The sequence below is a fragment of the Mycolicibacterium parafortuitum genome, assembly GCF_002086815.1.
Classification (GTDB): Bacteria; Actinomycetota; Actinomycetes; order Mycobacteriales; family Mycobacteriaceae; genus Mycobacterium; species Mycobacterium parafortuitum.
On the sequence record NZ_MVID01000029.1, the window covers coordinates 1 to 57,671 of the forward strand.

General features: G+C 69.3%; 52 protein-coding genes and 1 pseudogene (1 of these 53 running past the window's edge). 28 read left to right on the forward strand and 25 right to left on the reverse strand.

The features are described 5' to 3' along the window. Positions 1-51: 51 nt before the first annotated feature. Entirely contained in the window at positions 52-3,273 is a 3,222-nt protein-coding gene (locus BST38_RS24025; RefSeq protein ID WP_083146002.1) for a cadherin-like domain-containing protein, read from the reverse strand. A gap of 494 nt (positions 3,274-3,767) precedes the next feature. Between BST38_RS24025 and BST38_RS24030 the strand changes: the two genes are divergently transcribed. Both BST38_RS24030 and BST38_RS24035 read left to right on the forward strand, forming a co-directional pair. Further along, positions 3,768-6,551, forward strand: coding sequence for a helix-turn-helix transcriptional regulator (locus BST38_RS24030; protein ID WP_133057261.1), 2,784 nt, complete (start codon positions 3,768-3,770; stop codon positions 6,549-6,551). Between the two features lie 28 nt (positions 6,552-6,579). Beyond that, a complete protein-coding gene (locus tag BST38_RS24035; RefSeq protein ID WP_181792055.1) occupies positions 6,580-6,951 on the forward strand; it encodes a hypothetical protein in 372 nt (123 codons plus the stop codon). Here BST38_RS24035 and BST38_RS24040 read toward each other — a convergent pair. Next, positions 6,874-7,323 carry a DoxX family protein gene (locus tag BST38_RS24040; protein ID WP_083146004.1) on the reverse strand — a complete coding sequence of 150 codons (450 nt, stop codon included), beginning with the start codon at positions 7,321-7,323 and terminating at the stop codon, positions 6,874-6,876. The genes BST38_RS24035 and BST38_RS24040 overlap by 78 nt on opposite strands. A 60-nt stretch (positions 7,324-7,383) precedes the next feature. Then, positions 7,384-8,820 (reverse strand): type I glutamate--ammonia ligase, encoded by a 1,437-nt coding sequence (gene glnA, locus BST38_RS24045; protein WP_083146005.1) that lies wholly within the window; start codon positions 8,818-8,820, stop codon positions 7,384-7,386. A gap of 143 nt (positions 8,821-8,963) precedes the next feature. Here glnA and BST38_RS24050 point away from each other — a divergent pair, with 143 nt between their 5' ends. Further along, complete coding sequence (locus BST38_RS24050; protein ID WP_083146006.1) at positions 8,964-9,431, forward strand: RDD family protein; 468 nt, start codon at positions 8,964-8,966, stop codon at positions 9,429-9,431. Positions 9,432-9,459: 28 nt separating this feature from the next. Here BST38_RS24050 and BST38_RS24055 read toward each other — a convergent pair whose 3' ends face one another. Genes BST38_RS24055 through sucB form a run of 6 tightly spaced genes read right to left on the reverse strand, consistent with a single transcriptional unit; the run spans position 9,460 to position 16,370 of the window. After that, positions 9,460-11,259 carry an amidohydrolase gene (locus tag BST38_RS24055; protein WP_083146007.1) on the reverse strand — a complete coding sequence of 600 codons (1,800 nt, stop codon included), beginning with the start codon at positions 11,257-11,259 and terminating at the stop codon, positions 9,460-9,462. A gap of 7 nt (positions 11,260-11,266) precedes the next feature. Next, the gene (locus BST38_RS24060) at positions 11,267-12,019 is read right to left on the reverse strand and encodes a DUF4191 domain-containing protein (protein ID WP_083146008.1); all 753 of its coding nucleotides are present in this window, start codon (positions 12,017-12,019) and stop codon (positions 11,267-11,269) included. After that, positions 12,003-12,956: a lipoyl synthase gene (gene lipA, locus BST38_RS24065; RefSeq protein ID WP_083146009.1), complete on the reverse strand. Its 954-nt coding sequence runs from the start codon at positions 12,954-12,956 to the stop codon at positions 12,003-12,005. Before lipA ends, BST38_RS24060 begins: the two co-directional genes overlap by 17 nt. Further along, entirely contained in the window at positions 12,953-13,651 is a 699-nt protein-coding gene (gene lipB / locus BST38_RS24070; protein WP_083146010.1) for a lipoyl(octanoyl) transferase LipB, read from the reverse strand. Before lipB ends, lipA begins: the two co-directional genes overlap by 4 nt. A 10-nt stretch (positions 13,652-13,661) precedes the next feature. Next, positions 13,662-14,573 (reverse strand): TIGR01777 family oxidoreductase, encoded by a 912-nt coding sequence (locus tag BST38_RS24075; RefSeq protein ID WP_083146074.1) that lies wholly within the window; start codon positions 14,571-14,573, stop codon positions 13,662-13,664. Between the two features lie 12 nt (positions 14,574-14,585). Further along, on the reverse strand, positions 14,586-16,370 hold the full coding sequence (gene sucB / locus BST38_RS24080) for a 2-oxoglutarate dehydrogenase, E2 component, dihydrolipoamide succinyltransferase (protein ID WP_083146011.1): 1,785 nt from the start codon (positions 16,368-16,370) through the stop codon (positions 14,586-14,588). A 172-nt stretch (positions 16,371-16,542) separates the two neighbouring features. Between sucB and BST38_RS24085 the strand changes: the two genes are divergently transcribed. Both BST38_RS24085 and BST38_RS24090 read left to right on the forward strand, forming a co-directional pair. Then, a complete protein-coding gene (locus BST38_RS24085; protein WP_083146075.1) occupies positions 16,543-16,896 on the forward strand; it encodes an oxidoreductase in 354 nt (117 codons plus the stop codon). A gap of 21 nt (positions 16,897-16,917) precedes the next feature. Beyond that, positions 16,918-18,465 (forward strand): SDR family oxidoreductase, encoded by a 1,548-nt coding sequence (locus tag BST38_RS24090; protein WP_083146012.1) that lies wholly within the window; start codon positions 16,918-16,920, stop codon positions 18,463-18,465. Here the strand turns inward: BST38_RS24090 and BST38_RS24095 are convergent, their stop codons facing one another. Next, positions 18,466-19,986: a leucyl aminopeptidase gene (locus tag BST38_RS24095; protein WP_083146013.1), complete on the reverse strand. Its 1,521-nt coding sequence runs from the start codon at positions 19,984-19,986 to the stop codon at positions 18,466-18,468. It lies immediately after the preceding gene. A gap of 37 nt (positions 19,987-20,023) precedes the next feature. Between BST38_RS24095 and gcvT the strand changes: the two genes are divergently transcribed. Both gcvT and BST38_RS24105 read left to right on the forward strand, forming a co-directional pair. Next, on the forward strand, positions 20,024-21,121 hold the full coding sequence (gene gcvT / locus BST38_RS24100) for a glycine cleavage system aminomethyltransferase GcvT (protein WP_110781918.1): 1,098 nt from the start codon (positions 20,024-20,026) through the stop codon (positions 21,119-21,121). Between the two features lie 57 nt (positions 21,122-21,178). Then, a complete protein-coding gene (locus BST38_RS24105) occupies positions 21,179-22,282 on the forward strand; it encodes a branched-chain amino acid aminotransferase (protein WP_083146015.1) in 1,104 nt (367 codons plus the stop codon). Here BST38_RS24105 and BST38_RS24110 read toward each other — a convergent pair. From BST38_RS24110 to BST38_RS24120, 3 genes are read right to left on the reverse strand one after another with little or no spacing between them, the layout of a single operon-like run. Next, on the reverse strand, positions 22,279-23,010 hold the full coding sequence (locus tag BST38_RS24110; protein ID WP_083146016.1) for an adenosylcobinamide-GDP ribazoletransferase: 732 nt from the start codon (positions 23,008-23,010) through the stop codon (positions 22,279-22,281). The two genes, BST38_RS24105 and BST38_RS24110, sit on opposite strands and share 4 nt — an antisense overlap. A gap of 5 nt (positions 23,011-23,015) precedes the next feature. Then, positions 23,016-24,071, reverse strand: a complete 1,056-nt coding sequence (gene cobT / locus BST38_RS24115) for a nicotinate-nucleotide--dimethylbenzimidazole phosphoribosyltransferase (protein ID WP_237160901.1) — start codon at positions 24,069-24,071, stop codon at positions 23,016-23,018. Continuing rightward, positions 24,068-24,763: a DUF3043 domain-containing protein gene (locus BST38_RS24120; RefSeq protein WP_083146017.1), complete on the reverse strand. Its 696-nt coding sequence runs from the start codon at positions 24,761-24,763 to the stop codon at positions 24,068-24,070. Before BST38_RS24120 ends, cobT begins: the two co-directional genes overlap by 4 nt. 60 nt (positions 24,764-24,823) lie before the next feature. On the opposite strand from BST38_RS24120, the gene BST38_RS24125 reads away from it, so the two are divergent. Next, entirely contained in the window at positions 24,824-25,924 is a 1,101-nt protein-coding gene (locus BST38_RS24125) for a glycerate kinase family protein (RefSeq protein ID WP_083146018.1), read from the forward strand. Between the two features lie 91 nt (positions 25,925-26,015). Next, positions 26,016-26,393 (forward strand): HesB/IscA family protein, encoded by a 378-nt coding sequence (locus tag BST38_RS24130; RefSeq protein ID WP_083146019.1) that lies wholly within the window; start codon positions 26,016-26,018, stop codon positions 26,391-26,393. A 13-nt stretch (positions 26,394-26,406) separates the two neighbouring features. Here BST38_RS24130 and BST38_RS24135 read toward each other — a convergent pair whose 3' ends face one another. Continuing rightward, positions 26,407-27,042 (reverse strand): Rv0361 family membrane protein, encoded by a 636-nt coding sequence (locus BST38_RS24135; protein ID WP_083146020.1) that lies wholly within the window; start codon positions 27,040-27,042, stop codon positions 26,407-26,409. 175 nt (positions 27,043-27,217) lie between these two features. On the opposite strand from BST38_RS24135, the gene BST38_RS24140 reads away from it, so the two are divergent. Beyond that, positions 27,218-28,189: a carbohydrate kinase family protein gene (locus BST38_RS24140; protein WP_083146021.1), complete on the forward strand. Its 972-nt coding sequence runs from the start codon at positions 27,218-27,220 to the stop codon at positions 28,187-28,189. Here BST38_RS24140 and asnB read toward each other — a convergent pair. Further along, positions 28,186-30,117: an asparagine synthase (glutamine-hydrolyzing) gene (gene asnB / locus BST38_RS24145; RefSeq protein ID WP_083146022.1), complete on the reverse strand. Its 1,932-nt coding sequence runs from the start codon at positions 30,115-30,117 to the stop codon at positions 28,186-28,188. The two genes, BST38_RS24140 and asnB, sit on opposite strands and share 4 nt — an antisense overlap. A gap of 136 nt (positions 30,118-30,253) precedes the next feature. Here asnB and ctaC point away from each other — a divergent pair, with 136 nt between their 5' ends. From ctaC to BST38_RS24165, 4 genes are all read left to right on the forward strand, one after another. Continuing rightward, positions 30,254-31,303 carry an aa3-type cytochrome oxidase subunit II gene (ctaC, locus tag BST38_RS24150; RefSeq protein WP_083146023.1) on the forward strand — a complete coding sequence of 350 codons (1,050 nt, stop codon included), beginning with the start codon at positions 30,254-30,256 and terminating at the stop codon, positions 31,301-31,303. Positions 31,304-31,312: 9 nt separating this feature from the next. Continuing rightward, positions 31,313-31,732, forward strand: coding sequence for a cytochrome c oxidase subunit 4 (locus BST38_RS24155; RefSeq protein WP_083146024.1), 420 nt, complete (start codon positions 31,313-31,315; stop codon positions 31,730-31,732). Between the two features lie 154 nt (positions 31,733-31,886). Then, on the forward strand, positions 31,887-32,729 hold the full coding sequence (locus BST38_RS24160) for an MmpS family transport accessory protein (protein ID WP_083146025.1): 843 nt from the start codon (positions 31,887-31,889) through the stop codon (positions 32,727-32,729). Positions 32,730-32,744: 15 nt separating this feature from the next. After that, a complete protein-coding gene (locus BST38_RS24165) occupies positions 32,745-33,431 on the forward strand; it encodes a DUF2561 family protein (protein ID WP_083146026.1) in 687 nt (228 codons plus the stop codon). A gap of 395 nt (positions 33,432-33,826) precedes the next feature. Here BST38_RS24165 and qcrB read toward each other — a convergent pair whose 3' ends face one another. The 4 genes from qcrB to ctaE form a co-directional block, all read right to left on the reverse strand. Further along, positions 33,827-35,485, reverse strand: a complete 1,659-nt coding sequence (qcrB, locus tag BST38_RS24170) for a cytochrome bc1 complex cytochrome b subunit (protein ID WP_083146027.1) — start codon at positions 35,483-35,485, stop codon at positions 33,827-33,829. Further along, positions 35,482-36,687 carry a cytochrome bc1 complex Rieske iron-sulfur subunit gene (qcrA, locus tag BST38_RS24175; protein ID WP_083146028.1) on the reverse strand — a complete coding sequence of 402 codons (1,206 nt, stop codon included), beginning with the start codon at positions 36,685-36,687 and terminating at the stop codon, positions 35,482-35,484. The genes qcrB and qcrA overlap by 4 nt, the downstream gene beginning before the upstream one ends. Further along, entirely contained in the window at positions 36,684-37,490 is an 807-nt protein-coding gene (gene qcrC / locus BST38_RS24180; RefSeq protein WP_110781914.1) for a cytochrome bc1 complex diheme cytochrome c subunit, read from the reverse strand. Before qcrC ends, qcrA begins: the two co-directional genes overlap by 4 nt. 62 nt (positions 37,491-37,552) lie before the next feature. Continuing rightward, positions 37,553-38,164, reverse strand: coding sequence for an aa3-type cytochrome oxidase subunit III (gene ctaE, locus BST38_RS24185; protein WP_083146030.1), 612 nt, complete (start codon positions 38,162-38,164; stop codon positions 37,553-37,555). Positions 38,165-38,232: 68 nt separating this feature from the next. Between ctaE and trpD the strand changes: the two genes are divergently transcribed. After that, positions 38,233-39,327 carry an anthranilate phosphoribosyltransferase gene (trpD, locus tag BST38_RS24190; protein WP_237160903.1) on the forward strand — a complete coding sequence of 365 codons (1,095 nt, stop codon included), beginning with the start codon at positions 38,233-38,235 and terminating at the stop codon, positions 39,325-39,327. On the opposite strand, the pseudogene BST38_RS24195 reads toward trpD, so the two are convergent. Beyond that, a pseudogene (locus BST38_RS24195) lies at positions 39,265-41,043 on the reverse strand (DEDD exonuclease domain-containing protein); the annotation flags it as partial. The gene trpD and the pseudogene BST38_RS24195 overlap by 63 nt on opposite strands. Before the next feature lie 120 nt (positions 41,044-41,163). Here BST38_RS24195 and BST38_RS24200 point away from each other — a divergent pair. The 4 genes from BST38_RS24200 to BST38_RS24215 all read left to right on the forward strand — a co-directional run bounded on the left by BST38_RS24200 (position 41,164) and on the right by BST38_RS24215 (position 44,681). Then, positions 41,164-41,454, forward strand: coding sequence for a hypothetical protein (locus tag BST38_RS24200; RefSeq protein ID WP_083146033.1), 291 nt, complete (start codon positions 41,164-41,166; stop codon positions 41,452-41,454). Positions 41,455-41,606: 152 nt separating this feature from the next. Further along, positions 41,607-42,767, forward strand: a complete 1,161-nt coding sequence (gene ripC / locus BST38_RS24205; RefSeq protein WP_083146034.1) for a peptidoglycan hydrolase RipC — start codon at positions 41,607-41,609, stop codon at positions 42,765-42,767. After that, positions 42,736-43,548 (forward strand): peptidase, encoded by an 813-nt coding sequence (locus BST38_RS24210; RefSeq protein WP_083146035.1) that lies wholly within the window; start codon positions 42,736-42,738, stop codon positions 43,546-43,548. Before ripC ends, BST38_RS24210 begins: the two co-directional genes overlap by 32 nt. Next, positions 43,545-44,681, forward strand: a complete 1,137-nt coding sequence (locus tag BST38_RS24215) for a glycosyltransferase family 4 protein (RefSeq protein ID WP_083146036.1) — start codon at positions 43,545-43,547, stop codon at positions 44,679-44,681. Before BST38_RS24210 ends, BST38_RS24215 begins: the two co-directional genes overlap by 4 nt. On the opposite strand, the gene BST38_RS24220 is transcribed toward BST38_RS24215, so the two are convergent. After that, entirely contained in the window at positions 44,678-46,486 is a 1,809-nt protein-coding gene (locus BST38_RS24220) for an AMP-dependent synthetase/ligase (RefSeq protein ID WP_083146037.1), read from the reverse strand. The two genes, BST38_RS24215 and BST38_RS24220, sit on opposite strands and share 4 nt — an antisense overlap. A 62-nt stretch (positions 46,487-46,548) precedes the next feature. On the opposite strand from BST38_RS24220, the gene BST38_RS24225 reads away from it, so the two are divergent. The 5 genes from BST38_RS24225 (at position 46,549) to BST38_RS24245 (ending at position 49,888) form a co-directional block, all read left to right on the forward strand. Then, positions 46,549-46,938, forward strand: coding sequence for an SRPBCC family protein (locus BST38_RS24225; protein ID WP_083146038.1), 390 nt, complete (start codon positions 46,549-46,551; stop codon positions 46,936-46,938). A gap of 74 nt (positions 46,939-47,012) precedes the next feature. Beyond that, positions 47,013-47,450, forward strand: a complete 438-nt coding sequence (locus BST38_RS24230) for an SRPBCC family protein (RefSeq protein WP_083146039.1) — start codon at positions 47,013-47,015, stop codon at positions 47,448-47,450. Next, the gene (locus BST38_RS24235) at positions 47,443-48,699 is read left to right on the forward strand and encodes an ArsA family ATPase (protein ID WP_083146040.1); all 1,257 of its coding nucleotides are present in this window, start codon (positions 47,443-47,445) and stop codon (positions 48,697-48,699) included. The genes BST38_RS24230 and BST38_RS24235 overlap by 8 nt, the downstream gene beginning before the upstream one ends. Beyond that, positions 48,696-49,088, forward strand: coding sequence for a hypothetical protein (locus BST38_RS24240; RefSeq protein WP_083146077.1), 393 nt, complete (start codon positions 48,696-48,698; stop codon positions 49,086-49,088). Before BST38_RS24235 ends, BST38_RS24240 begins: the two co-directional genes overlap by 4 nt. Positions 49,089-49,165: 77 nt before the next feature. Beyond that, complete coding sequence (locus tag BST38_RS24245) at positions 49,166-49,888, forward strand: lysophospholipid acyltransferase family protein (RefSeq protein ID WP_083146041.1); 723 nt, start codon at positions 49,166-49,168, stop codon at positions 49,886-49,888. On the opposite strand, the gene BST38_RS24250 is transcribed toward BST38_RS24245, so the two are convergent. Further along, on the reverse strand, positions 49,885-51,168 hold the full coding sequence (locus tag BST38_RS24250) for a glycosyltransferase family 87 protein (protein WP_083146042.1): 1,284 nt from the start codon (positions 51,166-51,168) through the stop codon (positions 49,885-49,887). The two genes, BST38_RS24245 and BST38_RS24250, sit on opposite strands and share 4 nt — an antisense overlap. 84 nt (positions 51,169-51,252) lie before the next feature. Here BST38_RS24250 and BST38_RS24255 point away from each other — a divergent pair, with 84 nt between their 5' ends. From BST38_RS24255 to BST38_RS24265, 3 genes are read left to right on the forward strand one after another with little or no spacing between them, the layout of a single operon-like run. Then, positions 51,253-52,143 carry a hypothetical protein gene (locus tag BST38_RS24255; RefSeq protein ID WP_083146043.1) on the forward strand — a complete coding sequence of 297 codons (891 nt, stop codon included), beginning with the start codon at positions 51,253-51,255 and terminating at the stop codon, positions 52,141-52,143. 3 nt (positions 52,144-52,146) lie between these two features. Beyond that, positions 52,147-52,626 carry a polyadenylate-specific 3'-exoribonuclease AS gene (locus tag BST38_RS24260; RefSeq protein ID WP_083146044.1) on the forward strand — a complete coding sequence of 160 codons (480 nt, stop codon included), beginning with the start codon at positions 52,147-52,149 and terminating at the stop codon, positions 52,624-52,626. Positions 52,627-52,638: 12 nt separating this feature from the next. Beyond that, complete coding sequence (locus BST38_RS24265; RefSeq protein ID WP_083146045.1) at positions 52,639-54,051, forward strand: class II 3-deoxy-7-phosphoheptulonate synthase; 1,413 nt, start codon at positions 52,639-52,641, stop codon at positions 54,049-54,051. Positions 54,052-54,074: 23 nt separating this feature from the next. Here BST38_RS24265 and BST38_RS24270 read toward each other — a convergent pair whose 3' ends face one another. After that, positions 54,075-55,274 (reverse strand): protein kinase domain-containing protein, encoded by a 1,200-nt coding sequence (locus BST38_RS24270; protein ID WP_083146046.1) that lies wholly within the window; start codon positions 55,272-55,274, stop codon positions 54,075-54,077. A gap of 60 nt (positions 55,275-55,334) precedes the next feature. Here BST38_RS24270 and BST38_RS24275 point away from each other — a divergent pair, with 60 nt between their 5' ends. Next, positions 55,335-55,739: an Rv2175c family DNA-binding protein gene (locus BST38_RS24275; protein ID WP_083146047.1), complete on the forward strand. Its 405-nt coding sequence runs from the start codon at positions 55,335-55,337 to the stop codon at positions 55,737-55,739. Here the strand turns inward: BST38_RS24275 and BST38_RS24280 are convergent. Both BST38_RS24280 and idsA2 read right to left on the reverse strand, forming a co-directional pair. Further along, entirely contained in the window at positions 55,660-57,201 is a 1,542-nt protein-coding gene (locus BST38_RS24280) for an alpha-(1->6)-mannopyranosyltransferase A (RefSeq protein WP_083146048.1), read from the reverse strand. The genes BST38_RS24275 and BST38_RS24280 overlap by 80 nt on opposite strands. Before the next feature lie 4 nt (positions 57,202-57,205). Then, positions 57,206-57,671, reverse strand: partial view of a bifunctional (2E,6E)-farnesyl/geranyl diphosphate synthase gene (gene idsA2, locus BST38_RS24285; RefSeq protein WP_083146049.1) — the final stretch only. 614 nt of this gene lie beyond the right edge of the window; only the last 466 of its 1,080 coding nucleotides appear in the window; its start codon lies beyond the right edge, outside the window; its stop codon occupies positions 57,206-57,208.

Here is a 57,671-nt window from a genome sequence, read left to right on the forward strand (position 1 = left end):
GACATGCCCTAAGTCTCAGCCGCAACATCCGAAACATTTGTCAGACACGCCCTAGACGATCCGGCCCGCTATCTGGCCCGCCCACGGCAGGATCGACACCCGCACCGTGATGGTCAGCGTCTCCTGGTACTGGTCGAGCACCGTGACCACGAAGGCGTCCGCCTTGTCCTCATCGGTGGCGTCCGGCGCCGCGGCGCGCTGGCGTGCGGCGTCGGTCGGCGTATAGACGAACTGGCCGTCGCGCTCGACGACCACGGTTCCGCCCTTGGTGGTCGGCCCCGACCCGAGGAAGTAGATCTCGTCGCGTTCGGGGTCGGTCGCCGACGCGGTGCCGGTGACCTTCCCGTTGACCGGATTCGGTTCTGCGACGGTGTAATCGCCGTTGGTCGGGCCCTGATTGACGTGGCCGGTCGGGGCGATGTCGACGCGGACAGTGACCGAGGTGGTGCCGCCGTGGCCGTCATCGACGGTCACCCGGAACCGGTCGGTCTTGGTCCAGGACGGCGCGAACGGGTTGGCCGCGGCCCGGCGTGCCGCGTCGGTGGGCACGTAGACGAACGACCCGTCCTCGCCGACGGTGACGACGCCCTTGCCGGTGGACGATGTGACCCGGTAGGTGAAGGTGTCGCCGTCGGCGTCGACCGCGGTGATGGTTCCCCGGGTGAGCCCGGTGTTCGGGTTGGTGTAGACCCCGGCCGCCGACCCGCCCGTGGGCGCGGCGTTCGCGGGCCTGATCCGCACGGTGACCGCGACAGTGGTGACTCCGCCATGCCCGTCGTCGACGACGATGTCGAAGGTGTCTTTCTTGTCCGCGGCGGTGGCGCCCTTGGCCGCGGCGGCGTGCCGGGCGGCCTGGTCGGGCGTGTAGGTGAATCGTCCACGCGAATCGATCACGATGACACCGTTTTTCGCGGTCGACGATGCCGTGTAGGTCAGGCCGTCCTTGTCCCCGTCGCGGGCGATGACTCTGCCGGACACGGTGGGGCTGAACCACGACGCGTTGGTGATGACGCGCGCCTTCGGCGCGGCGTTGCCGGGCTTGACCTTCACCGTGACGGTGAGGGTGGTCAGTCCGCCGTGGCCGTCGCTGATCGTGACGTCGAAGGTGTCCTGCTTGTCGGCCGCGGTCGCGCCTGCCTTGGCCGCGGCATGCCGCGCGGCCGCGGTGGGCACGTAGGTGAACTTGCCGTCGGCGCCGATCGTCACCGACCCGCCCTTGGCCGTCGGTGACGCGACGTAGGTCAGCGTGTCCTTGTCGGCATCCTTGGCGGTGATGGTGCCGAACACCTTGGCGCTCAACCACGACACGCTCGACCGCACGGTCGCGGTCGGGGCGGCGTTGGCCGGGGCGATCTGAACGGTGATCGGCACCGACACCACGCCACGCCTGCCGTCGGTGAAGGTGATCGTGAAGGTGTCCTGCTTGAGTTCGGCGGAGGCACCGACTGCCGCCGCCGCGTGCCGGGCCGCCGGGGTGGCCTTGTAGGTGAACACGAACTGACCGCCGGTGCCGCGGGTGACCGTGACCGTGCCCCGGTCCGGCGTGCTGACCTCGTAGGTCAACGAGTTGCCCTCGGGGTCGGTCACGATCACCGAGCCCGTCACGTCACCAGAAGCGTTGGGCGCGTTGACGACCGGGGTCTGGGCCACCGGGGCGGCGTTGGGGGCGACCAGAGCGATGACGTGCAGCCGGTTGCCCCCGAACTCGGTCCAGTAGAGCTGGGTGCCGTCGGGGCTGACACTGATCAGCGGCGGGCCGTCGACCTCGTACGGGTTCGCGATGACCGATTTCACCTCGGTCTTGGTCGCGATGTCGAACACCGACAGCTTGCCGTCGTCGCTGCGGGCGACGAACAGCGTGGTGCCGTCCGGGCTCACCGCGATGTCGAACGGGTCGCCCGCGCTGACGGTGATGCTGTCGACCAGTCGGCGCGAGGTGGCGTCGAAGATCTTGACCGACCCGGCGAGGTCGGCGACGAACACCCGCGACCCGTCGGCGCTGAACGTGATGCCGGCCGAGCCGGTGGAGACGCTGTCGATGACCGTGGCCACCAGCGCCGTGGACGTGAACTGCGTGATCACACCGGTGGTGCTGCTGAGGGTGTAGACGGTGGAACCGTCGGGGCTGACGGCGATCTCGGAGACGCCCTCGGAGACGCCGTAGACCTTGCCGACCACGGAGTTGGTCAGGGTGCTGATCTTCGACACCGTGCCGTCGTCACTGTTGACGACGTAGACCCGGGTTCCGTTGGCGTTCACCGCGATCGCGGTCGGGGCCTTACCGACCCGGATGGTCCTGATCACGGTGTCGGTGGCGGTGTCGAGAACCGAGACGGTGCCCGCGGCGCTGTTGGAGATGTAGAGGCGGCCGCCGTCGGGGGCCACCGCGAGGGATGTCGGTGCGGTGCGCAACGAGATGGTCCGCACGACGGTGCCGGTGAGGGTGTCGATCACGGTGATCGACTTTCCGGCGTTGTGGGCGAGGTAGGCGCGGGTGTCGGTGGTGGCCAGCGCGGTCGGAGGCTCGCCGAGCAGGATCTCGCCGAGCCGGAGGATGGCGTCGGTTTGCGCGCCGGTGAGCTGGGCCGAGGTGGTGGCTTGCGTGGTGGCCGAGTAGGTGGTGACCGGGTCGACGTGTCGGCGGAGGGCGGCGGCCGCGACCAGCCACAGCGGTGACTCGGCGGGCGTGTTCGGGGTGCTGGGGGGTGCGAGGAGCGAGGACAGGATGCTGGAGAGGGTGACCGCCTTGGGTGCCGGCGCCGGGGCCTCGACCGGTTCGGGGGCCGGGAGGTCGACGACCGCGTCGGCCGGCGGCGCCGGGGTGTCCTCGGGAGCCTCGGTGGGCGCGGCCTGCGCCGGGGCGGGGGTGACGACGGAGTCGGTGGCGTCGGACGTGGCGGCGGTGTCTGTATCGACGTCGGTGTCCACGTCTGTTTCGACGTCGGCGTCAAGTGCGTCGTCGTCGTTCGCGCGGGTGTGCTTGCCGCGCTTGGGATCCTCGTCGGCGGCTGCGGCCCGGTCGTTCTTGTCGGCGGCCGCGTCGTCTGCGTCGTCACTGGCGTCGCGGTCCGGGGTGTCGGTCTTGGTGTCCGTATCGGCGGACTCGCGCGCGGGACGCTGCGGTTTGGCGGGTGAGCGCTCCGACGTCGCCGAACTCGATGCGGCTCCGGTGTCGTCCGCCGCGGCGATCGCGGGTGAGGCGCCGAGCCCGATCCCCACCCCCAGAGCGAACGCGAGCGCGCCGATACGACCGATGCATGCCGAATGCCTCACGGCATTCCTCCCCCCGAAGAAATACTTTCGCTGTCAATGAGTGACGCGATCGTACGGGGTCAGGGCGGTTTGCTGGGGGATGTTCAGGAATATTTGCGTTTGCGTCGGACGTACTCAGGCGCTGGCGAGGCCGCGGTTCCAGGGATGGTCACCGCTGGTCGCCAATCGAAGTTTGCCATCCTTGTGTTTTCAAGTAGATCACGCCGGCCGGAAAGGCTTCGCTCTGGCTCGCTGAAGGACGGATGCGAGATCGCTGTGAGGCCTGTGGTCGCCGGGTCGTAGTGTCGAAGGTCGGTCGACAGTCGTTGCAGCTAAATGACATTGGCTTCATCGGTACCGGCTTCGGGATGGTGCAGCCTTGAGCTGTGGAAGTGCCGGCGCTTGCGACTCCTCGCCGCGAGCTGAGGTCTCCGAGCCGAATCCAGCAGATTTGCCGAAAGCCGCGCTCTTGCGGGAAACTGGCAAGCATCATCGGTGCGATACCAGGGGGAGTCGTGAACCGACAGATGGCGGGTGCGGTCGCCCGTGGCCCGGAATCACGGGCGTTAGACGACTTTCTGCTGCGCGCGACGACCACCCCCGCCGGTCTGGTGGTCGGCGGCGAAGCCGGCATCGGCAAGACGACATTCGTGCTCGATGCCCGCGAGCGTGCCGCCGCGCAGGGCTTCCACGTGCTGATGACGCGCGGTAGCCCCAGCGAGGTCACGCTGTCGTTCGCCGGTCTGGCCGATCTGCTGTCGCAAGTCGCCGGCGAGATCATCGACCGGCTCGCGCCGGTTCAGCGCGACGCGCTCAACCGAATCCTGCTGCGCGGCGCCGATGTGCCGTCACCCGACGAACGCGCCGCCGCCGCCGGACTGCTGTCGGTCCTCGGTCACCTGTCCACCGAGGCGCCGGTGCTCATCGTCGTCGACGACGTCCAATGGCTGGACAGTGCCAGCGCGGCCGCGGTGCGGTTCGCCGTGCGGCGGGTCTGGGGCCCGCTCGGCGTCCTGGTCACCTTCCGCACCGGCGACCCGGGCGCCCGCGACGCTGCCCAATGGTTCGAAATGGCCACTCCCGACGCGGTCGCCCGCATCACGATGACGCCGCTGTCGCTCGGCGGCGTGCATGCCCTGATCGCGTCCCGGCTGGGGCAGGTGCTGCCCCGGCCGACGATGCACAGGATCTACGAGATCTCCGGCGGAAACCCGCTCTACGCGCTGGAGCTCGCCCGCGCCGCAGCCGACGGGCTCCCGCTCGACCGGCAACTGCCCGACAGCCTCGCCGCGTTGGTGCGGCACCACGTCAAGGACGTCTCCCCGGATGCGGCCGAACTGCTGCTGGCGGCGGCATGCACCCCGGCGCCCACGGTCGACATCGTCGCCCGCGCCGCCGGGCTGTCACCCCGTGAGGTCATCGACCTGTTGGAGAGCGGTGACGCCGCCCGCGCGGTGGTCGTCAGCGGCCAGCGAATCCGGTTCGCGCACCCGCTGATCGCCACCGGCTGCTACACCGAGGCCGACCCGGCCCGGCGCCGCGAGATGCACCGCCGGCTCGCCGAGGTCGTCGACGCCCCAGAATTGAAGGCGCGACACCTGGCCTGCGCGGCCACCAGCGGGGACGCCGCGACGCTCACCGAACTCGACACCGCGTCGGCGATCACCCGCAGCCAGGGAGCGCCCGCCGCTGCGGCCGAATTGCTGGAGCTCGCAATCGCTCTCGGCGGTGACACCCCGATCCGGCGTCTCATCGCGGCGCGCTACCACTTCGAGGCAGGGTCACTCGCCGCGGCCCGGCAGCACCTCAAGGAACTCGGCGAGGAGTTACCCGCCGGGATCATCCGCGGCTCGGCGAGGATGTTGCAGGGCGCGATCGACGGCTACGACGGAAGTTTCACCGTCGCCGTGGACGGGCTCCTCGCCGGCGTCGACGAGGTGGGGGAGGTGGCGGATCTGCGGCTGCAGGGGCTGCTGTTGCTGGCGCCCGGCCTGGGGATCACCGGGCGGGCCCGTGAGGCACTCGATTGCGCCCGCGCCGCCCTTGTGTGCGCCGAGAGCATCGACGACCACACCGCCAGAAGTCAGGCGATGTCGATGTGGGTGCTGCTGTCCTTCATGTACGGCCGCGGGTTGGATCGAAGCACGCTGGACGAGGCATTACGTCTGCAATCGCGCACCGACGTCATGCACGTCAACATGCGCGCCGACGCGGTGTGCGCGCTCGTCGACGTGTGGTCCGGCGACATCGCCAGCGGCCGAAGACGTTTGGCGGCGATCAAGGCCGAGTGTGTGGAACACGGCAGTGAACTCGACGCGATCTGGGTCGACCAGCACGCGACCATGGCGGCGATCTGGTCTGCCGACTTCGAGGCCGCGCAGCGCATCACGACGGAGATGGTGCACAGGGCAGACCAGATGGGCGGCCACCACGCGCGTCTTTTCGCGTTGACGTCGACGGCGTTCGTCGCCGCGTACACCGGCGACGTCGACACGGCTCGCGGGGCTGCTACGTCAGCGCTCGAGTTGGCCGAGCGAACCGGCGCGGTCGACCTGCAGGTGGGTCCTCGGACATGTCTGGCCTTCCTGGACGTATCGCGGGCGGACCATCAGCGCGCATTGCAGATTCTGCGTCCGTTGGTCGACACGTTCGATCCAGCGCTCGGCACCGAGATTCCACGGTGCGGGTGGATTCCTGAAGCGATCGAGGCGTTGACCGCCACCGGAAATGTCGACGGCGCCGAAGTCCTGGTCAAGGCGCTGCAGGACAACGGAATTCGCCATAATCGGGCCTGGATGCTGGCGATGGCAGCCCGTGGCAGCGCGCTGTGCCTGGCCGCGCGCGGCGACCTGGAAGGCGCCGAGGCCGCCGCTGAACTCGCTCTGACACACCACGATCACCTGACCATGCCGTTCGAGCGGGCGCGAACGCAACTGCTGCTCGGCCAACTGCAGCGGCGGCGGCGTCGACGCCAGCTGGCGTCGGCCACATTGTCAGACGCCGAGAGACGATTCCGGGAGCTGGGTGCCGCGCTGTGGGCCACGCGCGCCAAGTCCGAACGCGCCCGCCACCCGGGTCCCGAAGCCGACGATCTGGGGTTGACCCCTGTCGAGGCGAGGATCGCGAGGATGGCGGCGGCCGGATACTCGAACAAGGAGATCGCCGCGCAGGTCTTCCTGTCGATCAAGACGATCGAGATGAACCTCAGCAGCGTCTACCGCAAGCTCGGGATTCGTTCACGCACGCAACTGCATTCGCGCCTGGACATCGACAAGTCCAGGGAAATCCCTGATTCGTGACGCCGCCGCCGCGGCTAACGTCATACCGGTGGTCAGCACGGACCCGCTGCATCGTTGTTTCCTCGCCGAGTGGTACCAGCCGGATCTGTCGGCGTGTGGGCTCGACGGGATGACAGCGCTACTCGACGACGCTGCCACCCGCCTGACGAAGGACGGCCCCCCGGTACAGCTTCTGGCCGCGATCGCCTCGCTGCGCGACGAGATCCTGTACGGACTGTTCGTCGCCGAATCGGCGCAGGCCGTCAGTGACACCTGCCAGGGCGCCGGCCGACCGGCCGACCGGATCACAGGCGGGGTGCAGGCCCGGGTGGGGGACTGGACGTCAGGTACGCCCGACGACCCTCCCGCGCTGCCGCACGGCATCGACCGACCAGACGCCGGCGCCCATCGCGGTCAGTAGCAGGAACCCGAAGCAGAACAGCACGGCACCTTCGCCGCCGTTCTCGAGCGGGAAGAACGATTTGGGGAAGTGCTGCCAGAAGTACGCGACCGCCATGTGGCCGCAGGCGATGAACGCGGCGATGCGGGTGAACAGCCCGACGGTGATCAGGATCCCGAGAACGAGCTCGATGATTCCCGCCCACCAGTACGGCCAGGTGCCCACCGGCACCGCGGGGCCGTCGAAAACTCCGGGGGCGGTCTGCATTCCGGTCGGCCACGCCAAGATCTTCTGCGCTCCGTGGAGCGTGAACAGCAGGCCGAACACGATTCGGAAGATGCTCAGCACCGGGGACGAATAACTTGCCAGCCGCGCATCGAGGTTCGAAGTCATGGGCCCGAGGTTAACGAAAAAGCCGGACGCCCGAAGGCGCCCGGCTTTTCCGGAACTGGTTTAAACGTCGTAGTAGAGCGAGAACTCGTACGGGTGAGGACGGATCTGGATCGGCATGATCTCGTTCTCACGCTTGTACGAGATCCAGGTCTCGATCAGGTCGGTGGTGAACACCCCGCCCTCGGTGAGGTACTCGTGGTCCTCTTCGAGCTTGTCGATCACGGCGGCGAGCGAAGTCGGCGCCTGCGGGATGTTCGCGGCCTCCTCGGGCGGCAGCTCGTAGAGGTCCTTGTCGACCGGGGCCAGCGGCTCGATCTTCTTCTTGATGCCGTCGATGCCGGCCATCAGCATCGCCGCGAACGCCAGGTACGGGTTGCCCGAGCTGTCCGGGCAACGGAACTCGAGGCGCTTGGCCTTCGGGTTGTTGCCGGTGATCGGGATTCGCACACAGGCCGACCGGTTGCGCTGGCTGTACACCAGGTTGATCGGCGCCTCGTAACCCGGGACCAGACGCTTGTAGGAGTTCACCGTCGGGTTGGTGAACGCCAGCAGCGACGGGGCGTGGTGCAGGATGCCGCCGATGTAGTGGCGGGCCATGTCCGACAGGCCGGCGTAGCCCGACTCGTCGTGGAACAGCGGCTTGCCGTCCTTCCACAGCGACTGGTGGGCATGCATGCCCGAGCCGTTGTCGCCGAACAGCGGCTTCGGCATGAAGGTGACGGTCTTGCCGTTCTGCCACGCCGTGTTCTTGATGATGTACTTGAACAGCAGCACATCGTCGGCCGCGTGCAGCAGCGTGTTGAACTTGTAGTTGATCTCGGCCTGGCCGGCGGTACCCACCTCGTGGTGACCGCGCTCCAGCACGAACCCGGCGTTCTGCAGGTTGGTGGCCATCTCGTCGCGCAGGTCCACATAGTGGTCGTACGGCGCGACGGGGAAGTAGCCGCCCTTGGGGCGCACCTTGTAGCCGCGGTTGGCGCTGCCGTCTGCCTCGAACGGCTCACCGGTGTTCCACCAGCCCGACTCGGAGTCGACCTCGTAGAAGGTGCCGTTGATCTTCGAGTCGAAGGTCACCGAGTCGAAGATGTAGAACTCGGCCTCGGCGCCGAAGAAGCAGGTGTCGGCGATGCCGGTGCTGGCCAGGTAATTCTCCGCCTTGCGCGCGACGTTACGCGGATCACGGGAGTACGCCTCGCGCGTGAACGGGTCGTGCACGAAGAAGTTCATGTTCAGCGTCTTGGCGGCCCGGAACGGATCGATGCGCGCAGTCGCGGGATCCGGCAGCAGCATCATGTCGGACTCGTGGATGGACTGGAAGCCGCGCACCGACGAACCGTCGAATGCAAGTCCGTCCTCGAACACGCTCTCGTCGAACGCCGCTGCCGGGATCGAGAAGTGCTGGACGACGCCGGGCAGATCGCAGAACCGAATGTCGACGTACTCGACGTTCTCGTCCTTGATCAGCTTGATGATGTCGTCGGCGGTCTGTTCTGCCACTGATTGATCTCCTTTGACTTGGTAGCCCGCCGGTGACGGTATGGACACGATGTTGCACGGCAGTCAACCGCATGTTGCGTAGAAGTTACGCATCCCGTCGGTGGCTGTGAACGACACTATCGCCGAGCACCTATCCTTGCTCTATGGCCCGTTCCATTGGCTCCTGGCTGTCGGGACCATCACAATCCAACGATCCCGACCAACGGTCCGCATATCCCGGCGCTCGTCTCGGTCTGCCCGAGAACGGACCCGGCTCCATCGCCCGGTTCGGCCGCCGCGTCGCCGCGCTGTGCCTGGACTGGCTGATCTGTTACGGCCTGGCCGCTCTGGCGATGACGCTCGGGTTGTTCAGTCTCGGCGCCCTGTCGACCGCGGTGCTGATCACCTGGTTGGCCCTCGGCGTCGTGTCCGTGCGGCTGTACGGCTTCACGCCGGGCCAGTTCGCGCTGGGCCTGAAGGTGGTTTCGGTGGACAACCGCGCGCACGTCGGCCTCGGTCGCGCGCTGGCGCGCGGCCTGCTGATCACCCTGGTGATCCCGGCCTTGTTCACCGATTCCGACCAGCGCGGCCTACACGACCTGGCGACCAAGACCGCCGTCGTCAGGCGATGAGCGCTCGCGCGAAGAGCAGACGGTAGCGCTAAGCCCGGTGCCGGACCCGGCCGTTCATCATCGTCAGCGTGACCTTCGCGGCGTGGATGTCGTGCGGAGCGATCTCGAAGATATTGCGGTCCAGCACGATCAGATCGGCGAGCTTGCCGGCCTCCACTGAACCGACCTTGTCCTCGAGCCGGAGCTGATAGGCCGCGCCGAGGGTGTTGGCGTGCACGGCCTGTTCGACCGTCAACGCCTGATCCGCGGGTGCCAGCACCTCGGCAGCCGGATCGCCGACCAGTCGGCGGGTCACCCCGATCTGGATCGAGTCGAGCGGTCTGTACGTCGAGAAGTAGCCCGCCGCGGGCCAGTCGGTACCGAGTGAGATCCGCCCGCCGGACCGGATCACGTCCTGCACCCGGTACAGGTTGTCCTTGCGCGGCGCGCCGTAGCGCGCCGCGAGGTTCAGCACGGTGTCCGGATCGGCGGAGAACCAGTTCGCCGAAAACTCCGCGATGACGCCGAGCTCGCCGAAACGGGCGCTGTCGGGGTCCTCGACGTAGACAAGGTGCGCGACCGTGTGCCTGCGGTCGCGCGGGGGATTGGCCCCGATGGCCGCCTCGATCGCATCCAGCGCCGTCCTGGTCGTGCGTTCCCCGCACGCGTGCACGTGCACGTCGAAGCCGGCCGCGTCCACGGCGCCGATCAGCCCGCGCCACTGGTCCTCGGTGAACGGCGAACCGCCGGTGCTGTCCGGCTTGTCGGCGTACGGCTCCAGCAGCCACGCCGTGTAGCCCTCCTGGGTGCCGTCGCCGACGATCTTCACGCACCCGACGGTGACCAGATCGGAGGAGATCTGCTCGCGCAGCGCCGTCAGCTGCGCGACCGCGTCGTCGACCGGCGGCGATTTCACGCTGTAGGACGCGACCACCCGGAACGGCAGCGCGTCACGGCTCTCCACGTCGGTGTAGAGCGCCAGCAGCGCGCCCTGATCCCCGCCGACCGGCGGCACGCCCGCATCGAACACCGACGTGATCCCGGCCTCCGAGGCCAGCGGCAGCCACTGCTCGAACAGCGTGCCCATCGACTCCGTCGAAATCGGCTCGATCGCGTTCACCAGCGACAGCACCGCGTCGACCTCGAGGACGTAGCCGGTCGGATCGCCGTTCTCGTCGCGCACGTAGTAGCTGAACCCGGGGATCGGGTCCTGCGTCTCGCGGGTGACCCCGGCCAGTTCGAGCGCCTTGCTGTTGGCCCACATGCTGTGGCCGTCGATCGCGAAGAAGAAGCCCGGCCGGTCGGGCAGCACCTTGTCCAGATCGGCCCTCGTCGGTCCCTCGGGGCCGAACATGTCGACGCGCCAACCGAATCCGCGTACCGGCCCGTCCGGGTGTTCCTTCGCGTAGGCCGCGATCGCGGCCAGGGCGTCCTGACCGGTGGGCACCTGCAGATCCACGCCGGTGGACAGGAAGGCGCCGAGGAACGGGTGGATGTGGCCTTCGACGAAGCCGGGCATCAGCAGCCGGCCACCGAGGTCGACGACCTCGGTGTCGGGGCCGGCGAACGCCAGCGCGCCGCCGTCGTCGCCGACATAGGTGATGGTGGCGCCGGTGACGGCTACGGCCTGCGCCCACGGCGCGTCGTCACGAACCGTGTAGACCCGGCCGTTGTGGAAGACGAAGTCGGCGGGCGCGGCTTCAGCGGGCGCGCCGCCGGGATCGGTCGAGCATGCGGCCGCGGTGGTCGCGGCGATCGCCAGCACCGCGGCCGTGCGCAGCACCGTCCGGCGGCTGGTCTTCGTTCCGAACGCCGCGAAGTGCGGCGCCCACTCGCACGCCGTGCACACGCCGCGGTCAGCGACGCCGCACGGTGCGCTGCACGCCCCGCATCTTGGCCTGCGCGGGCAGCGGTCCCTTCGGCATCGCCGCCGGGCCCACCTTGGAGCCCAGCGCGACCAGCTTCGACTCGATCGCGTCCATCTGCTTGACGGTGATGTTGGCGGGCAGCTTGTTCAGGTGCCGCTCCAGTTTGGCCAGCGGGACCTCGCCCTCACCGTTGCCGATCACGATGTCGTAGATCGGGGTGTCTCCGATGAGCCGGGCGGTGCGCTTCTTCTCCTGCGCCAGGAGCGGCTTGACGCGGTTGGCCGAGCCCTCGGCGACGAAGATCACACCGGGGCGGCCGATCACGCGGTGCACCGCGTCGAAGTGTCCGGTGGCCGCGACGCCGGGGGTCACCCGCCACTTACCGCGCAGGTTGTCCAGCGCCCACGCCGCCGCACCGGTCTGCCCCTCGGCCTTCTTGTACACCGACTTCTGCGCGCGGCGGCCGAAGATGATGAACGCGACCAGCGCGCCCAGCAGCACACCGAGCGGGATGAACAGGTACCCGGTGAAACCGCCCGCGAGCACGCCACCGACCACCGACAGCGCCACGATCAGCACGAACGCGCCGATCATGTACGGCAGAAGGCGTTTGTCCTCTTTGCGCTGGATCTGGAACGCCTGCCACAGCTGACTGCGGCGCTGCTTGGAAGCCGCCTTGCGGGCCGCTTTGGCCGCGGCTTTGGCTTCCTTGTCTTGCGCCGGTTTACGCGATTTCGCCATTGGACAAGGATACGGCCGACCGCTTGGCCACCGTCTGGGCATACAGTTTGCCCGCCCGATACGACGAGCGGACCAGCGGACCTGCGAGAACACCCGAGAATCCGATCTCGGTGGCGTAGCGCTCGTGCTCGACGAACTCGTCGGGGTGCACCCAGCGTTCCACGGGGTGATGGCGCGCCGACGGGCGCAGGTACTGGGTGATCGTGACGATGTCGCAGCCCGCGTCGTGCAGGTCGTGCAGCGCGGTGCGCACCTCCTCCGGCGTCTCGCCCATGCCGAGGATCAGGTTGCTCTTGGTCACCAGACCGTACTCGCGGGCCTCGGCCAGCACCGACAGGCTGCGCTCGTAGCGGAACGCCGGACGGATCCGCTTGAAGATCCGGGGCACCGTTTCGACGTTGTGCGCCAACACTTCCGGTCGGGTCTCGAACACCGTCTCCAGCTGGGTGGGATCGGCGTTGAAATCCGGGATCAGCAGCTCGACGCCGGTGTTCGGGTTCAGCGCCTTGATCTGGCGGACCGTCTCGGCGTAGAGCCACGCGCCGCCGTCGGGCAGATCGTCGCGGGCCACGCCCGTCACCGTCGAATAGCGCAGCCCCATCGCCTGCACACTCTCGGCGACCCGGCGCGGCTCGTCGCGATCCAGGTCGGCGGGCTTACCGGTGTCGATCTGGCAGAAGTCGCAGCGGCGGGTGCACTGCTCACCGCCGATCAGGAACGTCGCCTCGCGGTCTTCCCAGCACTCGAAGATGTTCGGGCAGCCGGCTTCCTCGCAGACGGTGTGCAGACCTTCACGCCGCACCAGGCCCTTGAGCTCTTTGTATTCCGGCCCCATCTTCGCCCGCGTCTTGATCCACGGGGGCTTGCGCTCGATCGGCGTCTCGGCATTGCGGACTTCGAGACGCAGCAGCTTGCGGCCATCAGGGGCGATCGTCACTGTGCTGATCCTACGCTCGCCGACGATTCGACACCGACCACGATGCGGCCGTCCAGCGCATCCAGAACGGCTTCGGCGACCCGGTCGACGACGTCGGCCACCCCGACCGGGCGGCCGAGTTCGGCGGTCAGGGATGTCACCCCGGCGTCGCGGATTCCGCACGGCACGATCGATCCGAACGCCCCGAGGTCGCAGTCACAGTTGATCGCGAAACCGTGCAACGTCGTCGCGCGCGCCACCCGGATGCCGATCGCGGCGATCTTGCGCGCCGGGCGCAGGCCGTCGCCGGCGACCCACACCCCGGAGCGGCCCTCCACCCGACCGGTCTCGACACCGAACGACGCACACACCGTGATCAACGACTCTTCAAGGCGCCGAACGAAATTCACCACGTCGAGCGGTTCGGCGAGACCGATGATCGGATAGCCGACGAGCTGGCCGGGACCGTGCCAGGTGATCTTGCCGCCGCGGTCGGTGTCGATGACGGGGGTGCCGTCCACCGGCCGTTCCTCGGGCAGAGTCCGCCGGCCCGCGGTGTACACCGGCGGGTGCTCGAGCAGCAACAGGGTGTCCGGGCCACCGGCGACGCGGCGGTCGGCGGTCTCGCGCTGCAGATCCCACGCCGCCTGGTAATCCAGCACACCGAGGTGCCGCACCTGCACCGGCGTGGAATCCGACCGGATCGATGACGCCATGCCCTCGACGCTACTCACCGTGGGCCGCGGTGGCGAACGCCAGCGCCTCGCCGATCGTGTGGTGGTGGAACTGGAAACCGGCCCGCTCCAGTGCCGCCGGGATCGCCCGCTGTCCGCCCAGCACACCCTCGTCGGCGAACTCGCCCAGAATGGTGCGCAGCGCGAACCCGGGAACCACCAGCGGAGTCGGCCGGTTCAGCGAACGCCCCAGCGCCGCGGTGAATTCGGCGTTCGTGACCGGCGCCGGCCCGGTCACGTTGACCGGGCCCGACAGGTCGTCGTGCGAGATCGCGAACAGCAGCGCGCGCACCTGATCCTCCAGGCTGATCCACGACAGGTACTGGCGCCCGTTGCCGAGTCGGGCGCCCAGGCCCAGCGAGAACAGCGGCCGCAGCCGGCTCAACATCCCGCCCGACGGCGCCATCACCAGACCTGTACGCGCCAACACCACCCGCGCCCCGGCGTCGGAGGCCGCCGTCGTCGCGGCCTCCCAGTCGATGGCCAGTCTCGCCAGGAAGTTGTGTCCCGGCCGGGCGGTCTCGTCCACGGGAGCGGACCCGGTGTCACCGTAGAAGCCGACCGCGCTGGCGTTGATCAACACCGGGACACCGGCCTCGGCGACCGCGTTGGCCAGCACCTCCGTCGGGCCGATGCGGCTGTCGCGCAGGCTCTGTTTGAACGCGCCCGACCACCGCTTCTGCCCGACGTTGACGCCGCACAGGTTCACCACGGCGTCCACCCCGTCCAGGGCGGCCGCGTCGAACTCGCCGGTGTCCGGATTCCAGAACACCTCGTCGGAGTTCGACGGCGCCCGCCGCACGATCCGGATCACCCGGCGATCGGTAGCGCGCAGCGCGTACACCAGCGCGGTGCCGATCAGCCCGGATGATCCGGCGATCGCGACGACCGAATCCGACGGCATCGACACTGCGGTCTACAGCCCCAGGTCGGCCTCGAACGCCCCTTCTTCGAGACGCCGCTTGATCGTGGTGACGAACCGGCCCGCGTCGGCGCCGTCGATGAGGCGGTGGTCGTAGGTCAGCGGCAGGTAGGACACCGACCGCACACCGATCGACTCGTTGCCGAACTCGTCGACGATCACCCGCGGCCGCTTCACGATCGCACCGGTGCCCAGCATCGCCGCCTGCGGCGGCACCAGGATCGGGGTGTCGAACAGCGCGCCCTGGCTGCCGATGTTGGTGATCGTGAACGTGCCGCCGGAGAGCTCGTCGGGCTTGAGGTTGCCCGACCGGGCGCGTGCGGCGATGTCGGAGATCGCCCGGGCCAGCCCGCCCAGCGACAGGTCACCGGCGTTGTGGATCACCGGCGACAGCAGGCCCTGATCGGTGTCGACCGCGATGCCGAGGTGCTCGGCGTCGTAGTAGGTGATCTCCTTGGACTCTTCGTTGTAGCTGGCGTTGACGTTCGGGTGCAGCTTGAGCGCGTCGATGACCGCCCTGGCGATGAACGGCAGGTAGGTCAGGTTGACGCCTTCGCGCTCGGCGAACTGCGCCTTCGCCTTGGCGCGCAAAGCCACGATCTTGGTCATGTCGACCTCGTGCACCTGGGTCAGCTGCGCCGTGGTCTGCAGTGATTCGCGGGTCTTCTTCGCCGTGATCTGGCGAATCCGGTTGGCCTTCTGCGTCGTTCCGCGCAGATGGGCCAATGCACCCTCCGGGGCCGGCGCCGGGGCGGCCTTGGCCGGAGCCTCGGCGGCCGGTTGGGCCTTCGGGGCGTCCTTCGGCGCCTTGGCGGCTTCGGCGGCGGCCAGCACGTCCTGCTTGCGGATCCGTCCGCCGACACCGGTGCCCTTGACCGACGCCAGATCGACGTTGTTCTCCGCGGCCAGCTTGCGGACCAGGGGAGTGACGTACGGGCTATCGCCCGAGGACTCGGCCGCCTTGGGTTCCGGCTTCGGTTCCGGCTTGGCCTCGGACTCCTCCGACGGACGGGCCGCCGGCTTGGTCTGCTTCGGCTCGGGCTCGGGCTCCGGCTCCGGTTCGGGCTCGGGCTCGGGTTCCGGTTCGGGCTCGGGTTCCGGTTCGGGCTCGGAGGATTCTGCGGCGTCGGCGTCACCGATCTTGGCGAGCTCGCCACCGACCTCGACGGTGTCGTCCTCCTCGGCGGTGATGGACAGCAGCGTGCCCGCGACCGGGGACGGGATCTCCGTGTCGACCTTGTCGGTGGAGACCTCGACGAGCGGCTCGTCCACCTCGATGCTGTCGCCGACCTTCTTCAACCAACGGGTGACGGTGCCCTCGGTGACCGACTCGCCGAGCTCCGGCATCAGCACCGGCGTCGCCGAACCCGACGACCCCGATCCGCCGGAGGACTTCTTCGGCGCCGGTTCTGGCTCGGACTCGTCTTCGGGCTCTTCAGCCTCCGGCTCATCAGCCTCAGCCTCAGCCTCCGGCTCCGGCTCGTCTTCGGACTCTTCGGCCTCGGGCTCGTCGGCCTCGTCGTCACCGCCATCGCTGTCGTCGGCGTCGCCGATCACGGCGAGCTCTCCACCGACCTCGACGGTGTCGTCCTCCTGGGCGACGATCTTCTTCAGCACGCCTGAGGCGGGGGACGGGATCTCCGTGTCGACCTTGTCGGTCGACACTTCCAGCAGTGGCTCGTCCTCCTCGACGGTGTCTCCCTCTTGCTTCAGCCAGCGGGTGACTGTCCCCTCGGTCACGCTCTCGCCGAGTGCGGGCATCTGGACGGAGATTGCCATAGTCTCGTGGCTCCCTTGCACGGTCAGTCGAGGATCTGATGTGTCGTGTCCCATCCTGTCACGTCGGCTGAGACGTTTCGCCGCGGACGGCCGTACTGAGTCATCTCGCACGTCCTCTGGCACTATCGAAATGGCGGCACGGCAAGGGGGTCCCCGGAAGGAGCAAGCCCAGGTGGGACTGTTCGACAGGCTTCGCGGCCGGCGGTCCAGAGGCGCGACGACAGCCCGCGACCCCGAGGCCGATCTTCGTTATCTGGCCCAGTGGGTCGCCGACCATCACGGGGTGGAGGCGTTCGTCGAGCCCAAGACGACGGTCACGGACCTGACCGTCGTGCTCGTCGCCGCCGACGGCGAATGGACCCGACGCCGAGCCGGCGGCGACTCCGGTGCGCGCCGGTTGTCGGAACGGCTGCAGATCCCGGTCTACGACGTCCAGAAGGTCGGCTATCCGCAGCGGATGCGCGACTTCGACGCCCGCAGGCGTATCGAGCGTAAGCGCGCCGCCCGTGAGGAACTCGACCGCTAACCGCTTGGGTACTGTCCGCTCGTGAGCACGCAGCGGATCTTCGAAGAAGGCGACCCGGCAGGCCCGACCGTCGTCCTGGTGCAGGGACAGCCGGACACCTCCCGGGTGTGGGACGCGGTGGTGCCGCTGCTCGCCGACCGGTTCCACCTGGTGCGGTACGACAGCGAGCGCGGCAGCCGCTACGCCGACGACTTCGCCGCCGTCCTCGACACCGTCACCGACGGCGCGCCCGTCCACGTCCTCGCCCACGGCTGGGGGTCGGCCGGCGTCTGGCAGTACCTCACCCGACCCGGCGCGGGGGAGCGCATCGCGTCGCTGACCTCGGTCGCCGGGCCGAGCCCCGAACACGTCTCCGGTTACCTGCGCAGCGCGCTGACCCAGCCGCTGCACCCGCGCCGCTTCGCCGGCGGCCTCGGCCAGCTCGCCCGGCTGGCGGTCACCGCACCCCGCACGGTCACCGACAAGACCGCGCGGACCAACCTGCGCGGCGCCGGAACATCCCGGCCGGTCGACGTCCCCGTCCAGCTGATCGTCGCGACCGCGGACCCGTACGTGAGCGCTGGGGTCTACGACGACATGGCCGCGTCGGCGACACGGGTGTGGCGCCGTGACGTCAAGGCGGGCCGCGACCTCCCGACATCGCATCCGGCGGTGCTGGCGCGGGCGCTGACCCAGCTCGTCGACCACCTCGACGGCGCCCCGGCCGCGCGTGAACTGAGGCGCGCCGAGGTGGGCAGGTCCCGAAAGACGTTCGGCGACACGCTCGTCGCGATCACCGGCGCGGGCAGCGGAATCGGCCGGGCCACCGCGCTCGCGTTCGCCCGCGACGGCGCCGACGTCGTCCTGGCCGACGTCGACGCCGCCGGGCTGGAGGAAACCGCCCGGCTGGTGTCCGCGACGGGCTCGCAGGCATACCACTACACCGTGGACGTCGCCGACGCCGCGACCGTGGAAGCCTTCGCCGAGCAGGTCTGTGCCGAACACGGCGTGCCCGACATCGTCGTCAACAACGCGGGCGTGGGCCATGCGGGCTTCTTCCTCGACACCCCCGCCGAGGAATTCGACCGGGTGATCGACATCAACTTCGGCGGCGTCGTCAACGGGTGCCGGTCGTTCGGCAGGCGCCTCGCCGACCGCGGCACCGGCGGGCACATCGTCAACGTCGCGTCGATGGCGTCCTACACGCCGGTCAACGTGATGAACGCGTACTGCACATCCAAGGCCGCGGTGTTCATGTTCTCGGATTGCCTTCGCGCAGAACTAGATTCGCACGGCATCAACCTGACCACGATCTGCCCCGGGGTGATCGGCACCAACATCGTCGAAACCACCCGGTTCTCGCTGCCCGAATCACGCAGCGCGGACCTCGAGACCATCCGGCGTCGCGCGCGCCGCGGATTCGCGGTGCGGCGGGTCGGGCCGGAGGCGGTCGCCGACGCGATCGTCGCCGCGGTGAAGAGCAACAAGCCGGTGCGGCCGGTGACCGCCGAGGCCTACCTCGTGTACGGCATCTCGCATGCCTTCCCGCAGGCGATGCGCAGCGGCGCTCGCGGCGGCAACATCATGTGATCAGCCGTTGACCGATATATCCTCCAGCACCGCGAACATCGTCCGCGTCGGCACCCCGGTGCCGCCCTTGGGGGTGTAACCCCACGGCCCGCCCGAGTTGTACGCCGGCGCCGCGACGTCGATGTGCGCCCACTCGACCCCGTCGGCGACGAACTCCCGCAGGTAGGTGCCCGCGACCAGCATGCCCGCATAGCGGGACCCGCTGACGTTGGCCAGGTCGGCGACCGTGGACTTCAGGTCGTCCTTCAATTCCTCGGGCAGCGGCATCGCCCACGCGTTCTCGCCGACCGACTGCGAGATCCCGGCGACCCGGTCGCGGAACTCGTCGCTGCCCATCACCCCCGGGGTGCGCGCACCCAGCGCGACGGTCTGCGCGCCGGTCAACGTCGAGGTCTCGATCAGGTAGTCGGGATCGTCCTCGCACGCCCGCACGATCGCGTCGGCCAGGATCAGCCGGCCCTCGGCGTCGGTGTTGAGCACCTCGACCGTGGTGCCGCCGTACTGGGTCAGCACGTCGCCGGGGCGCTGCGCGGTCGCCGACGGCATGTTCTCGGCCATCGGCACGTAGGCCACGACGTCGATCGGCAGATTCCGGCGCGCGGCGAGCAGCACAGTCGCGATGACCGCGGCCGCCCCGCCCATGTCGGAGGTCATGTGGTGCATGTTCGCGGCCGGCTTGATCGAGATGCCGCCGGTGTCGAACGTGATGCCCTTGCCGACCAGCGCGACCTTCTTGGCCTTGCGCCCGCCGCCGCGGTGCTCCAACCGGACCAGCCGTGGTGGGCGCGACGAGCCCTTGCCGACGCCGACGATCCCGCCGAAGCCGGCCTTGGCCAGTGCCTTCTCGTCCAACACCTGCACCGACAGCCCAGCTGCTTCGCCCAAAGCCTTTGCGCGCTTGGCGAATTCGTCCGGGAACAGGTGGCTCGGCGGGGTGTTGACGAAATCCCGGGCGGTCGCGACGGCGACGGCGACCGCCTCGGCGTGCGCCGCCGAATCCTTGGTCGCCGCCTTCGTATCAGCCGTCAGCGCGGTGACCTTGCGGATTCCGGTGTCCTTGGGTGCGGTCTTGCCGCTGCGGAACTCGGTGAACCGGTAGGCGCCGAGCAGCAGGCCCTCGATCGTGGCCTCCAGATCGATCGCCGACAGCGTCGTGAAGACGTTCTCGACACCGTTGATCGACCGCGCGGCGACCCCGGCCGCACGGCGGATCGTCTCGGCCGGCCACTCGTCGCGGGCCTTGCCCAGCCCGACGGCCAGCACACTGCTCACCGGCAGTGCGGGCACCACGATGCGGGTCACCTGCTCACCGCCGCCCTTGGCGCCCAACGCTTCGAGGGCGACCTCGATCTCACCGACCGCCTCGGCGTCGAGGAACGGGTTGGCCACCACGGTGGCGCGTCCGTCGTCGTCTCCGGAACTCACCACCGGCACGATCAGGACCGACGAGGCGACCTTGCGCCTGGGCAGCGCGGTGGCGACCGTGACGACAGGGGATTGGTAACCGGCTGAAGTGCTCACGGACAATCACCCTACTGGGCTACTAGTGTGGTTCGCCGTGAGCGACAACCTGCTGGCCGGCCCCCTGGAGAACCGTCACCGCGAGCTCGGCGCGAGCTTCGCCGAGTTCGGGGGGTGGCTGATGCCGGTGTCCTACGCGGGCACGGTCGCCGAGCACACCGCAACCCGCACCACCGTCGGCCTCTTCGACGTCAGCCACCTCGGAAAAGCACTGGTGAAAGGCCCCGGTGCGGCCGAGTACGTCAACTCCGCGTTCACCAACGACCTGCGCCGCATCGGACCCGGCAAGGCGCAGTACACGCTGTGCTGCACCGAGTCGGGCGGAGTTATCGACGACCTGATCGCCTACTACGTCTCCGACGACGAGATCTTCCTGGTGCCCAACGCCGCCAACACCGCCGCCGTGGTCGCCGCGCTTCAGGAACGCGCCCCGGCGGGGCTGACCATCACCGACGAGCACCGTTCCCGCGCCGTCCTGGCAGTGCAGGGACCCAAGTCGACCGACGTGCTCGCCGCGCTCGGGCTGCCGACCGACATGGACTACATGGGCTACACCGATGCGCAGTTCAACGGCGTCGACGTCCGCGTGTGCCGCACCGGCTACACCGGTGAGCACGGCTACGAACTCCTGCCGACGTGGGACGAGGCGGCCATCGTGTTCGACGCGCTCGTCGACGCGGTGAAGGCCGCCGGCGGCGAACTGGCCGGGCTCGGTGCCCGCGACACGCTGCGCACCGAGATGGGCTATCCGTTGCACGGCCATGAACTCTCGCTGGACATCTCGCCACTGCAGGCCCGCTGCGGATGGGCGGTGGGATGGAAGAAGGACGCGTTCTGGGGCCGCGACGCGCTGCTCGCCGAGAAGGAGGCCGGGCCGCGGCGCACGCTGCGCGGCCTGCGCGCCGTCGGGCGCGGAGTGCTGCGCCCCGAGTTGACCGTGCTCTCCGGCGACACCGCGGTCGGTGTCACCACCTCCGGAACCTTCTCTCCCACTTTGAAAGTCGGCATCGCGCTGGCGCTGATCGACACCGAGGCCGGCGTCGCCGACGGCGACCGCGTCGCCGTCGACGTGCGTGGCAGGCAGGTCGAGTGCGAAGTGGTCAAACCGCCGTTCGTCGACACCCGCACGCGCTGACGACTGCGGGGGTGTGCGCGGGAAAACCGCTGGCGCTCCGGTTATACAATCGGCTGCATGACTGAAGGCCTCGAGTTCACCGTTGATCGCGCTGCGAATCCGGCGAGCGACGAGGTACGGGACGGCATCCTCGCCAACCCCGGCTTCGGCAAGTTCCACACCGATCACATGGTGTCGATCGACTACACCACCGACAAGGGCTGGCACGACGCGAAGGTCCTTCCGTACGGGCCGATCGAGCTGGACCCGTCGGCGATCGTGCTGCACTACGCGCAGGAGATCTTCGAGGGCCTGAAGGCCTACCGCTGGGCCGACGGTTCGATCGTGTCGTTCCGGCCCGAGGCCAACGCGGCCCGGCTGCGCGCGTCGGCGCGCCGGCTGGCGATGCCCGAGCTGCCCGACGAGGTGTTCCTCGAATCGCTGCGCCAGCTGATCGCCGTCGACGAGAAGTGGGTGCCGCCGGCAGGCGGCGAAGAGTCGCTGTACCTGCGGCCCTTCATGATCGCGACCGAACCCGGCCTCGGCGTGCGCCCGGCCGACCATTACCGCTACCTGGTGATCGGCTCGCCCGCGGGTGCGTACTTCCCGCGGGGCATCAAGCCGGTCAGCGTGTGGCTGTCCCACGAATACGTGCGGGCCTCGCCGGGTGGGACAGGCGCCGCGAAGTTCGGCGGCAACTACGCCGCGTCGCTGCTGGCGCAGGCCGAGGCGGCCTCACACGGCTGCGATCAGGTGGTCTGGCTGGACGCGATCGAACGCCGCTACATCGAGGAAATGGGTGGGATGAACCTGTTCTTCGTGCTCGGCAGCGGCGGCACCGCGCGGCTGGTGACACCGGAACTGTCCGGTTCACTGCTGCCGGGCATCACCCGGAGTTCGTTGCTGCAGTTGGCAACTGACGCCGGTTTCGCCGTCGAGGAGCGCAAGATCGACGTCGACGAGTGGCAGAAGAAGGCCGCCGCGGGGGAGATCACCGAGGTGTTCGCGTGCGGTACCGCCGCCGTCATCACCCCGGTGTCGCACGTGAAGTACGGGGACGGCGAGTTCACCATCGCCGACGGCGAACCCGGCGAGATCACCATGGCGCTGCGCGACACCCTGACCGGGATCCAGCGCGGCACCTTCGCCGACACCCATGGCTGGATGACGCGGCTGTCCTAACGGACCGCCAGCCCCAACGCGGCCACCGTCGTCGCGACCTCCAGCGCTGCGCCGAACACATCGCCGGTGACCCCGCCGAATCGGCGCACGCAGTGCGCGACCAGTCCGGCGCCGACCGCGACGGCGACGATCACCGCCAGCGGTCCCTGCCACGGACGATCACCCACCAGCGCCGCCAAGGTGGCGACTGCCACCAGCCACGCGCCCACCACCCACCGGGGCTGGGTGCCCGCGACCAGCGTGCCCAGGGTGCTGCCGGCCGCCGCGGGGACCCCGCGCCGGCAGGCGGCCACCACCGCGACCCGGCCGGTGAGCACCGCGACCGCCACCGCCGCGGCGCCCGCCTGGCTGAACGCGATGGACTGCACCAACACCGTGACCGCCACCGCGGCCACCCCGAACGGTCCGGCCCGGCCGTCGCGCATCACCGCCAGCGCACGCTCCGGCGGCCCGTAACAACCCAACGCGTCGGTGGTGTCGGCCAGGCCGTCGATGTGTAACCCGCGGGTGGCCAGCAGCAGCACCGCGACGGTCAGCGCCCCGGCGAGGAGGCTGTGCTCGCCGAACGCCCACCCGGCGAACCAGCACACGGCCGCGGCGAGGCCGCCGAGTGCCGCGCCGGCCACCGGCAGCGCGGTCAGTGCGCCGCGCCCGATCACCGCATTCGCGCGCGCAGGTACCGGAAGGACCGTCGCGAACGCGAAAGCGCCTGCCAGCGAACGGAACACGGGTGTTAGGCCTCGCCGATCCCGGCTTCCTCGAACGTCGCCATCGACGCGAGGGTGGCCACCGCGGCGCGCAGCACCGGCAGCGCGACCACCGCCCCGGATCCCTCACCGAGGCGCATGTCGAGCTCCACGATCGGGGACAGCTCCAGGCGCTGCAGCGCCAGGGTGTGCGCGGGCTCGGTGGAGCGGTGCCCGGCCCGCCACCACTGCCGGGCCCCCGGCGCCAACCGGTCGGCGGCCAGCGCGGCGGCGGTGACCACCATCCCGTCCAGCAGCACCGGCGTCTTGCGGACGGCGGCCTGCGCGCAGAAACCCGTCATCGCCGCGAGGTCGGCGCCGCCGCAGATCCTCAGCAGTGCAATGGGATCCGCCGACAGGCGGCGGGTGCGGTAGAGCGCGTCGCGAATCGCCGCGGTCTTGCGGGCCCACCCCGCGTCGTCGATACCGGTGCCGCGGCCGACCACGGCCACCGGCTCCGAATCGGTCAGTGCGGCGATCAACGTGGTGGCCGGCGTGGTGTTGCCGATACCCATATCGCCGGCGATCAGCAGGTCCGCGCCCGAGTCGACCTCCTCGTCGGCGATCGCGCGGCCCGCGTCGATCGCCTGCACCACCTCGCCGGGGGTCAGCGCGTCCTCGACGGCGATGTTGCCGCTGGAGCGGCGGATCTTGTGGGCGCCGATCGCGGGGGACAGCGGCTCGTCGGTGTCGACGGCCATGTCGGCGACGCGAACGGTGGCACCGGCCACCTCGGCGAGCACGTTCACCGCGGCCCCGCCTGCGGCGAAGTTGGCCACCATCGCGGCGGTCACCTCGGGCGGATACGCCGACACCCCGGCGCCGGCCACCCCGTGGTCCCCGGCGAACACGACGACCCGGGCACGCTCGAATTGCTGTGGCGGGCACACCCCTTGGCAGGCGGACACCCAGATCGACAGTTCCTCGAGCCGGCCGAGCGCACCGGCGGGCTTGGTCAGCCGCAGCTGGCGCTGCGCCGCCGCGGCGGCGGCATCGGCATCGGGTGCGGGAATCTCAGGAAAGTAGCCCACCTGCGGTGTCACGCAACGGTGGAGCCGCGCTCGACCCGCGGCCGCGGCGCACGCATGCGGCGCAGCTGCGAAGCCCGGCTGGCGGCGTAAAAGCCGAGCTTCCAACCGGTTTCGGTGTTGTTCGGGAACTTCTGGTCGGCCATCCGGTTGACCTTGCGGCCCAGGAAGAAGCCGTCGATCACCATGATCAGCACCAGGATCAGCATCGCCGGGGACACCGCCGCCTGCACCTGCACCGACGGCACCGCCAGCATGATGAAGATCATCGCCAGCGCCGCGGGCATGAACAGGCCCAGCAGATTTCGCCGAGAGTCCACGATGTCGCGCACGTAGGCGCGGACCGGGCCGCGGTCGCGGGGCAGCAGGTAGGCGTCCTCGCCGGCCATCATCCGCTCGCGGCGCTCGTTCATCTCGGCGCGGCGCTCGGCGCGCTGCACCTTGCGCTCCTGACGCGACAGCTTCGGACGCTGCGCGCGCATCTCCTTGCGGCGCTTCCTGGCCTCGGCGGTGGTCATCGGGGCCGGGGCCACCGGGCCGCGCCTGCGGGCCGCCTCATTGCGCTTCGGGGTCGGCCTGCCCTTGGGTGCGGTACCCGCGCGCGGCGCCCCTGCGCCAGTGGTCGCATCGTCGTTCGAGGCATCCTCGGCGGGAACGGAATCGCCCGGATCTCCAGCGTCGTCACTCTTGCGGCCCAGCAGTTTCACAGCCCCAGGTTACTTCTTTCGCACCCAGCGGACCCAATCCGCGCCGGTTAGTCTGCCGGGGTGACGGCCAGCGAGCCCCCCGCCAGAACTGTGCTCATCGCCCCCGACTGCTTCGGCGACAGCCTCACCGCGGTGCAGGCCGCCGACGCGATCGCGCGGGGCTGGTGCGCCTCGCGGCCCGGCGACGACGTGCGGCGCGCTCCGCAGTCCGACGGTGGACCCGGATTCGTCGACGTGCTCGCCGGGCGCCTCGGGGAGATCCGCACGTCGACCGTCAGCGGTCCACTCGACGCCGACGTCGAAGCGCGCTGGGTGCTCGACCCCGATCCGCCGGTCACCGCCTACCTGGAATGTGCGCAGGCCTGCGGGTTGGCGCTGCTCGACGGACCCCCGACGGTGCACACCGCGCTGGAGGCGCACAGCAGGGGAGTCGGGCAGCTCATCGCCGAGGCGTGCGCCGCCGGAGCCGGCCGCATCGTGGTCGGGCTCGGCGGCAGCGGCTGTACCGACGGCGGGCGGGCGCTGGTGGAGGCGCTCGGCGGGCTGAGCGCGGCCCGTGAGCTGCTCGACGGCGTCGAACTGATCGCCGCCAGCGACGTCGAACACCCGCTGCTCGGCCCGATGGGCGCGGCGGCGGTGTTCGGGCCGCAGAAGGGCGCCGACCCCGACACCGTCACGATCCTCGAACAGCGGCTGACCGCCTGGGCCGACCAACTCGACGCCGCCGCGGGCCGCCGGGTCAGCGACCAGCCGGGAGCCGGTGCGGCGGGCGGCATCGGTGCGGCGCTGCTCGCGCTCGGCGGGCGCCGCGAATCGGGGGCCTCGATCGTCGCCGAGCACACCGGGCTTTCAGGCGACGTCGCCGCCGCCGACCTGGTGATCACCGGGGAGGGCCGCTTCGACGACCAGTCCCTGCACGGCAAGGTCGTCAGCGCGCTCGCCGCCGCCGCACAGGCCCGCGGCATCCCGGTCCTGGTCCTCGCGGGCCAGGTCACACTCTCCGCGTCCGAGCTGGCCGGCGCCGGGATCGCGGCGGCGCATTCCGTCACCGACCATGCCGGATCGGTGCGCACGGCGATCGAGGATGCGGCCAACCAGCTGGAAGGACTGGCCGCCGAGGTCGCGGCCGGATGGGACAGCAGCGGCAGAAGTGAGGAATAGGGGCGGAACCAGGTACCGTTGATGCAGTGGGGCCCGCCCCGATCGCGGGGGCGACCTGGCTCCACTCACGTACATCCACACGGGAGATTCCATGACTGTTCAGGACGAGTCGGCTGTGCAGGCTGGCCAGACCACCGAGGCTGCGCACGGCGTGACCCTGACGGATGCTGCGGCCGCCAAGGCGAAGGCGCTCCTCGACCAGGAGGGTCGCGACGACCTCGCCCTGCGTATCGCCGTACAGCCGGGCGGTTGCGCCGGCCTGCGCTACAACCTGTTCTTCGACGACCGCACGCTCGACGGGGACCTGACCGTCGAGTTCGACGGTGTCGCGCTGACCGTCGACCGGATGAGCGCCCCGTACGTGCAGGGCGCGACGATCGACTTCGTCGACACCATCGAAAAGCAGGGCTTCACGATCGACAACCCGAACGCGACGGGCTCCTGCGCCTGCGGCGACTCGTTCAACTGACGAGCCGCGGCGCTCAGTACTGCCCGGCCGTGCGCGGCAGGTAGGAACAGACCAGAATCTCGTCGTCGATCGACAGCAGCTGTGCGACGGCCTGCTCGTCGGTTTCGGTGGGCGCATTGCGCGAGGAACCGCTGGCGGGCAGGACGCGCATGGTGAACAGCACCTGCGCCTGCGTCGGTGACGACCGCACCATCTTGTCGATCGACGCCACCTGGGCGCTTTCATACTGCTTGCGGAACGCGTCGCTGGACAGATTCGCCAGCGCCAGATCCGAGCGGCGCTCCTTGACCGAGTCGAACAGCCCGCACAGCGTGTGCCGCGCCACCCGCTCGTCGTCGCCGTTGGTCAGCGCGTCGAGGTAGTCCTGGATCGCCGCCTCCGCCGACGCCTCCGTCAACGCGCCGCCCGCCGTCTGCTCGCGGGTTCCGGTTGCCGCCACCGCGGCGATCGCCCCGATCACCACCGCGAGCGCGGCCACCGCGGCCGCGACGATGAGCCATGTCTTGCGCCCGCGCTTCGGGTACTGCACCGGCGGCGGCAGCGCACCCGGATAGGGCGGCTGGGGATAGGGCTGCTGCGGATACGGCTCCGGATACATCTGCGGTCCTGCTGGTCCAGCGCCGTATGGGGGCGGGTACGGACCAGTCATAGATTTGCTCCCGGGAAGTCGAACGGATCCTGCGGCATCTACAGTGACCAGGCAGGCACTTATAGGCAGGTTAGCGCAACCCCTCCGCGACAACAGGGTGCTGACCTGTCCGGCGCCCTCCGCGCAACGCTGCCGACACAAGCTGACATGCCATGAACAAGAAGGGTGGGACTGCGTGACCATCGCGGTGACCGGATCGATTGCCACTGACCATCTGATGCGCTTTCCGGGGAAATTCTCCGAGCAGCTGCTCGCCGACCACCTGCAGAAGGTGTCGCTGAGCTTCCTTGTCGACGATCTCGTCATGCACCGCGGCGGCGTCGCGGGCAACATGGCGTTCGCGATGGGCGTGCTGGGCGGTAACCCGACCCTGGTCGGCGCCGTCGGCGAGGACTTCGACGACTACCGCCAATGGCTGACCTCGCACGGGGTCAACTGCGACAGCGTGCTGGTATCGCAGTGCGCCTACACCGCGCGCTTCGTCTGCACCACCGATGAGGACATGGCCCAGATCGCGTCCTTCTACCCGGGCGCGATGTCGGAGGCCCGCAACATCAAGCTCGCCGACGTCGTCACGCAGACCGGTACCCCGGACCTGGTGATCATCGGTGCCAACGATCCCGAGGCGATGTTCCTCTACACCGAGGAATGCCGCGCGCTCGGCCTGGCGTTCGCCGCCGACCCGAGCCAGCAGCTGGCACGCCTGTCCGGCGAGGAGATCCGCAAGCTGATCGACGGCGCGACCTACCTGTTCACCAACGACTACGAGTGGGACCTGCTGCTGCAGAAGTCCGGCTGGTCCGAGGCCGAGGTGATGAGCCAGATCCAGCTGCGCGTCACCACGCTGGGCGAGAAGGGCGTCGACCTGGTCGGGCGCGACGGCACCTTCGTCCACGTCGACGTCGTGCCCGAGACGCACAAGGAAGACCCGACCGGCATCGGCGACGCGTTCCGGGCCGGCTTCCTGACCGGTCGCGACGCCGGACTGTCGCTGGAGCGGTCCGCGCAGCTGGCCTCGATGGTCGCGACGCTGGTGCTCGAGGCCCCCGGCCCGCAGGAATGGACCTGGAACAGGGACTTGGCCGTGCAGCGCCTGACCGACGCCTACGGGGCCGAGGCGGCCGCCGAGATTGCCGAGGCGCTCTAGAGCTGCACCGGGTAGGACGGCTCGCTGATCGCCGGGGTCACGGTCTTCTCGACGAAGATCGCGTGCCACAGCATGAAGATCAGCACCGTCCACAACCGGCGGCTGTGATCGCTGGTCCCGCTGCGGTGCTCGTCGAGCATCGCGCGCACGCCGTTCAGGTCGATCAGCTCGCCGGTTCCCGACGAGCTGATCGTCTCGTGCGCCCAGTCCAGGAGCGCACCCGAGCGCAGCCAGTGCCGGATCGGCACCGGGAAACCGAGCTTCGGACGGTTCAGCACATGCGCGGGCACGATCGGCTCCAACGCGCGCCGCAGCGCGTACTTCGTCGTCGACCGGGTGATCTTCTGGTCGTACGGCAGCCGTGACGCGACCGCGAACACCTCCGGGTCCAGGAACGGCACCCGCAGCTCCAGCGAGTTGGCCATCGTCATCTTGTCGGCCTTGACCAGGATGTCCCCGCGCAGCCAGGTGAACAGGTCGATGTGCTGCATCCGGGCGACCGGATCCCAGCCCTGCGACTGCGCGTACACCGGCGAGGTCACGTCGGTGTGCACCCAGTCGGGACGGAACCGCCGCAGCACGGCGCGCAGCTGCGCGTCGGAGAAGCTGCGGGCATTGCCGTAGTAGCGCTCCTCCAGCGTCAGCGAGCCGCGATGCAGCAGGCTCTTGCCGCGCATGCCCTCCGGCAACGGCTGGGCCATCCTTCCGACCGACCGGCGCAGTCCGCGCGGCAGATAGTCGAACGGCTTCAGCGACAGCGGCTCGCGGTAGATGGTGTAGCCGCCGAACAACTCGTCGGCGCCCTCACCGGAGAGCACCACCTTGACGTGCTTGCGGGCCTCCTTGGCGATGAAGTACAGCGGCACCAGCGCCGGGTCGGCCACCGGCTCATCGAGATACCAGACGATCTCGGGCAGCGCCGAGACGAACTCCTCCTGGTGGACGACCTTCGCGACGTGGCGCGCACCGATCGCCTCCGCGGAGGCGACCGCGACGTCGACCTCCGAGAAGCCCTCGCGTTCAAAGCCGGTGGTGAACGTGATCAGGCGCGGGTTGTGGCGCATCGCCAGCGCCGCGATCGCCGTCGAATCGATGCCGCCCGACAGGAACGCGCCCACTGTGACGTCGGCGCGCATGTGCTTGGCGACGGAGTCCTCGAGCGCGGCGGTGATCTCGTCGTAGCGGGCCTGCTCGGCACCGGCTGTGAACGGCACCGCCGCGAAGCGGGGCCGGAAATAGCGCGTCACCTCGGGCTGCGCGCCCGGCCGCACCCGCGCGAAGCTGCCCGACTCCAGCCGGCGGATCCCGCGCTGCAGCGTCTCCGGTTCGGGCACGTACTGCAGCACGGTGTAGTGCTGGACGGCGCGCTCGTCGATCGCCAGGTCGATACCCAGCGGCTCGGCGACGTCGAGCAGGCACTTCTTCTCGCTGCCGACGACCGTCCCGCTGGCGCTGGTCGCCATGTAGAGCGGTTTGATGCCGAACGGATCCCGCGCGCAGAACAGTTCCTGCTCGACGGTGTCCCACAGCGCGAACGCGAACATGCCCCGCAGCCGGTGCAGCGCATCGGGGCCCCAGTGGTGGTAGGCGGCCAGGATCGCCTCGCCGTCACCGTCGGTGTGGAACACCGCACCGAATTCGGCGGCGAGCTCTTCGCGAAGCTCCAGATAGTTGTAGATCTCACCGTTGAACACGAGCGTGTAGCGCTGCGGCGCATCCGCCGGGCCCCACTGCAGCGGTTGGTGGCTGTGCGCGATGTCGATGATCGACAACCGGTTGAACCCGACCACGACCCGGTCGTCGTGCCAGGTCCCCGGCTCGTCCGGACCCCGGTGGCGCATCTGCGCCGCCGCCCCTGACATCGCGTCGACCAGGACGGGGGAGACCTCACAGGAGGGGTCGGTTACCAGCGCAAGCAGTCCGCACACGGCGCCAGTATGCCTAATCCTGACGGTCGCTTCGCTCCCGTCGGGCGGCGTGGTCTACGCTGCGTAGTATTCATGCAGCCGTGTGACCGCACCGCGGTCTCAATCGACTACTCGATGTCTTCAAGGAGGCGCCAACGTGTCCGCTCGCGGCCTGAAGTTGGTGGCATTGTCCCTGCTCCTTGGCGGGATGACAGTGCTACTCAGCGGATGCAGTTGGTCGGAGGTTCTCGGCCTGGGATGGCCCAACGGCATCACGCCGGAGGCACATGCCAACCGTGAACTGTGGATCGGTTCCGTCATCGCGGCGTTCGTCGTCGGTGGGATCGTCTACGTCCTGCTGTTCTGGACCACGGTGTTCCACCGCAAGAAGGCCAGCGACACCGAACTGCCGCGGCAGTTCGGCTACAACATGCCGCTGGAACTGACGCTGACGGTGATCCCGTTCATCATCATCTCGGTGCTCTTCTACTTCACGGTGGTCGTGCAGGAGAAGATGCTGCACAAAGACGACAACCCCGAGGTTGTCATCGACGTGACCGCCTTCCAGTGGAACTGGAAGTTCGGCTACCAGAAGGTCGAGTTCGCCGACGGCACGATGTCCTACGACGGTGTCGACAACGAGCGCAAGGAAGCCATGACCTCGCGGGCCGAGGGCACGGACGACCACGGCATCGAGCAGGTCGGCGCCATCGCGGGTAAGAACCCCGAGGACCGCACCTACCTGAACTTCGACAAGATCGAGACGCTGGGTTCGTCCACCGAGATCCCGGTGCTGGTGGTTCCGTCGGGTAAGCGCATCGAGTTCCAGATCGCCTCGGCCGACGTCATCCACGGCTTCTGGGTTCCGGAGTTCCTGTTCAAGCGGGACGTGCTGCCGAACCCCAAGGAGAACAACTCCGACAACGTGTTCCAGATCAGCGAGATCAACCTGCCCGACGGGCAGACCAGCGGCGCGTTCGTCGGGCGGTGCACCGAGATGTGCGGTACCTACCACGCGATGATGAACTTCGAGCTGCGGGTGGTCTCGCCCAACGACTTCAAGGCCTATCTCGCCCAGCGTGAGTCGGGCAAGACCAACGCCGAGGCGCTGGAGGCGATCAACCAGTCGCCGGTGGCCATCACGACCAAACCTTTCGACACCCGTCGCGGTGAGGGTGCGCCCGAGCTGCCGCAGGCCAGCAGGTAAGGACAGCAGATGCATATCGAAGCCAGGTTGTTCGAATTCCTGACCGCGTTCTTCGCGCTGTGCACGGTCGTCTACGGCGTGCTGACGCATCTGTTCGCCAACGGCGGCATCGAGTGGGCAGGCACCACCGCGCTGGCGCTGACGACCGGTCTGTCCCTGATCACCGGCACCTTCTTCCGCTTCGTCGCCCGCCGGCTCGACACCCGGCCCGAGGACTACGAGGACGCCGAGATCGCTGACGGCGCGGGCGAGCTGGGCTTCTACAGCCCGCACAGCTGGTGGCCGGTCATGATCGCGCTGTCCGGCTCGATCACCGCGGTCGGTATGGCGATGTGGCTTCCGTGGCTGATCGTCGCCGGCGTCTGCTTCATCCTGGCGACGGTGGCCGGACTGGTCTTCGAATACCACACGGGGCCCGAGAAGCACTGAGCCCGGCCGCAAGGTCACAATCAGGCATGAGTTACCCCGTAACTCGCGTCGAGGGATCAGTTCGGGTGCTGCCGTTGGGTAGGGTTGCCGAGGCGTCATGAGCCGCCGCGGCGACCACCGACGCCGAAGAAGCAGTCAAGAAGGACAGACGTAGATGAGCGGGCCGAATCCTCCCGGGCGGGACTCTGGCAGCTCTGGTCTCCCAGGTGAGGAGCCGGAAAGCGCCGCCGACAATCCCGACACCGGCCAGACGGACTTCTACTCGCGCGCGTACTCGGCGCCGGAGTCCGAACAGTTCGTCAGCGCGTACGCATCCAACGATCTGGTGCCGTACGACTACGACGACTACGACGCCGCGGGTGACGTCGAATACGCACCGCCGCCACGCTGGCCGTGGGTGGTCGGCATCGTCGCGATCATCGCCGCCGTCGCGCTGGTGGTCTCGGTGTCGGTTCTGGTGACCCGCACCGACACCGACAACCTCGCCACGCCGACTACGACGACGCGACCGGCGCCGCCCGTGCAGGACGAGATCCTGACGACGACACCGCCGCCGCCGCCACCTCCACCGCCGCCGACCACGGAGGCCCCGCCGCCTCCGCCGCCGGAGACCGTCACGGTGACCCAGGAACCGCCGCCTCCGCCGCCGGCCGAGGAACCTCTGCCACCGCCGCCGCCGACCTCGGAGGCCCCGCCGCCTCCGCCGACGACCACGACGCCCGCGGGCCCGCGACAGGTGACCTACTCGGTCACCGGGACGAAGGCCCCCGGCGACATCATCACGGTGACCTATATCGACGCGTCCGGGCGCAGCCGCACCCAGCGCAACGTCTACATCCCGTGGTCGCTCACCGTCACCCCGATCTCTCAGTCCGAGGTCGGCTCGGTTCAGGCGTCCAGCCTGTTCCTGGTCAGCCGGCTGAACTGCTCGATCACCACCAGCGACGGACAGGTGTTGTCGTCCAACACCGGTAACGCCGCCCAGACCAGCTGTTAGGCCACTGCGACGCCGATGACGAACCTCACCGACACCGCGAACCGCCCGAGCGCCGGGTTCGATGTCTCCTCCCTCGACCGCACCGACCGGCTGCTGCTCGGCGGCTGCGTGGTGGCCTGGCTGGCCGCGCTCGGCGCCGGCGTCGCCGCGATCGTCGCGCTGATCGACCTCGGCCGCGGGCACACCGCCCCGGTGGGGGATTCCGGCACGCCGTGGGTGCTGTACACGATCATCGGAGTCTCGGCGGCGGTGATCGTCGCCGCGATCCCGCTGCTGTTGCGCGCCCGGCGCGATCCCGACGCCGAACTGACCCCCGTCGAGAAGCGGCTGGCCCGTCAGCAGGCGGAGCGCACGGAGGCGGCCCCGGCACGGCCGGTGGATGCCCCGACCGAGAAGCTGCGCATGCCCCCGCCGCCCGCCGACACCAACAGTGGGCGCCTGCCCCGGATCCTGCAGTCGCCCGTGTCGCCGACGGTGATCGACTCACCGGCCGTCGACCGCGTCTGGCTGCGTAACACCGCGTCGGTCACCGGTGCGATGGGTGTCGCCACGGTGCTGGTGTCGGCTGCGACCTACCTGATGGCGGTGGACAGCGTCACGGCGTCCTGGGTGCTCTACGGCGTCGCCGGCGCCGTCACGGCCGCGATGGTGGCCATCCCGGTGTACTTCCTGCGCGAGCTGCGGGCTGCGCTCGGGAGCTAGGGCGTATCTGACAAATGCGGTAGCCGGAGGGCGATGGCCCGGAAGACTGCGGCGCCGCGGTAGACGAGAGCGGGCTTGTCGTACCTGTCCGTGCCGGCAGCAGATCCTCGATCAACGATCACTGGGCATCGGTAAGCAACTGAAACCGCGACTTCACTCAAAGCCTCGGGCGCAACACCCGAAATCTTTGTCAGACAAGCCCCCGTCGCGGCGAGTCTCGACTGGCCCGTCGATTCGCTTCTGGCGGTGTGCTTCTCGCGGTTTCGCTGCCGCATGTCGACCGGTGTTGCGGTGCTGTGTCTGTGTCCTGCTGACCGGCGGGGTAGGGGAGTGGGTACACAAAAAGATCCGCCCCAGCCGGTGGCTGGGGCGGATCTTTCGCGTTCGTGCTCGGGTCAGTGGTGACCGTTGGTCGAGCCGTTGGACCCGTTGCCGGCATGCGTGCGCTCCTGGTGCTCGCGCAGCGCGGTGAGCGCCCGGCGCTCGGCCGCGTGAGCGGCCTCGGTGAGCGCTTCGTGCTCCGAGATCGGATCCGCCGACAGGAACCCACCGGTACCCGGCGCACCCGCCGAGCCCAGCTTGTTCATTCGCTTGGGCAGGGCAGCACCCTGGTACTCCAGCGGAATCGGGTGACCGTGCTCGTCGACCGGGCCGAGCGGCTGGTGCAGCTCGACGTAGGCGCCGTGCGGCAGACGCTTGATGATGCCCGTCTCGATGCCGTGCTCCAGCACCGCGCGGTCGCTGCGCTGCAGCGCCACCGCCCAGCGGTAGGCGACGAAGTACACGATCGCGGGAAGCACCACCATCGCGATGCGGCCGATCCACGTCGTCGCGTTCAGCGAGATGTGGAACTTCAGCGCGATGATGTCGTTCATGCAGGCGAACGTCAGCAGGATGTAGAACGAGATCGCCGCCGCACCGACCGCGGTACGCGTCGGCACGTCACGAGGACGCTGCAACAGGTTGTGGTGTGCATCGTCGCCGCTGAGCTTCTTCTCGATGAACGGGTAGGCGATCAGCAGCGTGAAGACCAGACCCATCGCCAGCGCGACCCAGACACCCTGCGGGATGGTGTGGCCGAACGGGTAGAACTCCCATGCCGGCCACAGTCGGATCAGGCCGTCCGTCCACATCATGTAGAAGTCGGGCTGGCTACCGGCCGAGACTTGAGATGGGTTGTAAGGACCGATCGTCCACACCGGGTTGATCTGCAACAGACCGCCCATCAGACCCAGGATGCCGACCGTCACGGCGAAGAACGCGCCGGACTTGACCGCGAACACCGGCATGACGCGCACGCCGACGACGTTCGTCTCGGTGCGGCCCGGGCCGGGGAACTGGGTGTGCTTCTGGAACCACACCAGCGCGAGGTGAACACCGATGAGCGCCAGGATGATTCCGGGGATCAGCAGGATGTGCAGCGCGTACAGGCGGGGGATCAGGATCTCGCCGGGGAAGTCGCCGCCGAACAACGCCCAGTGCATCCAGGTGCCGACCACCGGGATACCGATCGTGATGCCCGACAGCGCGGCGCGGATACCGGTACCCGACAGCAGGTCGTCCGGCAGCGAGTAGCCGAAGAAGCCCTCGAACATCGCCAGGATCAGCAGCAGCGAGCCGATCACCCAGTTCGCCTCACGCGGGCGGCGGAACGCGCCGGTGAAGAAGATACGGGCGAGGTGGACCATGATCGACGCCGCGAACAGCAGCGCCGCCCAGTGGTGCACCTGGCGGACGAACAGGCCGCCGCGCACCTCGAAGCTGATGTCCAGCGTCGTCTCGTACGCACGCGACATGCCCACGCCGCGCAGCGGCTGGTACACGCCGTCGTAGGTGACGTGCGCCATCGACGGGTCGAAGAACAGCGTCAGGTACACGCCCGTGATGAGCAGCACCAGGAAGCTGTACATCGCGATCTCGCCGAGCAGGAACGACCAGTGCGTCGGGAAGACCTTGTTGAGCTGCCGGCGCACCGCGGCCGACGGGTGATACCGCGAGTCGATCGCCTCACCCTGCTTGGCGGCGATCGTGGCGGCGTCTAGACGTGGGCTCATGACTTGCGCTCCCAGAATGCCGGTCCGACGGGTTCGATGAAGTCGCCGTTGGCGACCAAGTAGCCATCCTGGTCGATCGTGATCGGCAGCTGTGCGAGCGCACGAGCGGCAGGACCGAAGATCGGCTTGGCGAAGTGCAGCGCGTCGAACTGCGACTGGTGGCACGGGCACAGGATGCGGTAGGTCTGCTGCTCGTACAGTGACGACGGGCAGCCCAGGTGCGAGCACACCTTGGTGTAGGCGAACAGCTCGCCGAAGTTGAAGCTCTCCTGGCCGCGACGCTTGACCACGCGGGACATGTCGCCGGGCTTGATGCGGATCAGCATCACAGGGTTCCGCACACCCATCACGATGTCGTAGATGTGGTGCTGGGATTCGACAGTCGTTCCGTCACCGTCGGATTCACGCCACGGGTACACGGTCTCCATGCCGCCGGCGTCGAGGTCCTCCGGACGCATCTTGACGAACGGGGAGTCGCCGGGCTTGCCGGTCGCGCGGGCCAGGTAGATGGTCTCGCCCTCGAAGCGCGGGGTCCATCCCGAGGTCCACAGCACGGCCTTCATGCCTTCGGCGGTCGGCACGACGGGCTTCCACGGGTTCTTGATCAGACCGCCGATGAACGCGACCGCGGTGCCGAGCCCGAACGCGCCGAACCCGATACCCAGCGAGATGCCGATCATCTTGCGGCGCTTGATGGTCGAGCCGTCCAGCGCGTCGCCGAGGTTCGCGGCGATCGTCTTGCGGTGCAGCTCGGGGGAGCGCCCGTCATGGCGATCCTGGATCGAGATCTCTTCGGGGATGAACTTCTTCTGGTACATCACCGCGCCGATACCGATGGCCAGCACCGACAGCCCGAAGGTCAGGCCGTACAGCGGCGTGGTCAGCGAGTACATGAACTCGCCGCCGGACCCGTAGGGCTTGTACTCCCAGGGCCAGAACAAGAAGATCAGCAGCAGTGCCAGGCCCGAGAAGCCGGCCAGCAGGAACCAGTACGCGACCGTGCGCTCGGCGCGCTTCTCGGCCTTGGTGCCGGGGATCGGCCAGCGCGGCTCCTTGTAGACGATCTCGACACCGTCGAGCTTGCCGCCGAGTTCGAGGAGCTCTTCCTGCGTCATCTTAGCGAGTTCGGCGTCCGTGGGCTGTCCCGGCTCACCCTTGTGTCCGGGGACGTCCGTGCCCTTCTCGTCAGGCTTGTCGCTCATGCCCGTGCTCCGATCCACAGTGCGGCGGCGATGATGGCCACCATTCCGACGATCCACGCGACCATGCCTTCGGAGGTCGGCCCGAAGCCGCCCAGTCCGAGTCCGCCCGGGGTGGGCGTTTCCGCGGCTTCGCGCACGTAGGCGACGATGTCGCGCTTCTCCTCGGGGGAGAGCTGGCGGTCGGAGAACTTGGGCATGTTCTGCGGACCCGTCAGCATGGCGGTGTAGATCTGCGCTTCGTTGGCGCTACCGAGGTCCGGGGCGTACTTGCCCGACGACAGTGCGCCACCCTTGCCGGTGAAGTTGTGGCAGGACGCGCAGTTCAGCCGGAACAGGTCGCCGCCGCGGGCGACGTCGTTGCCGATCAGCGACTGCGAGGCGATGTGACCGTTCTCGTCGCGGGGCACGACGGGGCCGCCGCCGTTGGCCTGGATGTAGGCACCCAGCGCGTCGGTCTGTGCCTCGTCGAACTGACGGGGCTTCTGCGGCGCCTGCGCCTCGCCGCGCATCGCGGGCATACGGCCGGTGGACACCTGGAAGTACACGGCGGCTTCGCCGACACCGATCAGGCTCGGGCCGCGGTCGGCGACACCCTGCAGGTTGACGCCGTGGCAGGACACGCAGGACGTGTCATAGAGCTGCTGACCGGTACGCAACATCGCCGACGCCGACTCATCGGCGACAGCGACCTGCGGCTGCGGCGTAAGCGTGGCCGCCAGGCCACCGGCCATCACCAAACCGCTCAGCAGCAGCAGTGCTGCGGTGACACGGCGGCGTAGCCGTCGGCGCGACTTGCTGGTCATCGAACCCCTTCTCATCAGGCGAGGCATTCGCGAGCCGATTCTCGGACGCATCGGTGAGCCGATCATCGGACGAAGTAGATGACGGCGAACAGGGCGATCCACACGATGTCGACGAAGTGCCAGTAATAAGACACGACGATCGCGGCGGTCGCCTGGGCTGGTGTGAACTTGCTCATCCGGGTGCGCAGCAGCAGCAGCACGAAGGCGATGAGACCGCCGATGACGTGCAGGCCGTGGAAGCCGGTGGCCAGGTAGAAGACCGTGCCGTAGGCACTGCCGGCGATGGTGGTGCCGTGCTGGACCAGGTGCAGGTACTCGTACGCCTGGCCGAGCACGAAGAACGTGCCCATCGCGAGGGTGATCGTGTACCACCGGCGCAGCCCGAACACGTCGCCGCGCTCGGCGGCGAACACGCCCATCTGGCAGGTGAACGACGAGGCGATCAGCACCAGGGTCACCGGCACGGCCAGGGCCAGGTTCAGCTCGGTGGGCTCCGGCGGCCAGTCCCCGTGCGCTTGCGCGCGCGCGGTGAAATACATCGCGAACAGTCCAGCAAAGAACATCAGTTCACTGGAAAGCCAGACGATGGTGCCAACACTGACCATATTTGGCCGGTTCAGCGAATGCACACGCGATGTGATTGCGGATCCCGACGTCCCTACAGCGCTCGTCACAGGAGCAAGTATGACGCTTTGTAGTTGTTGAACTCCACCCGGGGTTGGCAATTCGTCATAATCACCGGGTGATATCTCCTTCTCCCACGTCCGGCACCGGTTCCTCCTTACGCGGGGGCGAGCCGACGTGGCCGGTGGTGCTGGGCCGGCTGACGACATCTCAGAGCCTGCTGCCGGGGCAGACGGCGTGGGCGATGGACCAGATCATGAGCGGCACCGCCACGCCGGCCCAGATCTCGGCGTTCGCGGTCGCGATGAAGATGAAGCGCCCCACCTCGGCGGAGGTCACCGAGATGGCCGACATCATGCTCAAGCACGCCCGCCGGGTGCCGACGGACAGGATCGGGACGTCGACGGTCGACATCGTCGGCACCGGTGGTGACGGCGCGAACACCGTGAACCTGTCGACGATGGCCTCGATCGTGGTGGCCGCCGCGGGCGTGCCCGTCGTCAAGCACGGAAACCGGGCGGCGTCGTCGCTGTCGGGCGGTGCGGACACCCTCGAGGCGCTCGGGGTGCGCATCGACCTGGGACCCGACGAGGTGGCGCGCAGCGTCGCCGAGGTCGGCATCGGCTTCGCGTTCGCTCCGCAATTCCATCCGTCGTACCGGCACGCCGGCGCGGTGCGCCGCGAGATCGGGGTGCCGACGGTGTTCAACCTGCTCGGGCCGTTGACCAACCCGGGTGGCCCGCGTGCCGGGCTGATCGGTTGCGCGTGGGGCGATCTCGCCGAGGTGATGGCCGGTGTCTTCGCCGCCCGCGGCGCCAGCGTGCTGGTGGTGCACGGTGACGACGGACTCGACGAGCTGACCACGACCACGACCAGCACGATCTGGCGCGTGCAGGCCGGCACCGTGGAGCGGTTGACGTTCGACCCGGCCGCGTTCGGTTTCGCCCGTGCCGAGATCTCCGAACTGGTCGGCGGGGACGCGGCCGCGAACGCCGCGTCGGCGCGCGCGGTGCTCGGCGGCGAGAAGGGGCCGGTGCGCGACGCGGTGCTGCTCAACGCCGCGGGCGCGATGGTCGCCCACGCCGGGCTATCCAGCGACGCTCAATGGGTTCCGGCCTGGGAGTCCGGTCTCGCGCGGGCCAAGGACGCGATCGACTCCGGAGCGGCCGAACAGCTGCTCGCGCGTTGGGTGCGGTTCACTCAGGGACTCTGAGCCGCGCAGCTGCTCGGCGGCCAGCCGCGCCGAGCGGGCGGCCGCGGCCCACGCCGCCCACCGGCCCGCCGCGCCGATCGGCGAGCAGTAGCCGGTGTCGGTGCGCACGATCCGGACCCCCGGTTGGCCCAGCCAGCGGGCGATCAGTGCGGTCTCCTCGACCAGCGCGCCCCCGAGGGGCCCGTCGGTGGGCAGCACGGACTGCGCGGCCGCGGTGATCGCGTCGACCACCGGCATCGGCGGAACTCCTCGCGGCGCGACACCCGCCGCGGCGAGCTGGCCGTGCCGGATCACCGCGAGATGCCATCCACGGCTGCCGTCCGGGCGGGCGGCGACCAGTTCGGGGATCGCCGACAACGCCCGCAGCCGCTGGCCGCGCCACAGCACGTCGATCGTCGCGGCGGTGTGATCGCGCAGCCGGGCGGCCGTCTCGTAGCGGTGACGCTCGGCCAGATCGGCGATCTGCGCCAGCGCGGCGGTCAGCGGCTTGTCGCAATGCCCGTCGATGAGCGCCCGCGCCGCGGCGGTGGCGGCGGCGTACCCGGCGGCGTCGGCCCCCCGCGCGGCGGGACACGGCGACACCTCGCGCTCCGGGCACGCCGGCCCGTGCACGGCGGTGCGGCCCAGCCGGTTGGTGCACGTGCGCACCCCGGTGAAGCGGGCCATCAGCGCCGCGGCGTCATACGCGTCGGCACGCGCACGGAACGGCCCCACCGCGCCGGCGGTACGCGGCGAGCGCACCGCCGAGAAGCGCGGGAACGGCTCGTCGGTCAGGGTGACCCACCACCACTTGTGCGGGAACTTGGACCGCCGGTTGTACGGCGGCGCGTGGGCGGCCAGCAGCCGCAGCTCGCGCACCCCGGCTTCCAGGTCGTGCGCGCACTCGACGTGGTCGACGGCGACGGCCAGTGAGGCCATCTCCTTCATCCGGGTGCGCGGGTCGGCGCCGTTGTAGTACTGCGAGACCCGGCGCCGCAGATCCACCGCGGTGCCGACGTAGAGCACCTCCTTCGACGGCCCGCGGAACAGGTAGACGCCCGGGGTGCGCGGCAGGGCGCGCGCGAGGTGTTTCTTGCTGCGCTGCGCCGGAGTGACGTCGGGAAGATAGGAGCGCAGCTCGGAGTAGGTGTGCACGCCCTGGTTGCCGACGCGTTCGATCAGCCCGTGCAGCACGTCGACGGTGGCGCGGGCGTCGTCGAGCGCGCGGTGCGTCGGGGTGGTCGACGCACCGAACAGCCGCGCCAGCGCCGACAACTTGACGCTCGGCGCCTCGTCACGGGTGAGCACGCGGCGCGCCAGCGTGACGGTGCACAGCACCGGGGGCTTGGGCCAGGGCAGGTGATGGCGTTCGGCGGCGGCGCGCAGGAAGCCGACGTCGAACCGGGCGTTGTGCGCGACGAGCACTGCGCCGCGGGCGAATTCGAGGAAAGCCGGCAGGACGCTGTCGATTCTCGGTGCGTCGTAGACCATCGCCGACGTGATCCCGGTCAGCGCGACGATCTGGGGCGGGATCGCGCGCCCGGGGTCGACGAGGGTGGCGAACTCGCCGAGCACCTCGCCCCCGCGGACCTTCACCGCGCCGATCTCGGTGATCGCGTCGTGGCGCTCCCCGGAGGGCCGGCCCCCGGTGGTCTCCAAATCGACTACCACGAACGTGGTTTCGCGCAGAGTCGGGTCGGCCAGCGGATCGACATCCGCGAACGTGAGCTGACCCATGTGCTGAACGTAGGCCGCCGCGGTGACAACTGCGGGGAGCAGCGCCGTGACGCACGCAGGCGGAGTTGTCGGTGGCCGTCGTTAGCGTGCGGCAAGACTGCGAACGAGAGGACGAATGCGATGACGCACGAGTGGTGGCGGCCCGGTGAGGGAGCCAGTTACGGAGCCAGTGACGGAACGGTGACGATCGACTGCGACGACTGCGCGGTGCGGGGCCCGGGCTGCCAGGACTGCGTCGTCAGCGTGCTGCTGGGGGTGCCCGAGACATTGCAACTCGACGAGCAGCGCGCGCTGGAGGTACTCGCCGAGGTGGGATTGGCGCCGCGGCTGCGGCTGGTGCCGATCCACCGCCGCGGCGACACCGGCCAGGACTCCGGCCCCAACACCGGCCACAACACCGGGGTAGCCTGACGACACGCGTTCTGCGCGCGGCGCTGCGTTCTCAGGAACGGCTGTTAAATTTGCGTCTTCCGTTGGACAAGGCCGTTGCCGTTTCGTAACCTATCCGAGACCAAACTGAGTTCGAGGCGGCTCGTCACGGCAGTTGAAGGACGCAATAGATCTTGAGGCTCGACCGCGTGTATCGGAGCATTCGCCGGATTCGGCAACCCCTCGTCAGCGTAATGACCGGGCTGGCCCTCTTCGGGGCGGTGCTGACCGGACAGGCGCTGGCCGACCCCGCCGAAGACGCACTCGCGAAGCTGAACCAGTTGTCTCGCCAGGCCGAGCAGACCACCGAGGCGATGCACTCCGCCCAGCTCGATCTCGACAGCAAGCTGGCTGTGCAGCAGGCCGCGGAGGCCAAGCACGCCAGCGACGTCGCGGCGACTGAGGCGGCCAGGGACCAGCTCGTCGACTACCAGGGCAAGGTCGACAAGCTCGCGGCGGCCCAGTACATGGGTGGCCGTCCGTCCGGTTTCGACGCGATGCTGACCGCCTCCTCGCCGCAGGGCCTGATCGATCGGCTCTCAATCCAGCGGGTGATGGCCACCGAGGTACAGGCCCAGATGAAGGGGTTCCGCGACGCGGGGCAGCAGGCCGAGGTCGCCGAACGCGCGTCCGCCGCATCCGCCGCCGAAGCCAAGACCGCCGCCGAGCAGGCTGCCGCCGTGCGCGCCGACCTGCAGTCCAAGCAGAGCCAGCTGCAGACCCAGATCGCGATCGTCAAGGCGCAGTACGAGGCGCTGACACCGCACCAGCGCGAAGCGCTCGCCGCCGCGCCGCCCCCGCCGCCGCTTCCCGCCGCGGCCCCCGTCCCGCCGCCGCCCGGCCAGGATCCGGCGATCATCGCCGCACCCGCGGCGCCGCCCGTCCCGGATGCTCCCGCGCCGGGCCTGCCCGGGGCGATCCCGCCCGGTGACGTGGCCCCGCCCGGATCCCCGGTCGCGACCACCGTCATCCAGGCCGCGCTGAGCCGCATCGGATCGCCGTACTCGTGGGGCGGTTCGGGCCCGGGCGCTTTCGACTGCTCCGGCCTGGTGATGTGGTCGTTCCAGCAGGCCGGGATCGCGCTGCCGCACTCCAGCCAGGCGCTGGCCCGCGGCGGCCAGCCGGTCTCGGCCGATCAGATGCAGCCCGGTGACCTGGTCACCTATTACTCCGACGCGTCGCATGTCGGCATCTACATCGGCGACGGAATGATGGTGCACGCCTCCACCTACGGCACACCGGTGCGCGTTGCCCCGGTGAACAATGCGCCGATCTACAACGTCCGTCGTTACTAGACCGGCGCTCGGCGCGGTGCTCGGCGCCGAGTTGATCTGCGCGGTGCTGTTGGTGGCAGGTCCCTCGGTGTCGTCGCCGGGTCCCGCCGTGGCCGCGCCGACCCCGCTCACCCAGACCGTCGCCGCAGCGCCCATGTCCCGCGGCGTGCCGCTGCCCGATGGCCGTACCGCCGTACTGGCCGATCTCGGCGCCCGTGACGGCGCCGCACTGCTCGACCGTATCGCCGCCGAACTGCCCGGCGCCGTCGCCGCGGTCACCGGTTTCTGGGGCGACCGGTGGCCCCGCGAGATCCCGATCGTCGTGGCCGCCACGGCCGGCCAGTTCGCGACGCTGGCGGGCGGGGGAGCCGACATCGCCGCGACCACCACCACCGAACGCATCACGTTCTCGCCCGCGGCGGCCGCGATGAACGACGCCGACCTGCGAACGGTGCTGCGGCACGAGCTGTTCCACTTCGCCGCCAGGGCCGACACGGCCGCCGACGCGCCGGTGTGGCTGACCGAGGGAGTCGCCGACTACGTCGGACGGCCACCGGCGCCCGTGCCGCCGGGTGCGCCCACCGCACTGCCGACGGACGCCGAGCTGGCCACGCCGGGGCCGGGGCGCTCAGCGGCCTACGACCGGGCCTGGGAGTTCGCCTCCTACATCGCGCATACCTACGGACCGGACAAGCTGCGTGCGCTCTACGTCGCGGCCTGCGGGCCCGGCCATCGCGACGTCGCGACCGCCGTGCGGACCGCACTCGGGGTGGACCCGTCGACCCTGACGGCGGCACCGTGAAACGACTCCTGCTCGTCACCAACGACTTCCCGCCGCGTCGCGGCGGCATCCAGTCCTATCTGGAAGCGCTGGTCGGTCACCTGGTCGCATCGCAGCAGTGCGAGCTGACCGTGTACGCACCGAAGTGGAAGGGCTCCGAGGACTACGACTCGGTCGCGGCCGCCACCGGCTATCACGTCGTGCGGCATCCCGGCACGCTGATGCTGCCCGAGCCGACGGTGGCGTTGCGGATGCGCAAGCTGATCGCCGAACGCGGTATCGAGACCGTGTGGTTCGGCGCGGCCGCACCGCTGGCGCTGATGGCGCCGCTGGCGCGCGCGGCCGGCGCGCAGCGGGTGATCGCCAGCACGCACGGCCACGAGGTCGGCTGGTCGATGCTGCCGCTGGCCCGAACGGCGTTGCGCCGCATCGGCGACGAGACCGACGTCGTCACTTACATCAGCGCCTACACCCGGCGCCGGTTCTCGTCGGCGTTCGGTCCCGACGCCGCGCTCGAGTACGTGCCGCCGGGTGTGGACACCGAACGGTTCGTGCCCGACGAGGTCGCCCGCGCGGAGATGCGGGCCCGCTACCGGCTCGGGCAGCGGCCGGTCGTCGTCTGCGTATCCCGGCTGGTGCCGCGCAAGGGGCAGGACATGCTGATCCGGGCGCTGCCGGCGATCCGGCAGCGGGTTCCCGGGGCGGCGCTGGTCATCGTCGGTGGCGGTCCGTACCGCAACTCGCTGCACCGGCTGGCCCACGACTTCGGTGTCGCCGAGGACGTGCTGTTCACCGACGGGGTGCCCGGCGACGAGCTGCCCGCCCACCACGCGATGGCCGATGTCTTCGCGATGCCTTGCCGCACAAGGGGATACGGTCTCGACGTGGAAGGCCTCGGCATCGTCTACCTGGAGGCGTCCTCCACCGGCGTGCCGGTGGTCGCCGGCCGCTCGGGCGGCGCACCCGAGACCGTGGTCGACGGAGAGACGGGGCTGGTCGTCGACGGCTGGGACGTCGGGGAGATCGCCGCGTCGGTCGCCGACCTGCTGTCGGACCCGGGCCGGGCCGCGGCGATGGGCGCCGCGGGCAGGCAGTGGGTGGTCGACAACTGGCGCTGGAGCCGACAGGCCGAGCGCCTCGCGGCGCTTCTCTAGTCCTTGCTGTAGAGCGCCTCGATGTCGGCGGCGAACTTCTCCGCCACGACCTTGCGCTTGACCTTCAGCGTCGGGGTGAGCTCGCCGGTGTCCTCGGTGAAGTCCACCGGCAGGATCCGGAACTTGCGGATCTGTTCGGCCTTCGACACCGCCGAGTTGGCCTCCTTGACCGCCAGCTCGATCTCGTTGCGCAGATCGGGGTCCTCGGCCAGCTCGGCGACCGATACTCCGGAACCCTTGCCGTTGCGGTCTTTCCAGACCGGGAACGCCTCGAGGTCGATGGTGATCAGCGCCGCGATGAACGGCTGCTGGTCGCCGACGGCCATCGCCTGGCTGATCAGCGGATGGGCGCGCAGCCGGTCCTCCAGCAGTGCGGGGGCGACGTTCTTGCCGCCCGCGGTCACGATGATCTCCTTCTTGCGGCCGACGATCGTCAGGAAGCCGTCGTCGTCGATCGCGCCGAGGTCACCGGTGTGGAACCAGCCGTCGGTGAACACGGCCCGGGTCTCCTCCTCGTTGCCCCAGTAGCCGTTGAACACCACGCCGCCCTTGACCAGCAGCTCACCGTCCTCGCCGAGCTTCATGCTGTTGCCCGGCACCAGCTTGCCGACCGAACCGACCTTCAGGCCGCCGATCCGGTTCACGGTGATCGCGGCGCTGGTCTCGGTCAGGCCGTAGCCCTCGTAGATGGACAGGCCGACGCCCCGGTAGAAGTGCCCGAGCCGCGCACCCAGCGGCGCGCCGCCGGAGATCGCGGCGTGGCAGTTCCCGCCGAGCGCCGCGCGCAGCTTGCCGTAGACCAGCTTGTCGAACAGCGCGTGCTTGAGGCGCAGCACCAGCCCGGGCCCGCCCTCGTCCTGGGACTTGCTCCACTCGATCGCGGTCTGGGCCGCCGCGGCGAAGATCTTGCCCTTGCCGCCGTTCTCGGCGTTCAGCTCGGCGGTGTTGTACACCTTCTCGAACACCCGGGGCACCGAGACCACCAGCGTCGGCTTGAACACCGAGAACATCGGCACCAGGTTCTTGATGTCGCTGGTGAAGCCCAGCGTGACGCCGTTGGTGAACGCGCCGATGGTCAGCGCGCGGGCCAGCACGTGCGCCAGCGGCAGGAACACCAGCAGCTTCTCGCCCTCGGCGAGGTGGTCCGGGAAGCACTCCTTCGCGCCGCGGATCTCGTAGAGCAGGTTGGAGTGGGTCAGCTGGCAGCCCTTCGGCCGGCCCGTGGTGCCCGAGGTGTAGATCAGCGTCGCGGCGTCCGAGGACGTGATCGCGGCGACCCGCTCGTCGACGGCGGCCGGGTCGACTCCGGCGCCCGCCTCGGCGAGTTCGTCGATCGCCGGCGTGCCCGAGCCCTCGATGACGTACACCTTGCGCAGGTTCGGCAGGCTGTCGCGCTGCTGCTCGATCCGGGCGGCGTGCGCGTCGGTCTCGGCGATCGCCGCGACGGCGCCGGAGTCCTGCAGCACGAACTGAACCTGCTCGGCGGAGCTGGTCTCGTAGATCGGCACCGTCACCGCGCCGACCGACAGGATCGCGAAATCCAGAACCGGCCACTCGTAGCGGGTCGCCGACAGCAGCGCCACGCGGTCACCGGGGGCGACACCCTGGGCGATCAGCCCGCGCGCGGCCGACCGGATCTGCTCGGCGGCCTGCCTGCTCGTCACGTCCACCCAGTTGCCGTCGACGAGCCGCTGGAAGATCACGAGATCGGGGTTGTCGCGCTCATGCGCGTACACGGCTGCGACGATATTGTCGCGCTCGCCGACGGTGAACGAGGCCGGGACGGTGAACTCACGCGAGGTCATGAACCGAAATCCTAGTCGTCCCGCGTTCGGCGCAGCCTGGGCGTGTGTGAAGCTTGTCTGCCATGAACAGCATCCAGATCGCTGACGAGACTTTCATCGCCGCCGATCCGGTCGAGGTGGGCGCCGTGGTAGCCGACCGCTCGCGCTGGTCACGGTGGTGGCCCGACCTGCGCCTGGAAGTGGTCGAGGACCGGGGCGAGGCCGGTCAGCGCTGGAAGGTGACCGGCGCACTGACCGGGACCATGGAGGTCTGGCTGGAGAAGGTTCTCGACGGCGTCGTACTGCACTACTTCCTGCACGCCGAGCCGTCCGGCGCCTCGGCCGCGGAGCTCGCGAAGATGAATCTGCCGAAGATGAACCATCGCAGGCGGGTGGCGGGCAAGGACATGGCCTTCGAGATCAAACAGGCTCTTGAGGCGGGCCGACCGGTCGGGGTGTCGCGGCTGGCCTGAAGTATCGCGGCCACACCGGCGACGGAAGAGTAGATTTCTGGCCAGCGACCAGACCACAGCGGGGGAAGGTTCCATTGGCAGACAAGACGGCGCAGACCATCTATATCGATGCCGAACCGGCGACGGTGATGGACGTCATCGCCGACATCGGTTCCTACCCGGATTGGGTCGCCGAATACAAAGAGACCGAGGTCCTCGAAACCGACGACGAGGGCTATCCGAAGAAGGCGCGGCTGGTGCTGGATGCCGCCGTGCTCAGGGACACCATGGTGCTGGTCTACCAGTGGCCCGCCGACCACGCCTCGGTGACGTGGTCGTTGGAATCGAGCACGCTGCTCAAGGCACTCGACGGCGCATATCGGTTGGTGCCGAAAGGATCTGGCACCGAGGTCACCTATGAGTTGTCCGTCGACCTGATGATCCCGATGATCGGGCTGCTCAAGCGCAAAGCCGAGCGCCGGTTGACCGACACCGCGCTGAAGGACCTCAAGAAACGAGTGGAGGCTGACTGAGGGCAGCCCCGCGGCCCGGATCAGTTTGTTCGTCGGCAAGGGCGGCGTAGGGAAGTCGACGTTGGCGACCGCGACCGCGGTGCGTGCCGCGCGCGCCGGGATGCGGGTGCTCATCGTGTCCACCGACCAGGCGCACTCCACCGGCGACGTGCTGGGTGTCGACCTCGTCCCGACCGGGCTGCGCGAACCCACCCGGGTACTGGCCGAACTCGACACCGACGCCGGCGGCGGATCCCTCGACGCGCTGGCGCTGGACACGCTCGCCCTGCTGGCCGCGCGCTGGCGTGAGATCGCCCGGCCTCTGGCGGCGCAGTTCCCCGAATCCGAGATCGGAGACATTGCGCCCGAAGAACTTTCGGCGCTGCCCGGGGTGCAGGAGGTGCTCGGTCTGCACGAGGTCGGCGAGCTCGCGGACTCCGGCGCGTGGGATCTCGTGGTGGTCGACTGCGCGTCCACCGCCGATGCGATGCGGATGCTGACGCTGCCCGCGACGTTCGCGCTGTACCTGGAAAAGGCCTGGCCCCGGCACCGCAGGCTCTCCAGCGGCGACGACGCGCGCACCGTGGTGCTGGTGGAGCTGATGGAACGCCTCGGCGCGGGCACCGAGGCGCTGAGCGCCATGCTCACCGACGGTTCACGGGTCAGCGCCCACCTGGTCATGACGCCGGAACGGGTGGTCGCGGCCGAGGCGGTGCGCACGCTGGGCACGCTGTCGTTGATGGGTGTGCAGGTCGAAGAATTGATCGTGAATCAGATTCTGGTCCAGGATGATTCGTTCGAATACCAGAACCTGCCCGCACATCCGGCGTTCGACTGGTACTCCGCCCGGATCTCCGAGCAGCAGGCCGTGCTCGACGATCTCGACCGGCAGATCGGCGACGTGCAGTTGGTTCTGGTGCCGCATCTGTCCGGCGAACCGATCGGGCCCAAGGCCCTCGGGGAGCTGCTCGACGCCGCGCGCAGGCGCGACGGGTCGCCACCGCCGGGCCCGCTGCGGCCGGTCGTCGACCGCGAATCCGGCACCGGCCTGGACGCGGTGTACCGGCTGCGCCTCGAGCTGCCTCAGGTGGACGCCGCCGCGCTGTCGTTGGGTAGGGTCGACGATGACTTGATCATCGGCGTCGGCGCGATGCGACGCCGGGTTCGCCTGGCGTCGGTGCTGCGGCGGTGCATCGTCATCGGTGCGCAGCTGCGCGGTAGCGAGTTGACGGTGCGATTTCGACCGAATCCGGAGGTGTGGCCGCGGTGAGTGGTTCGCACGCCGAGCTGGGACCGGAACTGCGGGCGCTCGCCCAGTCCATCCTGGACAAACTCGACCCCGCCATCAGGCTGGCCGCCGCGCGCGCCCAGGCCACCGGCGGCGGCCCCGGACCGTGCCAGCAGGTGTGGTGCCCGGTGTGCGCGCTGGCGGCGCTGATCTCGGGGGAGCAGCATCCGTTGCTCACCGTCGTCGCCGAACACAGCGTGGCGCTGCTGACCCTGCTCAAGGCGATGGTCGAGGACATGGAGGCCGCGCCGGCGGCCCCTGAACCGCCGCACCCGCCGGACCCGTCTCCGGACGATCCCGGGCCGCCCGATCCGGCGCCGCCGGATCCGCCCGGCCGCTATCAGCACATCCCTGTCAGCATCGACGAGTGACCCTCGCGGGTACATCTGTGGTCGCACGCACAGGCCGTGGGTAAAGTTGTCGCAGAGCATATTCTTTCGGAGGGTCCATGTGGTACTGGCTGTTCAAGTACGTCCTGCTGGGCCCTCTGCTGGCTCTCATCGCCAGGCCGAAAATCGAAGGGCTGGAACATATCCCGGCTGACGGTTCGGCCATCCTGGCCAGCAACCACCTCGCGGTGATGGACAGCTTCTACCTGCCGCTGATGGTGCGCAGGCGCATCACGTTCCTGGCCAAGGCCGAGTACTTCACCGGAACCGGCGTCAAGGGGCGTTTCCTGGCGTGGTTCTACACCGCGGTCGGGCAGGTGCCGATCGACCGCACCGATGCCGACAGCGCCCAGGCGGCGCTGACCACCGCCGAGCGCATCCTCGGCCAGGGCAACTTGCTGGGGATGTACCCCGAGGGCACCCGCTCACCCGACGGCAGGCTCTACAAGGGCAAGACCGGGCTGGCCCGGCTCGCGCTGCAGACCCAGGTCCCGGTGATCCCGGTCGCGATGATCGGAACCGACGACGTCAACCCGCCCGGCAAGGGGCTGCGCTTCGGCCGGGTGGTGATCCGCATCGGCCCGCCGATGGACTTCAGCCGGTTCGACGGACTGGCGGGCAACCGGTTCATCGAGCGGGCCGTGGTCGACGAAGTGATGTACGAGCTGATGCGGTTGTCCGGGCAGGAATACGTCGACTTGTACGCAGCTGATGTGAAGCTGGGAAAAGCTGATGCGGCGCCGAAGCCGCCCACCCGCCTGCCGGAGTCGGCTGCCGGTTAGGCCTTGACCGCGTCGTCGCTGGGTTCGGCCGACCCGATCTCGGAGGCGTCATCGCGGGGGCGCAGCGCGACCGTGCCGACCACGGCGATCACCGCCAGCGCCCACCACAGGTAGGACCCGCCGACCAGTTGACGCCACAACGCCGCGGTGGTCTCGCGGTGTTCGGGCAGCAGCTTGATCGGTGTCCACACCATCAGCGCCAGCCCGATGACCGACACCGCCCCGAGCCCGACGTGGCGTAACCGCACCCCGAGCACCGCGGTGGCGACCACCGTCGGCAGCATCCAGACCCAGTGGTGCGACCACGACACCGGTGAGACGACCAGCCCGAACATCGCGACGCTGATCAGTGCGAGCACCGGCTGCTCGGCGCGCAACGCGCGCCTGGCCGCCCACACCGTCAGCGCGAGCACCGCGAAGCACAGGCCGACCCACAGCAGGAACCGCTCGCTCTCGCCCAGACCGAGCCGGGCCAGCGCGCCGGCGATGTTCTGGTTGGTGTTCAGCGTCGCGGTGCCGATGCGGTCGGTGTTGCGGACCGTCTCGGTCCAGTACTCCCAGGAATCGCGCCAGCTGAACGCGAACCCGGCCAGGGTCGCGACGATCGCCGACGCCGCGGTCACCAGCAGCGCGCGGGTGTCGCGGCGAAGCAGGAAGTACAGCAAGAACACCGCGGGGGTGAGCTTCACCGCGATCGCCAGACCGAGCAGGATCCCGCGCGGCCACGGGGTGCGGCGCGGCACGCAGTCGGCGATCACCAGCGTCATCAGCACCACGTTGATCTGGCCGAAGTCGAAGTTCGCCCGGATCGGCTCCAGGTAGATCACCGCCGGCGCGACGATCGCGGCGGCCAGCCACAACCGGCGCGCCCACGCCGGCTCGCCGGTGACCTGCGTGTGCGGCCACACGTCGAGCCGGGTCAGCACGATCGCCGTCGAGACCAGCAGCAACACCAGCGTCGTCGCGGTGATCGCGGCGCTGGCGGCTTCCAGCGACAGCATCGCGAACGGGCTGAACGCGACCGCGGCCAGCGGGGGATAGGTGAACGGCAGTTCCAGGCCTCCCCGCGTCATGAACATCGCGCCGTCGGCGTAAAGCGCCTGGCCGTCCAGCCAGGCCCGACCGCCCATCCGGTAGACGTCGATGTCGATGCGGTACGGCACGTGGCCGAGCAGGCGCCAACCGGCCACGGCCAGCGCCGCGAGCGTCAGCAGCTGGAACAGCCGCCACCCGAGCTTCGGAACCCAACCAGCCCCGTCGGGCGACCGCCGATTATTCATGTCGGGGTCCAGACTATCGGGGCGGATCGGCGCGTCGGCGGGTATCCCGGGCTCGACACCCGCAGGTCGGCGTAAGTTTTCTGCGTGCGCACGGACCCCGGACCCCACCTGGCCTTCTTGGCGTCCATCCCGGAGTCGCGACTGCCGCTGGTGTGCTGCCTCGTCGCGTTCATCCTGACGTTCTTCATCACCCGCACGATCGTGCGGTACATCCGCAGCCATGCCGACAGCGATGCGCCGCGCAAGTGGTGGCAGCCGCGCAACATCTCGGCGGGCGGCGGGCTGCACATCCACCACGTGGTGATCGGTGTGGTGCTGGTCATGGTCTCCGGGATCACGATGGTCACGATCGCTGTCGACGGCGGAGTACCCGAGTTCACGGCGGCGTCAATCCTGTTCGGGATCGGTGCGGCGCTGGTGCTCGACGAGTTCGCGCTGATCCTGCACCTGCAGGACGTGTACTGGGCCGAGGACGGCCGCACCTCGGTCGACGCGGTGTTCGTCGCCGTCGCGGTGGCGGGTCTGCTCGTGCTCGGCTTCAACCCGCTGTCGTTCTTCGACGTCGCGGACTGGCAGGAGGATCCGTCCTGGGTCACCCGCACCATCGTGGTCGTCGCGGCGGTCGCGACGCTGGCGCTGGCGGTGATCGTGCTCCTCAAGGGCAAGGTGTGGACCGGCCTGATCGGCATGTTCATCACCCCGCTGCTGATCATCGGCGCGATCCGGCTGTCGCGCCCGCACGCGCCGTGGGCGCGTTGGCGCTACACCAAGCGACCGCGCAGAATGCACCGTGCCCTGGAACGGGAACGCTGGCTGCGGCGGCCGGTGATCCAGGCCAAACTGTGGCTGCAGGACGCCATCGCCGGCATGCCGAAGTTCCCCGACGACGCGCTGGTCGACCAGCAACTCGACCGCGAGATCCACGCCGCGCCCGCCCCGGGCGAACCCGAGCCCGCCCGACAGAAAGCCTCCTAGAGATTGCGGTACTTCTACGACACGGAATTCATCGACAACGGCCGCACCATCGAGCTGATCTCGATCGGGGTGGCCGCCGAGGACGGCCGCGAGTACTACGCGATCTCCACGGAGTTCGACCCGCAGCGGGCCGGCAGCTGGGTGCGCAAGCACGTGCTGCCGAAGCTTCCGTCGCCGGCGTCGCCGCTGTGGCGTTCGCGCCGGACGATCCGCACCGAGTTGGAGGACTTCTTCGGCATCGACGGTGACGAGCCGATCGAGCTGTGGGCCTGGGTGGGTGCCTACGACCACGTGGTGCTGTGCCAGCTGTGGGGCCCGATGACGGATCTGCCGCCCGCCATCCCGCGGTTCACCCGGGAACTGCGCCAGTTTTGGGAGGACCGCGGGTGCCCGCGGATGCCGCCCCGCCCCCGCGACGCGCACGACGCACTGGTCGACGCCAAGCACAACCTGGTGCGTTATCGCCTGATGACCGGCCAGTAATACCATCGACGGGTGAACTGGACCGTCGACGTACCCATCGACCAGCTGCCTGCGCTCCCGCCGCTGCCCGAGGACCTGCGGCGTCGCCTCGACGCGGCGCTGGCCAAGCCGGCGTTGCAGCAGCCGTCCTGGGACGCAGGCCAGGCCGCCGCGATGCGCAAGGTGCTCGAGAGCGTTCCGCCGGTGACGGTTCCGTCGGAGATCGAGCGGCTCAAGACGCAGCTGGCCGACGTCGCGCTGGGCAGGGCGTTCCTGCTGCAGGGCGGCGACTGCGCGGAGACGTTCGCCGACAACACCGAGCCGCACATCCGGGCCAACATCCGCACGCTGCTGCAGATGGCCGTGGTGCTGACCTACGGCGCGAGCATGCCGGTGGTCAAGGTCGCGCGCATCGCCGGCCAGTACGCGAAGCCGCGGTCGTCGGACGTCGACGCGCTCGGGCTCAAGTCCTACCGCGGCGACATGGTCAACGGGTTCGCCCCGGATGCCGCGGTGCGCGACCACGATCCGTCACGGCTGGTACGCGCCTACGCCAACGCGAGCGCGGCGATGAACCTGGTGCGCGCGCTGACGTCGTCGGGGATGGCGTCGCTGCACCAGGTGCACGACTGGAACCGCGAGTTCGTGCGCACCTCGCCCGCGGGTGCCCGTTATGAGGCGCTGGCCGGCGAGATCGACCGCGGACTGCGATTCATGAGCGCGTGCCGCGTCGACGACCGCAACCTCGACACCGCCGAGATCTACGCCAGCCATGAGGCGCTGGTGCTCGATTACGAGCGGGCCATGCTGCGGATGGATGCCGGGGATTCCGTCGACCCGTCCGAATCCTCCGGGTACGCGCCCCGTCTGTACGACCTCTCGGCGCACTACGTGTGGATCGGTGAGCGCACCCGCCAACTCGACGGCGCGCATGTCGCGTTCGCCGAGGTGATCTCGAATCCGATCGGCATCAAGATCGGGCCGACGACGTCGCCGGAACTGGCGGTCGAATACGTCGAGCGGCTGGACCCGAACAACGAACCGGGCCGGCTCACGCTCGTCAGCCGGATGGGCAACCACAAGGTGCGCGATGTGCTGCCGCCGATCATCGAGAAGGTCCAGGCGTCGGGTCACCGGGTGATCTGGCAGTGCGACCCGATGCACGGCAACACCCACGAGTCCTCGACCGGCTACAAGACCCGGCACTTCGACCGCATCGTCGACGAGGTGCAGGGCTTCTTCGAGGTGCACCGGGCGCTGGGCACCCATCCCGGCGGCATCCACGTCGAGATCACCGGTGAGAACGTCACCGAGTGTCTCGGTGGCGCACAGGACATCTCGGACACCGACCTGTCCGGTCGCTACGAGACGGCGTGCGACCCGCGACTGAATACGCAGCAGTCGCTCGAGCTGGCGTTTTTGGTTGCGGAGATGCTCCGCGATTAGGCCGGAGCGGAGATGCTCCGCGATTAGAGCAGGTTCGGCAGGTTGGCGCCCAGGGTCCATGCGCCCGCGGCGGCCAGCCCGGCCAGCGTGATCACCAGGATCACCCAGAACAGCAGCACCCGGCGGGCACGCTGGCGCGCCCAGTAGAAGTGCTCCAGCTCGATCCCGGCGAAGTGGCCTGTCTCCGAAGGGTATTCGTCCTCATCGTGATAGTCGTGGCCGCCGTCGTGCTCGTCGTCGAGCACGGGTAGCTCGTCGCGGCCGAACACCTTGGTGTGGTCGTGCACGACCGTCGTCGCCGCGCTGGACGTCCCTGTGGTCGCCGACGTGTGCGCCGCCGAGTTCTTCGGTGCGGGCACCCGGAAGTGGGGCAGGTCGAGCTCGCGCACGACGGTTTCGAGCTGGTCGGCCATCTCGGCCGCGTCGGCGAACCGCTGTTCGGGGTCGCGCGCGGTGGCGCACTGCACGAGATCGTCGAACTGCCTCGGCACGCCGCGGATCGCGGTGCTGGGCGGCGGCACATCGCGGTCCATCCGCTGATAGGCCACCGCCAGCGAGCTGTCCCCGGTGAACGGGGTACGCCCGGTGAGCAGCTCGTAGACCAGGATCCCGACCGAGTAGACGTCGCCGCGCGAATCGGTCTCGCCGGTGGCGACCTGCTCGGGCGACAGGTACGCGGCGGTTCCGAGGATCACGCTGGTCGAGGTGATCTTGGCTTCGGCCACGGCCCGCACGAGGCCGAAGTCGGCGATCTTCACCTCGCCGTCGTCGCTGATCAGGATGTTCTCCGGCTTGATGTCGCGGTGCACCAGGCCCGCGGCGTGGGCGGCGGCGAGCCCGCCCAGCACCGGGCGCAGCACCGCGGCCACGGCGTGTGGCGGCATCGGCCCTCGTTCGGCCAGCAGCTCACGCAGCGTGCCACCCTCGACGAGCTCCATCACGAGGAACGGATGGCGGCCGTCGAGTCCCTGGTCGTACATCGCGACGAGGCCGGGGTCCTTCAGCCGGGCCACCGCCCGGGCCTCCCGCTGGAAGCGGGTCATGAAATGTTCGTCGCCCGCGTAGCGGGAATCCATGATCTTCAGCGCGACCGGACGGTCGAGCCGCAGGTCCAGGCCCCGGTACACCGCGGACATGCCGCCCGTGGCGATCAGCGTGTCCACCCGGTAGCGACCGTCCAGCACGGCCCCGGTCAACGGGCTTTGCTGCTGGTAGGTCTCCACCGGCCCATGGTACGAGCCAGGATCGCGACAGTGTCGGCGCGGAGCCCTAGACTCTGTGCGATGAGCAGCATCCCGACTGCCGATGACGTCCTTGATCCCGACGAAGCCGTGTACGAACTGTCCGAGGTGGCCAAGCTGTTGGGCATCCCGGTGTCCAAGGTGCAACAGCAGTTACGCGAAGGCCATCTGGCGGCGGTGCGCCGCAACCGGACCGTGGTCGTGCCGAAGGCGTTCTTCGACTCGTCCGGCCACGTGGTGAAGAGCCTGGCCGGCCTGCTGGTCGTCTTGCATGACGGGGGATACACCGAGACCGAGATCATGCGGTGGCTCTTCACCCCTGATCCGTCGCTGTCGATCCGCCGCGACGGCGACCCCGAGCCGAAGGCTAGTGCGCGTCCGGTTGACGCGTTGCACTCGCATCAGGCTCGTGAGGTGGTCCGCCGCGCTCAGGCGATGGCGTACTGACCTCGGCTGCCTCCGGCTGCTTGGAGAGCCAGTACCAGGCCGCCGCGGCGCAGGCGCAGGCCAGCAGCACGTGCGTCCACGAGTACATGCCGTGGGCGCCGTCGGGCCGCCAGATCACGGTGATCCACGTGGAGAAGCCCGCGATGAGCGCGATCGCGCGGCGGGACTGGGCCAGCGCCGCGATCACCGCCAGCGGCCAGGTGTAGTACCAGGGCAGCGCGGCCGGAACGAACAGCACCACCACCACCATCACCCACGCGATGCCCATCAGCGCGTCGCGGTCGGTGCGGCGGTAGCGCCACCACAGCAGCGGTGCCGCGATCGCGATCGCGGCGATGCCGAGGATGCGGGTCGCCTCCAGCACGGCGTAGAAGTTCACCGGGATGACGAGGCCGACGACGGCGTTGGTGACGTTGGCGATCGCGGTCGGGATGGTCAGCCAGTTGATGATCTTCACCGAGCCCGCCAGTGCGGTCAGCCAGCCCAGCCCGACGCCGGCGGCCAGCGACAGCACCGCGAACACCGCGACGAACACGACCAGTGATGCCGCGGTCGCGGCGGCGAACGCCTTGGCCGGGCGCAACCCGCGATGGTCACGCAGTCGGCGCGCCCACACCCACACCATGAACGGAAGCGCGAGTCCCGCCGTCGCTTTGACCGCGACCGCGACGGCGATCAGGGTGACGCCTGCGACGTTGCGGCCGCCGAAGCACAGCGCGATGCCGGCCATCATCAGCCCGACCATCAGCATCTCGTTGTGCACGCCGCCCATCAGATGGATGATCACGAGCGGGTTGAGCACCGCGATCCACAGCGCGGCCGCGCCGCTGGCGCCGACATGGCGGGCCACTCGGGGCGCCGCCCAGATCAGCAGCGCCAGCCCGGGCAGCATGCACAGTCGCAGCAGCATGGTGCCGGCGACGACGTCGTTGCCGACGAGCATCGTGACGAACTTCGCGACGAGGATGAACGCGGGACCGTACGGCGCGGTCGTGGTGGTCCAGATCGGGCTGACGTCGTCGAGCAGTGAGTTCGGGTTCTCGATCGGGCCGACGACATAGGGGTCGAACCCGTCGCGCAGCAGCGCGCCCTGCGCCAGGTACGAATACGTGTCGCGGCTGAACAGCGGCACACTGAGCAGCAGTGGGGTCAACCAGAACGCCGTGGTCGCCAGCATCGTGTATTCGGTTGCGGTGCGGTCGATCACGCGCCTGCCCAGCCACACCCATGCGCTGAGCATCAACGCGACGCCGGCCCACAGCAGCACCGAGGACACGACCAGGCCGTGGCCGAATCGCAGCCAGGACAGGTGCAGCGACTCCAGCAGCGGATCGTGCAACCGGGTGCTGCCCGCGCCGAGGCCGCCGGCGGTCAGCAGTACCGCGCCGAGCGCGCCGACGAGCGCGGGGCGTCCCTGCGGGGACAGCGTGAATTCTTTGAGACGTGTGATGCTCGCGGTCATGCGTTCAGGCGGACCGGTTCGAGGCCAATCTGGCGAGCTCTGCCAGTCCGGCCTTGGCCTGCGCGTCGATCGGCACCGAGTTCAGGATGTCGAGTGCGCGACGGGTCAGGGTGTCGATCCGGCCTTCCACCGCGGCCAATGCGCCGACGGATTCGATCACCTGGCACAGCTCCTTGACCTGGGTGTCGGTCAGGTCGGTGCCGACCGAGCGGCGCAGCAGCTCGGCCGAGTCCGGATCGTGCTGGCCCGCGAGTTCGAGGGCCTCGGCGAGCAGTACCGTGCGTTTACCGGACCGCAGGTCGTCACCGGAGGGCTTACCGGTGACGGCGGGGTCGCCGTAGACACCGAGCACGTCGTCGCGAAGCTGGAACGCGACGCCGAGGCTGGTCCCGAGTTCGTGGAAGGCCTCCAGGATCTCGGGGCGCTCCGCCGCCGCCGCGGCGCCGAGCTGCAGCGGCCGGCTGATCGTG

What these genes read in the sequence shown, in the direction of transcription:
- BST38_RS24245 (WP_083146041.1), top strand. Translation starts at nt 49,166, where the DNA reads ATGTGGTACTGGCTGTTCAAGTACGTCCTGCTGGGCCCTCTGCTGGCT.
- BST38_RS24200 (WP_083146033.1), top strand. Translation starts at nt 41,164, where the DNA reads ATGACGCACGAGTGGTGGCGGCCCGGTGAGGGAGCCAGTTACGGAGCC.
- BST38_RS24165 (WP_083146026.1), top strand. Translation starts at nt 32,745, where the DNA reads ATGACGAACCTCACCGACACCGCGAACCGCCCGAGCGCCGGGTTCGAT.
- BST38_RS24275 (WP_083146047.1), top strand. Translation starts at nt 55,335, where the DNA reads ATGAGCAGCATCCCGACTGCCGATGACGTCCTTGATCCCGACGAAGCC.
- BST38_RS24160 (WP_083146025.1), top strand. Translation starts at nt 31,887, where the DNA reads ATGAGCGGGCCGAATCCTCCCGGGCGGGACTCTGGCAGCTCTGGTCTC.
- qcrC (WP_110781914.1), bottom strand. Translation starts at nt 37,490, where the DNA reads ATGACCAGCAAGTCGCGCCGACGGCTACGCCGCCGTGTCACCGCAGCA.
- BST38_RS24250 (WP_083146042.1), bottom strand. Translation starts at nt 51,168, where the DNA reads ATGAATAATCGGCGGTCGCCCGACGGGGCTGGTTGGGTTCCGAAGCTC.
- BST38_RS24050 (WP_083146006.1), top strand. Translation starts at nt 8,964, where the DNA reads ATGGCCCGTTCCATTGGCTCCTGGCTGTCGGGACCATCACAATCCAAC.
- BST38_RS24220 (WP_083146037.1), bottom strand. Translation starts at nt 46,486, where the DNA reads ATGACCTCGCGTGAGTTCACCGTCCCGGCCTCGTTCACCGTCGGCGAG.
- BST38_RS24130 (WP_083146019.1), top strand. Translation starts at nt 26,016, where the DNA reads ATGACTGTTCAGGACGAGTCGGCTGTGCAGGCTGGCCAGACCACCGAG.
- lipB (WP_083146010.1), bottom strand. Translation starts at nt 13,651, where the DNA reads ATGGCGTCATCGATCCGGTCGGATTCCACGCCGGTGCAGGTGCGGCAC.
- BST38_RS24225 (WP_083146038.1), top strand. Translation starts at nt 46,549, where the DNA reads ATGAACAGCATCCAGATCGCTGACGAGACTTTCATCGCCGCCGATCCG.
- BST38_RS24040 (WP_083146004.1), bottom strand. Translation starts at nt 7,323, where the DNA reads ATGACTTCGAACCTCGATGCGCGGCTGGCAAGTTATTCGTCCCCGGTG.
- BST38_RS24135 (WP_083146020.1), bottom strand. Translation starts at nt 27,042, where the DNA reads ATGACTGGTCCGTACCCGCCCCCATACGGCGCTGGACCAGCAGGACCG.
- sucB (WP_083146011.1), bottom strand. Translation starts at nt 16,370, where the DNA reads ATGGCAATCTCCGTCCAGATGCCCGCACTCGGCGAGAGCGTGACCGAG.
- qcrB (WP_083146027.1), bottom strand. Translation starts at nt 35,485, where the DNA reads ATGAGCCCACGTCTAGACGCCGCCACGATCGCCGCCAAGCAGGGTGAG.
- BST38_RS24060 (WP_083146008.1), bottom strand. Translation starts at nt 12,019, where the DNA reads ATGGCGAAATCGCGTAAACCGGCGCAAGACAAGGAAGCCAAAGCCGCG.
- BST38_RS24105 (WP_083146015.1), top strand. Translation starts at nt 21,179, where the DNA reads ATGACTGAAGGCCTCGAGTTCACCGTTGATCGCGCTGCGAATCCGGCG.
- BST38_RS24155 (WP_083146024.1), top strand. Translation starts at nt 31,313, where the DNA reads ATGCATATCGAAGCCAGGTTGTTCGAATTCCTGACCGCGTTCTTCGCG.
- qcrA (WP_083146028.1), bottom strand. Translation starts at nt 36,687, where the DNA reads ATGAGCGACAAGCCTGACGAGAAGGGCACGGACGTCCCCGGACACAAG.
- BST38_RS24210 (WP_083146035.1), top strand. Translation starts at nt 42,736, where the DNA reads ATGCGCCGATCTACAACGTCCGTCGTTACTAGACCGGCGCTCGGCGCG.
- BST38_RS24075 (WP_083146074.1), bottom strand. Translation starts at nt 14,573, where the DNA reads ATGCCGTCGGATTCGGTCGTCGCGATCGCCGGATCATCCGGGCTGATC.
- BST38_RS24280 (WP_083146048.1), bottom strand. Translation starts at nt 57,201, where the DNA reads ATGACCGCGAGCATCACACGTCTCAAAGAATTCACGCTGTCCCCGCAG.